The sequence below is a fragment of the Gemmatimonadaceae bacterium genome (assembly GCA_019752115.1).
In the GTDB taxonomy this organism is placed as follows: domain Bacteria; phylum Gemmatimonadota; class Gemmatimonadetes; order Gemmatimonadales; family Gemmatimonadaceae; genus Gemmatimonas.
In genome coordinates, this window is the sequence record JAIEMN010000024.1 from 57,672 (window position 1) to 115,342 (window position 57,671).

At 67.8% G+C, this 57,671-nt stretch carries 41 protein-coding genes and 1 tRNA gene (2 of these 42 cut by a window edge); 24 read left to right on the plus strand and 18 right to left on the minus strand.

Going from position 1 to position 57,671, the window contains the following annotated elements; genetic code table 11:
• The 3 genes in view from pstB to K2R93_12960 are tightly spaced (at most 7 nt apart) and all read left to right on the plus strand, a layout consistent with a single transcriptional unit that may run on beyond the window.
• Positions 1 to 267 carry the end of a phosphate ABC transporter ATP-binding protein PstB gene (gene pstB, locus K2R93_12950; GenBank protein MBY0490743.1) on the plus strand. Its footprint begins 519 nt before the window's first position, so the window shows 267 of its 786 coding nt (coding positions 520-786); its start codon lies off the left edge, out of view; its stop codon occupies positions 265 to 267.
• Positions 267 to 1,007: a phosphate signaling complex protein PhoU gene (gene phoU, locus K2R93_12955; GenBank protein MBY0490744.1), complete on the plus strand. Its 741-nt coding sequence runs from the start codon at positions 267 to 269 to the stop codon at positions 1,005 to 1,007. The genes pstB and phoU overlap by 1 nt, the downstream gene beginning before the upstream one ends.
• A 7-nt stretch (positions 1,008 to 1,014) precedes the next feature.
• A complete protein-coding gene (locus tag K2R93_12960) occupies positions 1,015 to 2,598 on the plus strand; it encodes a Ppx/GppA family phosphatase (GenBank protein ID MBY0490745.1) in 1,584 nt (527 codons plus the stop codon).
• A gap of 5 nt (positions 2,599 to 2,603) precedes the next feature.
• On the opposite strand, the gene ppk1 is transcribed toward K2R93_12960, so the two are convergent.
• The 4 genes from ppk1 to K2R93_12980 all read right to left on the minus strand — a co-directional run bounded on the left by ppk1 (position 2,604) and on the right by K2R93_12980 (position 7,343).
• Entirely contained in the window at positions 2,604 to 4,724 is a 2,121-nt protein-coding gene (gene ppk1 / locus K2R93_12965; GenBank protein MBY0490746.1) for a polyphosphate kinase 1, read from the minus strand.
• A gap of 10 nt (positions 4,725 to 4,734) precedes the next feature.
• Positions 4,735 to 5,772: an inorganic phosphate transporter gene (locus K2R93_12970; protein ID MBY0490747.1), complete on the minus strand. Its 1,038-nt coding sequence runs from the start codon at positions 5,770 to 5,772 to the stop codon at positions 4,735 to 4,737.
• An 18-nt stretch (positions 5,773 to 5,790) separates the two neighbouring features.
• Positions 5,791 to 6,402 carry a DUF47 family protein gene (locus K2R93_12975; protein MBY0490748.1) on the minus strand — a complete coding sequence of 204 codons (612 nt, stop codon included), beginning with the start codon at positions 6,400 to 6,402 and terminating at the stop codon, positions 5,791 to 5,793.
• Positions 6,403 to 6,572: 170 nt separating this feature from the next.
• The gene (locus K2R93_12980) at positions 6,573 to 7,343 is read right to left on the minus strand and encodes a rhomboid family intramembrane serine protease (protein MBY0490749.1); all 771 of its coding nucleotides are present in this window, start codon (positions 7,341 to 7,343) and stop codon (positions 6,573 to 6,575) included.
• A 191-nt stretch (positions 7,344 to 7,534) separates the two neighbouring features.
• Here K2R93_12980 and dnaK point away from each other — a divergent pair, with 191 nt between their 5' ends.
• Positions 7,535 to 9,475 carry a molecular chaperone DnaK gene (gene dnaK / locus K2R93_12985; GenBank protein ID MBY0490750.1) on the plus strand — a complete coding sequence of 647 codons (1,941 nt, stop codon included), beginning with the start codon at positions 7,535 to 7,537 and terminating at the stop codon, positions 9,473 to 9,475.
• Positions 9,476 to 9,658: 183 nt separating this feature from the next.
• A complete protein-coding gene (locus K2R93_12990) occupies positions 9,659 to 11,107 on the plus strand; it encodes a trypsin-like peptidase domain-containing protein (GenBank protein MBY0490751.1) in 1,449 nt (482 codons plus the stop codon).
• Positions 11,108 to 11,195: 88 nt separating this feature from the next.
• Here the strand turns inward: K2R93_12990 and K2R93_12995 are convergent, their stop codons facing one another.
• Positions 11,196 to 11,768, minus strand: a complete 573-nt coding sequence (locus K2R93_12995) for a porin family protein (protein MBY0490752.1) — start codon at positions 11,766 to 11,768, stop codon at positions 11,196 to 11,198.
• Between the two features lie 219 nt (positions 11,769 to 11,987).
• Between K2R93_12995 and K2R93_13000 the strand changes: the two genes are divergently transcribed.
• Positions 11,988 to 13,448, plus strand: coding sequence for a DUF839 domain-containing protein (locus tag K2R93_13000; protein MBY0490753.1), 1,461 nt, complete (start codon positions 11,988 to 11,990; stop codon positions 13,446 to 13,448).
• Between the two features lie 11 nt (positions 13,449 to 13,459).
• On the plus strand, positions 13,460 to 15,307 hold the full coding sequence (locus K2R93_13005) for a hypothetical protein (GenBank protein ID MBY0490754.1): 1,848 nt from the start codon (positions 13,460 to 13,462) through the stop codon (positions 15,305 to 15,307).
• A gap of 6 nt (positions 15,308 to 15,313) precedes the next feature.
• Here K2R93_13005 and K2R93_13010 read toward each other — a convergent pair whose 3' ends face one another.
• From K2R93_13010 to K2R93_13025, 4 genes are read right to left on the minus strand one after another with little or no spacing between them, the layout of a single operon-like run.
• Positions 15,314 to 16,519, minus strand: a complete 1,206-nt coding sequence (locus tag K2R93_13010; protein MBY0490755.1) for a glycosyltransferase family 1 protein — start codon at positions 16,517 to 16,519, stop codon at positions 15,314 to 15,316.
• Positions 16,516 to 17,262, minus strand: a complete 747-nt coding sequence (locus K2R93_13015; protein ID MBY0490756.1) for a DUF2334 domain-containing protein — start codon at positions 17,260 to 17,262, stop codon at positions 16,516 to 16,518. Before K2R93_13015 ends, K2R93_13010 begins: the two co-directional genes overlap by 4 nt.
• Positions 17,259 to 18,461: a glycosyltransferase gene (locus K2R93_13020; GenBank protein MBY0490757.1), complete on the minus strand. Its 1,203-nt coding sequence runs from the start codon at positions 18,459 to 18,461 to the stop codon at positions 17,259 to 17,261. The genes K2R93_13015 and K2R93_13020 overlap by 4 nt, the downstream gene beginning before the upstream one ends.
• A gap of 10 nt (positions 18,462 to 18,471) precedes the next feature.
• Positions 18,472 to 18,987, minus strand: coding sequence for a phosphatase PAP2 family protein (locus K2R93_13025; GenBank protein ID MBY0490758.1), 516 nt, complete (start codon positions 18,985 to 18,987; stop codon positions 18,472 to 18,474).
• A gap of 91 nt (positions 18,988 to 19,078) precedes the next feature.
• Between K2R93_13025 and K2R93_13030 the strand changes: the two genes are divergently transcribed.
• Positions 19,079 to 20,503, plus strand: coding sequence for an aminotransferase class I/II-fold pyridoxal phosphate-dependent enzyme (locus K2R93_13030; GenBank protein ID MBY0490759.1), 1,425 nt, complete (start codon positions 19,079 to 19,081; stop codon positions 20,501 to 20,503).
• Between the two features lie 46 nt (positions 20,504 to 20,549).
• On the opposite strand, the gene K2R93_13035 is transcribed toward K2R93_13030, so the two are convergent.
• Positions 20,550 to 21,683 carry a hypothetical protein gene (locus K2R93_13035; GenBank protein ID MBY0490760.1) on the minus strand — a complete coding sequence of 378 codons (1,134 nt, stop codon included), beginning with the start codon at positions 21,681 to 21,683 and terminating at the stop codon, positions 20,550 to 20,552.
• A gap of 239 nt (positions 21,684 to 21,922) precedes the next feature.
• Between K2R93_13035 and K2R93_13040 the strand changes: the two genes are divergently transcribed.
• Both K2R93_13040 and K2R93_13045 read left to right on the plus strand, forming a co-directional pair.
• Positions 21,923 to 22,771, plus strand: coding sequence for a DUF4184 family protein (locus K2R93_13040; GenBank protein ID MBY0490761.1), 849 nt, complete (start codon positions 21,923 to 21,925; stop codon positions 22,769 to 22,771).
• Positions 22,768 to 23,946: a hypothetical protein gene (locus K2R93_13045; protein MBY0490762.1), complete on the plus strand. Its 1,179-nt coding sequence runs from the start codon at positions 22,768 to 22,770 to the stop codon at positions 23,944 to 23,946. The genes K2R93_13040 and K2R93_13045 overlap by 4 nt, the downstream gene beginning before the upstream one ends.
• Here K2R93_13045 and K2R93_13050 read toward each other — a convergent pair.
• A complete protein-coding gene (locus K2R93_13050) occupies positions 23,897 to 29,710 on the minus strand; it encodes a DUF5107 domain-containing protein (protein MBY0490763.1) in 5,814 nt (1,937 codons plus the stop codon). The genes K2R93_13045 and K2R93_13050 overlap by 50 nt on opposite strands.
• Before the next feature lie 53 nt (positions 29,711 to 29,763).
• Positions 29,764 to 30,276: an SgcJ/EcaC family oxidoreductase gene (locus K2R93_13055; GenBank protein MBY0490764.1), complete on the minus strand. Its 513-nt coding sequence runs from the start codon at positions 30,274 to 30,276 to the stop codon at positions 29,764 to 29,766.
• A gap of 164 nt (positions 30,277 to 30,440) precedes the next feature.
• On the opposite strand from K2R93_13055, the gene K2R93_13060 reads away from it, so the two are divergent.
• Positions 30,441 to 30,522: transfer RNA gene (locus K2R93_13060), tRNA-Leu, on the plus strand.
• 8 nt (positions 30,523 to 30,530) lie between these two features.
• Here the strand turns inward: K2R93_13060 and K2R93_13065 are convergent.
• A complete protein-coding gene (locus K2R93_13065; protein ID MBY0490765.1) occupies positions 30,531 to 31,268 on the minus strand; it encodes a 1-acyl-sn-glycerol-3-phosphate acyltransferase in 738 nt (245 codons plus the stop codon).
• Positions 31,269 to 31,275: 7 nt separating this feature from the next.
• Entirely contained in the window at positions 31,276 to 32,157 is an 882-nt protein-coding gene (locus tag K2R93_13070) for a GNAT family N-acetyltransferase (protein MBY0490766.1), read from the minus strand.
• Positions 32,158 to 32,390: 233 nt separating this feature from the next.
• Between K2R93_13070 and K2R93_13075 the strand changes: the two genes are divergently transcribed.
• From K2R93_13075 to K2R93_13090, 4 genes are all read left to right on the plus strand, one after another.
• On the plus strand, positions 32,391 to 33,695 hold the full coding sequence (locus K2R93_13075) for a UDP-glucose/GDP-mannose dehydrogenase family protein (protein ID MBY0490767.1): 1,305 nt from the start codon (positions 32,391 to 32,393) through the stop codon (positions 33,693 to 33,695).
• Between the two features lie 74 nt (positions 33,696 to 33,769).
• A complete protein-coding gene (locus K2R93_13080; GenBank protein MBY0490768.1) occupies positions 33,770 to 34,267 on the plus strand; it encodes a DinB family protein in 498 nt (165 codons plus the stop codon).
• On the plus strand, positions 34,264 to 35,496 hold the full coding sequence (locus K2R93_13085; GenBank protein ID MBY0490769.1) for an aminotransferase class V-fold PLP-dependent enzyme: 1,233 nt from the start codon (positions 34,264 to 34,266) through the stop codon (positions 35,494 to 35,496). Before K2R93_13080 ends, K2R93_13085 begins: the two co-directional genes overlap by 4 nt.
• A 1-nt stretch (position 35,497) precedes the next feature.
• Positions 35,498 to 37,090: a D-aminoacylase gene (locus K2R93_13090; protein MBY0490770.1), complete on the plus strand. Its 1,593-nt coding sequence runs from the start codon at positions 35,498 to 35,500 to the stop codon at positions 37,088 to 37,090.
• Between the two features lie 10 nt (positions 37,091 to 37,100).
• On the opposite strand, the gene K2R93_13095 is transcribed toward K2R93_13090, so the two are convergent.
• Entirely contained in the window at positions 37,101 to 42,431 is a 5,331-nt protein-coding gene (locus K2R93_13095) for a serine hydrolase (GenBank protein MBY0490771.1), read from the minus strand.
• Positions 42,431 to 43,555: an N-methyl-L-tryptophan oxidase gene (gene solA / locus K2R93_13100; GenBank protein ID MBY0490772.1), complete on the minus strand. Its 1,125-nt coding sequence runs from the start codon at positions 43,553 to 43,555 to the stop codon at positions 42,431 to 42,433. Before solA ends, K2R93_13095 begins: the two co-directional genes overlap by 1 nt.
• A gap of 133 nt (positions 43,556 to 43,688) precedes the next feature.
• Here solA and K2R93_13105 point away from each other — a divergent pair, with 133 nt between their 5' ends.
• The 9 genes from K2R93_13105 (at position 43,689) to mobA (ending at position 54,794) form a co-directional block, all read left to right on the plus strand.
• Positions 43,689 to 45,482 (plus strand): FAD-dependent oxidoreductase, encoded by a 1,794-nt coding sequence (locus K2R93_13105; GenBank protein MBY0490773.1) that lies wholly within the window; start codon positions 43,689 to 43,691, stop codon positions 45,480 to 45,482.
• Positions 45,479 to 47,290 carry a 2-oxoacid:acceptor oxidoreductase subunit alpha gene (locus tag K2R93_13110; protein ID MBY0490774.1) on the plus strand — a complete coding sequence of 604 codons (1,812 nt, stop codon included), beginning with the start codon at positions 45,479 to 45,481 and terminating at the stop codon, positions 47,288 to 47,290. The genes K2R93_13105 and K2R93_13110 overlap by 4 nt, the downstream gene beginning before the upstream one ends.
• On the plus strand, positions 47,287 to 48,342 hold the full coding sequence (locus tag K2R93_13115) for a 2-oxoacid:ferredoxin oxidoreductase subunit beta (protein ID MBY0490775.1): 1,056 nt from the start codon (positions 47,287 to 47,289) through the stop codon (positions 48,340 to 48,342). Before K2R93_13110 ends, K2R93_13115 begins: the two co-directional genes overlap by 4 nt.
• A gap of 5 nt (positions 48,343 to 48,347) precedes the next feature.
• Positions 48,348 to 48,848, plus strand: a complete 501-nt coding sequence (locus tag K2R93_13120; GenBank protein MBY0490776.1) for an NAD(P)H-dependent oxidoreductase subunit E — start codon at positions 48,348 to 48,350, stop codon at positions 48,846 to 48,848.
• Between the two features lie 63 nt (positions 48,849 to 48,911).
• Positions 48,912 to 50,447: a formate dehydrogenase gene (locus tag K2R93_13125; protein MBY0490777.1), complete on the plus strand. Its 1,536-nt coding sequence runs from the start codon at positions 48,912 to 48,914 to the stop codon at positions 50,445 to 50,447.
• Positions 50,444 to 53,161 carry a formate dehydrogenase subunit alpha gene (gene fdhF / locus K2R93_13130; GenBank protein MBY0490778.1) on the plus strand — a complete coding sequence of 906 codons (2,718 nt, stop codon included), beginning with the start codon at positions 50,444 to 50,446 and terminating at the stop codon, positions 53,159 to 53,161. Before K2R93_13125 ends, fdhF begins: the two co-directional genes overlap by 4 nt.
• Positions 53,154 to 53,972 (plus strand): formate dehydrogenase accessory sulfurtransferase FdhD, encoded by an 819-nt coding sequence (gene fdhD, locus K2R93_13135; GenBank protein ID MBY0490779.1) that lies wholly within the window; start codon positions 53,154 to 53,156, stop codon positions 53,970 to 53,972. Before fdhF ends, fdhD begins: the two co-directional genes overlap by 8 nt.
• On the plus strand, positions 53,962 to 54,192 hold the full coding sequence (locus tag K2R93_13140) for a formate dehydrogenase subunit delta (GenBank protein ID MBY0490780.1): 231 nt from the start codon (positions 53,962 to 53,964) through the stop codon (positions 54,190 to 54,192). Before fdhD ends, K2R93_13140 begins: the two co-directional genes overlap by 11 nt.
• Before the next feature lie 20 nt (positions 54,193 to 54,212).
• Positions 54,213 to 54,794, plus strand: coding sequence for a molybdenum cofactor guanylyltransferase (gene mobA, locus K2R93_13145; GenBank protein ID MBY0490781.1), 582 nt, complete (start codon positions 54,213 to 54,215; stop codon positions 54,792 to 54,794).
• 142 nt (positions 54,795 to 54,936) lie between these two features.
• On the opposite strand, the gene K2R93_13150 is transcribed toward mobA, so the two are convergent.
• Both K2R93_13150 and K2R93_13155 read right to left on the minus strand, forming a co-directional pair.
• On the minus strand, positions 54,937 to 56,568 hold the full coding sequence (locus K2R93_13150) for an NAD-dependent malic enzyme (protein MBY0490782.1): 1,632 nt from the start codon (positions 56,566 to 56,568) through the stop codon (positions 54,937 to 54,939).
• A gap of 29 nt (positions 56,569 to 56,597) precedes the next feature.
• On the minus strand, positions 56,598 to 57,671 hold the 3' portion of the coding sequence (locus K2R93_13155) for an NADH-quinone oxidoreductase subunit N (protein ID MBY0490783.1). The gene runs 312 nt beyond the window's last position; the window shows 1,074 of its 1,386 coding nt (coding positions 313-1,386); its start codon lies off the right edge, out of view — the gene reads right to left on this strand; it ends in the stop codon at positions 56,598 to 56,600.

The following is a 57,671-nucleotide window of genomic DNA, read 5'->3' on the forward strand; positions in this document are numbered from 1 at the left end:
AACACGCCGGAAGTCCTGCTGCTCGACGAGCCGACGAGTGCCCTCGACCCGCAGGCCACGCAGCGGATCGAGGAACTCCTCTACGAACTGCAGCAGGCCCTGACCATTGTGATCGTGACGCATAACTTGCAGCAGGCGGCGCGGCTCGCGAGCCGGACCGCGCTGCTGGTGGATGGCGTGCTCGTGGAAGAGGGCGATTCCGCCCGGCTCTTCACCCGGCCCACCGATTCACGGACCGAAGATTTCATCACCGGGAGATTCGGCTGATGCCAGAAGTGGGTGGCGGATATCGGCATTTCCACGACGAGCTGGCGCTCCTCAAGCAGCGCCTGCTCGACATGTCCGAGCGCGCCGAAAGCCTGGTGGCGTTGTCGGTCGAAGCGCTGGTGGAGCGCGACCTCGACAAGGCCGACGCGGTGATCGATGCTGACCGGGAGCTCGATCGCATGGAGGTTGAGGCGGAGAATCAGGCGATCGCGATGCTCGCGCTGCAGCAGCCAATGGCCCGCGACCTGCGCTTCCTGATCGGCGCCATCAAGGTCTCGAGCGATCTCGAGCGCGTGGGCGATCATGCGGTCAACATTGCCCAATCGGCGGTGCGCATGGCCAATGGCCCCGCCGGCCCCGCGCTGCCGGCGCTGGCGGACATGGCTCGCCGCGCCCGGGCGATGCTCAGCGATGCGCTCGACGCCTTCATTCGGGGCGACGGCGCGCTCGGCCGCGCGGTGGGCAAGGCCGACGACGAAGTGGACGGGATGCATGAGGGGATCTTCCGGACGCTGCTCACCCACATGATGGGTGACCCGCGTCTCATCTCGCCGTCGCTCGAGCTCCTGCTCGTGAGCCGGAATCTGGAGCGCGTGGCGGACCTGGCCACCAACATCGGCGAGGATGCCGTGTATCTTGCAGAGGGGAAACAGATCCGCCATCGCTTCGAAGAGGACACCGAGCCGCTCGCGGCGTCGGCTGACCTGCCCCCTGCCACCGATTCGCCCGCCTCTTCCTGACCCTCGCATGACCGCTCCTTCGGGTTCCGACGTTCGCATCGCCGCCATCGATATCGGCTCGAACTCGGTCCGTCAGATCGTCGCCGATGTCTCCCCCACCGGGCAGATACGCGTCGTTGACGAAATGAAGGCGATGCCCCGGCTGGGCGAGGGAATCGAAACCACGAACGCGCTCTCCGAAACGGCGGTCGAGGCCGCGCTGGCCGCAGTCCAGCGGATGGTCACGCTGGCGCGCCAGCTGGGCGCCGAACGCATCGAGATCGTGGCCACCAGCGCGGTGCGCGATGCCAGCAATGGGGGGGAGTTCACCGCCCGTCTCGCGGCCACGACCGGTGAAGCCGTGCGCATCCTGAGTGGCGAAGAAGAGGCCATTCTCTGCTATCGGAGCGCGCTGGCCCACTTTGAGCTGGGCGCGGGGCGGACCGTCGTCATGGATATCGGCGGCGGCTCGCTGGAACTCGTGCTCGCGAAGGACGGCCTCATCGAACGCCTCGCGTCGCTGCCGTTCGGCGCGGTGCGCCTGACCGAGAAGTTCCTCACGCCGTCGGTGCGACCGCGTCGGGTCCGTGCGCTACGCGAGCATGTGCGCCTGGGCCTCAAGAAGGCCGTCCCGGTCAAGGATTGGCGTGGCGCCCAGATCATCGGTTCGGGCGGCACGTTCACGAATCTGGCCGGCATCATGCTCTCGCGTCACGGCGTCGCCGCGCGCGGAACCCACGGCACGCGCGTGACCCGGGCGGAACTGGAGCATGTGCTCGACTGGCTTCAGACGCTCGACGCCGATGAGCGCCGCTACGTGCCGGGGCTCAATCCGGCGCGCTCGGATATCATCGTGGCCGGCTTGGCCGTGGCGGCGGAGGTGTTGGCGCGCTTCGACCCCCGTGATTTGCTCACCTCAGGGTACGGCATTCGGGAGGGCCTGCTCCTCGAGGCCGCGCGCGTCATGCCGCCGATTGTCGATCCCGGAGTGGCCCGCGAGCGGTCGGTGCGCGAATTCGCCGAGCGCTGTCATTACGAGGAACCGCACGCGCGGCAGGTGCAGCGCCTCGCCCTGCAGCTGTTCGATGCGCTCGCGAACCGCATGGCGCTCACGCCCGAGGATCGCCGTCTGCTCGCCGATGCGGCGCTCCTGCACGATGTGGGATACCACATCAACTACGAGAAGCACCACAAGCACTCGTTCCATCTCATCTCGCACGCGGAACTCCTCGGCATGACGCCCGCGGAGCAGGTGATGATTGCGCATATCGCGCGCTACCACCGCGGCGCGGCGCCCAAGAGCAAGCATGTGGGCTTCGGGGAGCTCGATCGCGCCTCGCGCGAACGCATCATCAAGCTCTCCGCGATCCTCCGCTTCGCCGACGGCATGGATCGCGGCCACGTTGCCGCCGTGGACACGGTGAGTGTGAAGTGGGGTGGCGAGGTCGTTCGCGTCCACCTGCGCGAGACGGAAGGCGCCACGAATGTGCGCCTGGAGTGCTGGGGCGCGAGCCGGAAGCGCCATCTGCTCGAAGACGTCCTCGCGCGCCGCATCGTCGTGGTGGCCCCCGACGGCACCGAAATCAGCGCCGACGATCTCGACGGCGAGTAGCCCGGTCAGCCGCCGGACTTCTTCTTGCGCTTGGGGCTCGGCGGCGGTTCGTAGCCCCACGGCTGCTTCATGAGGCGCTGCTGGGTCGCGCGAGGCTCCTGATTGCCCGGCGCCCGGCGGGTGTACCGCCCATCGGCGCCAAGCTGCCACGCCTGCCGATTGTCATCGAGACAGGTGGCCAACACCGCCTGCAGCCCCCGATGCAACGTCGGATCATCGATCGGCGCCATGGTCTCGACGCGGCGATCGAAGTTGCGAGGCATCCAGTCGGCCGAGCCGATGTAGTACTCCGGATGCCCGCCATTCGCGAAGTAGGCGATGCGGGAGTGCTCGAGGAAGCGCCCGATGATGCTGATGACCCGAATGTGATCGCTGGTCCCCGGCAGCCCCGGCACGAGACAGCAGATGCCGCGCACGATGAGATCGATCTCGACGCCGGCCTGCGAGGCGCGATACAGGGCGGCGATGACCTCGGGGTCCACCAGCGCATTCATCTTGGCGATGATTCGCCCGCCCCGCCCGGCCTGTGCATGGGCGGTCTCTCGATCGATCAGCTCCAGCACCCGAGCCCGCAGTGACGCCGGCGCCACCGCCAGCCGCCGATAGCGACGCTGCCGCGAGACGCCGGTCAGCGAGTTGAACAGATCGCCAATATCGGCGCACATCTGGGGCTCGCAGGTGAAGAGCCCCATGTCCGTGTAGTGACGCGCCGTCTTGGAGTTGTAGTTGCCCGTGCCAATATGCACGTACCGACGGATGCCATCGGCATCGCGACGGACCACGAGCACGGTCTTGGCGTGCGTCTTGAGTCCCGGCAGTCCGTACGCGACGTGGATGCCGTAGCTTTCCATCGTGCGCGCGAAGGTGATGTTGTTCTGCTCATCGAAGCGCGCCTGCAGCTCGATCAGCACCGCGACCTGCTTGCCGGCTTCGGCGGCTTCGGTGAGCGCCCGCACGATCGCGGTGTCGCCGGAGGTACGATAGAGCGTCAGCTTGATCGCGAGAACATTCGGATCGTTGGCCGCCGCCTCGAGGAAGGCCTCGACTGACGACGTGAACGACTCGTACGGGTGATGGACGAGAATGTCCCGCTCGCGAATGGCCTCGAAGACATTGCGGGCGTCCCGAAACGCCGGCGGCACCGCCGGCGAGTGAGGCGCGTCGCGCAGCTCGGGGATGTCGAGCGTCGCGAGCTGCATCAGGTCACCCAGCTCGAGAAGCTCGTCGAAGTCATGCACATCGCGCGGCCCGAGTGGCGCGACCATCTGCGTTTCGCTCTCGCCCAGCTCCTCGAGCAGCAGCTGCCGCATGGGCTCGGGCATGTCGCGCTGCACCTCCAGCCGTACAACTTCCCCGAAGCGACGCTGGAAGACCTGCTGCTCGATCGTCTCGAGCAGGTCTTCCGGCTGATCGATCTGGCCGAGGTCGAGATCCGAGTAACGCGTGATGCGGAAGGTGTACCAGCGGCGCACCTCCATCCCGGTGAAGAGCGTGTCGAGATGAGCCCCGATCACCTCTTCCAGCGGCACAAAGGCGTGCTCGCGCCCGAAGCTCACCCAGCGCGGCAGCGATCGCGGCACCTTCAGGCGCGCAAAGTGCTCCTTGCCGGTGATGGGATCCCGGATGTCCACCGCGAGGGACAGCGACAGATTCGAGATGTACGGGAAGGGATGCCCGGGATCGACCGCGAGCGGCGTCAGTACCGGGAACACCTGCGACTCGAAGAAGGCGTGCACGCGGTCGCGCTCCTTCTCCGTCAGCGCGTCCATCCCGACAAGCTGAATACCGCGCGCCGCGAGCGCAGGCATCAGCTCCTTGCGGAGCGCCTTGCGGCGGCGATCCAGCAGTTCCCGGACGCGAACCTGAATGGCTTCGAGCTGCTCCGACGGCTGCAGCGGATCGGGGGCGTACTGCGGCGCGCCCCCGTGCACCTTGCGACGCAGCCCGGCCACCCGGACCATGTAGAACTCGTCCAGATTCGTGCTGAAGATCGCCAGGAACTTGAGGCGCTCCAGCAGTGGGACCCGCTCGTCGAGCGCCTCCTCCAGCACGCGCGCATTGAAATCGAGCCACGAGAGCTCGCGGTTCAGATACGGCAGGGCCAGCGACGTCGACGAGCCAACCATCAGGCGCCCATCACAGCGGATTGGTGACGGCGAGGAGCTTGTACGTCAGCGCCGCCATCAGCGCACTCGCCGGAATCGTGATCACCCAGGCCCAGACGATCCGACTGGCGAGCCCCCAGCGCACCGCCGAGAGGCGATTGGTCGCGCCGACACCAACAATGGCACCGGTGATCGTGTGTGTGGTGGACACCGGGATGCCGACGCGCGTCGCCAGCAGAATGACCATCGCGCCACCCGTCTCGGCGCAGAAGCCACCCACCGGGCGCAGCTTGGTGATGCGCGTGCCCATCGTGTGCACGATGCGCCAGCCGCCGAACAGCGTGCCCAGCGAGATCATCGTGTAGGCGCTCAACTCCACCCACACGGGGATCGAGTCGAGTGAGGTGACGTGCAGATGCGAGAGCAGCCCCGTCTGCGAGGCGAACGCCGACTGCGATGCCACCAGCAGGCCCACGATGATGCCCATGGTCTTCTGGGCGTCATTCCCGCCGTGCGCCAGCGAGAGCAACGCCGAACTGGTGAGCTGCGCCACCCGGAAGAACCGTTCGGCCTTCGGGTTCGCGACCTTGTTGAAGATGTTGAGCACCAGGATCATGAGCACAAAGCCCATGAAGGCGCCGAGCGCCGGCGAGACCACGATGGCGGACAGCGTCTCGATCCACTTCTTGCCCCACAGCAGCGCCCCAAAGCCGGCCTTGGCCACGGCGGCCCCGGCGTAGCCGCCGATGAGCGCATGCGAGGAACTGGACGGGATCCCGAACCACCAGGTGATCAGGTTCCAGATGATCGCGCCGAGGAGTCCGCCAAAGATGACGTTGGCGTCGACGACGTTGAGGCTCACGAAACCGGACGCCACCGACTTCGCGACCCCCGATCCCACGAAGAAGAGGGCCGAAAAGTTGAAGACGGCAGCCCAGATGACGGCCGCCAGCGGATTCAGGACGCGCGTCCCGACGATGGTCGCGATCGAATTCGCCGAGTCGTGAAACCCGTTGATGAAATCGAAGACCAGCGCAGTGACGATGATGAAAACGACGAAGGTGACCACAGTGTCGAAGGCGAGGCGTCAGCTGTTCTTGAGCGCGATGCTTTCGAGCACGTTGGACACATCCTCGCACTCGTCGATGGCGTGTTCGAGCGCGTCGAAGATCTCCTTCCACTTGAGCACTTCGATCGCCGGCTCGTCATGTTCGAACAGGGCGCCCACCGCCTGCGCGTAGAGCACGTCGCCCTCTTCCTCGAGCGCCTTCATCGTCTTGCTGTGCTCCATCATCTTGGCGCGCTTGGTCACGTCGCCCACCGACGCCTGAATTTCATGCGCCGCGCGCACGATCACGTCGGCCATCGCCACCCCACCCTGCCGCGGCGACGTCACGCGGAACATCAGGACCCGGCGCGACGCGCCGTTGATGAGGTCGATCACGTTGTCGAGCCGCTTCGCGAGCAGGTGAATGTCTTCGCGGTCCAGCGGCGTCACGAAGCTCGTGTCGATGCGCTGATTGATGGCCACGACGATGGCATCGCCATCAGTCTCGACCTTCTTGATCTGCGGTACGATGCGGGGCGCATCGGCGGGGTTCTCAAAGAGCGTACGCAGCAGACGCGCGGCCTCGCCGATATGCGTGGCGAGCTGACGGAACGCGTCGAAAAAGGACTCGTCTTTGGCGAAGAGCTTCACAAAGGGTTCAGCGAGGGGTCACAAAGGGTCCGGACGGCACCCATCGTCGCTCTATGAAAGCAGGCGAACGCGGAAGTCCGATACCGTGAGCACTGTAACGATCGCGTCACCGGGCGGTGAACGCCATCCGCGCGGCGGTTCGTTACACAGGGCCCCGCGCTGTGAACAGTTCAGCCCCAAACCATTTTCGCGTCGCCCAGCGTCTTGCGCCGCCGCACCAGCTCGGTGTTCTCGAACAGCTTGGCCAGCAGCACGCCGGCCACGAAGCCGCCCACGTGCGCCCAGACGGCCACCCCACCCGAAATCTCCCGCCGCAGGGGCGAGAGCTCGGGGAGCCCCGACACCACCTGGCTGCCGAACCAGAAGATCAGCACACTCCACGCCGGGAGCCGGAAGAGGAAGATCGGCGGGATGTACGTCCGCACATGCACCCGCGGATACATCACCAGGTACGCCCCCATGATCCCCGAGATGGCCCCCGAGGCCCCCACCGTCGGCACCGGGGAGCCCGGATCCACCGCCAGATGCGCCATCGCCGCCAGCACACCGGTGAGCAGGTAGAAGCCAAGGAAACGCCCCCGCCCCATGCTGTCTTCGACGTTGTTGCCGAAGACCCAGAGGTAGAGCGAGTTCCCGATCAGGTGCGTCCAGCTGCCGTGCAGAAAGATCGAAATGATCGGGGTGAACCAGTTGATCGTCTGGTTGTCCACCACGCACGCCAGCGGCTGGCCGTCGATCACCCCCAGCGGCACCCCCAGTCCGAGCGGGGCCTGCCGGCTCACCTCCCCCGGCACGAACCCGAGGTCGCAGACGCTCACCGCCAGACGGAACGGGTCGCCGGCCCCCTGGACCAGGAGCCAGACGGCCCAGGTGACCACCAGTATGGCCACCGTCATGACCGGCGTCCGCAGCGTTGGATTGTCGTCGGAGACAGGAAACATGGCACTCGCCTTGGGTCAAAATGGCAGTCTGCCGGTTGGGCAGGCTGATCACCCCTGCATTCCCTACCATCTACGCCGGAGCGGCAGGGGAAGTTCGGCCCGTCCCTTGCCTTTTCCACTCACGAGTAACCCCGCGGCGGCGTCCGGCCGTCCGCGCTCCTTACCCGCAGGACCTCCCACACGAGATCCCCATGGCTGAAAAAGTTATCGGCATCGACCTCGGCACGACCAACTCCGTCGTGGCCGTTCTGGAAGGTGGCGATCCGGTCGTGATTCCGAACGCCGAGGGCGGCCGCACCACGCCGTCCGTCGTCGGCTTTACCAAGGATGGCGAGCGCCTCGTTGGCCAGATCGCCAAGCGTCAGGCCGTCACCAACCCCCAGAACACCATCTTCTCCATCAAGCGCTTCATGGGCCGCCGGGTCTCCGAAGCGAAGGATGAGCAGGGGCGCGTCCCCTACAAGATCGTGGCCGGCCCGAACGACGTGGCCGCGGTGGAAGTCGGCGGCAAGCGCTACACGCCGCCCGAGATCTCGGCCATGGTCCTGCAGAAGATGAAGCAGACCGCCGAGGACTACCTCGGCCACCCGGTCACCAAGGCCGTGGTCACGGTCCCCGCGTACTTCAACGACGCCCAGCGCCAGGCCACCAAGGACGCCGGCAAGATCGCCGGCCTCGAGGTGCTCCGCATCGTGAACGAGCCCACGGCGGCGGCCCTCGCCTATGGCCTCGACAAGAACAAGAAGACCGACGAAAAGGTCGCCGTGTTCGACCTCGGCGGCGGCACGTACGACATCTCCATCCTGGAGCTGTACGACGTCGATGGCACGCGCCAGTTCGAAGTGAAGGCCACCAACGGCGACACCCACCTCGGTGGTGACGACTTCGACCAGCGCGTCATGGACTGGCTCGTGGCCGAGTTCAAGCGCGATCAGGGCATCGACCTCTCGAAGGATCCGATGGCCATCCAGCGCCTCAAGGAAGCCGGCGAAAAGGCCAAGATGGAGCTGTCGAGCGCGAGCACGACGGACATCAACCTGCCCTTCATCACCGCCGACCAGACGGGCCCGAAGCACCTCAACTACACGCTGACGCGCGCCAAGTTTGAGCAGCTGGTGGACGACCTCGTCCAGCGGACGCTCGAGCCCATGAAGCAGGCGCTCAAGGATGCCGGCATGCAGCCGAGCGACATCGACGAGGTCATCCTCGTCGGCGGCTCGACGCGCATCCCGAAGATCCAGGAAGTCGTGAAGACCTTCTTCGGGAAGGAGCCCAACAAGGGCGTGAACCCCGACGAAGTCGTGGCCGTCGGCGCCGCCATCCAGGGCGCCGTGCTCACCGGCGAGCAGAAGGACGTCCTCCTGCTCGACGTGACGCCGCTCTCGCTCGGCATCGAGACGCTCGGTGGCGTGATGACGGTGCTCATCCCGCGCAACACGACCATCCCGACGAAGAAGGCGGAGACGTTCTCCACCGCCGACGACAACCAGAGCACGGTGGAGATCCACGTGCTGCAGGGCGAGCGCGATCTGGCGGTCTATAACCGCACGATCGGCAAGTTCCAGCTGTCGGGCATCCCACCCGCTCCGCGCGGCATGCCGCAGGTCGAGGTCACGTTCGACATCGACGCCAACGGCATCCTGCATGTGACGGCGCGCGACAAGGCGACGGGCAAGGAACAGAAGATCCGGATCGAAGCGTCGAGCGGCCTGTCGGACAACGAGATCGACCGCATGGTCAAGGACGCGGAAAAGAACGCGGCCGAAGACAAGAAGCGTCGCGAGGAGATCGACACCCGCAACCGTCTCGACTCGCAGACGTACGAAGTCGAGAAGAACGTGAAGGAGTGGGGCGACAAGGTCGCCGCCCCCCTCAAGGAGCGGATCGACGCCGCCGTGGAGCGCGCCCGCAAGGCGCTGCGCGGTGACGACATGAACGAGATCCGCGCCGCGCAGGAAGAGCTGAGCAAGGCCTACAGCGAGGCCGGCCAGGCCTTCTACCAGCAGCAGGCGGCGCAGGACGCCCCGGCTGAGGGTGGGGCCCCGGCGGGCGACGCCGGCCCGTCGGCGGGCGCCGGCAAGCCGGACGACGTGGTCGAAGCCGATTACGAAATCGTCGACGACAAGAAGTAAGGCCTCTGGACACACGCCGAGCCCCGCCGGAAACTCCTGGCGGGGCTTTGGTGTCTGACTGTGGCGCAGGACGGGTCCCGACACATCAACGAGTCACGAACCATGGCTGCTCGATTCTCTCGCTTCCGTTTTGCCTCTGCCGCCGTCCTTTGCTTCGGCGCAGGCGTGTTGTTCGCGTCCGGCATGGACTGGACGAAGATCAGCTGGGCGCAGAGCCCCACCTCGCCGCGCGCGAATGTCATTGGTCGCGGGCCGGCTGGGCCGGAGGGGAACGCCTCCTTTGCCGACATCGCCGAGCGCGTGACGCCGGCGGTCGTCGCCGTGAACACCACCAAGTCCTACAAGCCCCGCGCGCAGATCCGCGGCCGCGTCCCGCAGGGGATGGAGGACTTCCTCGACCAGTTCGGCGGCCAGCAGCCGCGCCAGTCGCGTGGCGAAGGCTCCGGCTTCATCCTCTCGGCTGACGGCTACATCGTCACCAACAATCACGTGGTGGCCGATGCCGACCAGGTTTCGATCACCCTGAGCGACGGCCGCACCTTCCGCGCGAAGGTCATCGGCACCGACTCCACGACCGACGTGGCCGTGGTGAAGATCGACGCCAAGGGGCTCCCGACGCTGACGACCGGCGACGACGAGCGCACGCGCATCGGTGAGTGGGTTCTCGCCGTGGGCAACCCGCTCGGCCTCGACTTCACGGTCACCGCCGGCATCATCTCGGCCAAGGGCCGCGGCTCGGAGATTCAGCTGCCGAACGCCGGCAACTTCACGATCTCCGACTTCATCCAGACCGACGCCGTGATCAACCCGGGGAACTCGGGTGGCCCGCTGATCAACCTGCGCGGTGAAGTGATCGGCCTGAACAGCGCGATCATGTCGCAGACCGGCTTCTACTCGGGCTACGGCTTCGCGATTCCGATCACGCTGGTGAAGAGCGTGGCCGATGACCTGATCAAGGAAGGGCGCGTGCGCATCCCGGTGATCGGCGTCTCGGTCGGGCGCATCGATCCGGAAGATGCCGGCATCAACGGTCTCTCGAAGGTGGCCGGTGTGAAGGTCGGCGGCTTCAATCCGCCCGATGGCGGCCCGGCGAAGGCGGCGGGCATCGAAGTCGGCGACGTGATCATCTCCGTGGACAACAAGCCGATCGATCGCGTCAGCGCGCTGCAGCGCATCGTGCGCTCGCACAAGGTGGGCGAGATCGTGCCGGTCGAGGTGATGCGCTTCGGCACCAAGAAGAGCTTCAAGGTGAAGCTCGCCGAGGCCGATCCGACCGGTGTGGTGGCGGCGGTCAATCCGAACGTCGATCGCCCGGGCACGGCCCCGGCGGCCGGCAAGCTCGGGTTGTCGGTGGAGCCGCTCCCCGCGGAGGTCGCGGATCGCCTCAAGACGGGCGGCCGCGGCGTGCGGGTAGCCGAGGTGAACGAAGACGGCCCAGCGCGCGACAAGATCGCCGCCGGGAGCGACGTGATCCTCGAGCTGCGCTACCCCACCCGCAAGGACATCCGCAGCGTGGGCGACCTGCAGGCCGCGCTGAGCGGGCTCAAGGAAGGCGACTACGTGAGCCTGCTGGTGCAGAGCATGGACCCGCGGCTGGGGCAGCGGATTGTGAACCTGCGAATCGGCGGCTAACCCGCCTATTCACTCGAAACCCCATCCCGGTACCCAAACCCCGAACCGATCGGTTCGGGGTTTGGGTACCGGGATGGGGTTTCGAGCTTTAGCGGCCGAGTGGGTAGATACTTACCCCCACATTCACCCGCGTCTGCGTGCTGGTGTACGTCCCCGCGGGCGCGTTGGTGCTGAGCTGGTTGGCCCGCGTCAGGTTGCCGTAGGTCCAGAGCGCGGTGCCATTCAGCGCGATATGCGGCGTGACAAAGAGCTGCACGCCGGCACCGCCGGTGGGGGCGATGCTCTTGAAGTCGGTGCCCTTGGAGGCCGAGCGGCCGGTGGCGCCTCCGGTGGCGTAGAGCTGGAAGGGCGACCCGCTGCCCAGCAGGGTGAGGCGTGCGAGCGCGTCGTACTGGGTGAGGGTGACATCGGCGGCATCGCGGGTGAGCACACTGCGATCGAAGTTCGCCAGCACCGCCCAGCGGGATCCGGCCAGCCCGGCGTGCAGGCCAAAGCCGCTGCCGAACTTGAGGTCATTGGCGGCGTCCTTCACGCTCACCGAGCTGCCGGAATACTGAATGCCCACGAAGGGCCCGGCCTGCGCCTGGGCCACGGGCGCTCCGGCCACCGAGAGCGCCAGGCCGACCGCAAGCCGGCTCCACGTCGGGTGTGTTCGCTGCATCGCGCTGCTCCTTGGTCAAAGTGGTGGGCTCTTATACCCGCGCGGGTTCCATCGGACGCCGCGCCCCTGTGTCGGGGGTCACGGATCGCGTGTCATGCGTTCGTGTCTCGGGCGTGACCAGCCAGTGACCGGCGCGTCGCCGTTCAACAACAATCGGGAGCGTTTTTCTCGCGTTCGGTGCGGTGTCCCGCATCGACGCGAACCTCAAATCCGCCCCTCATGCGTATCCCTGCTCTCCGTCTCGCCCTGCTGCCGCTCGGCATCAGTGCGGCCCTGCTCGCCGGTTGCGGCTCCGACGATGCGACCGCCGTCACGCCCGTGCCGGCGACCCCGCTCACGAACCAGTCCGTCACGCCCGCCCTGCTCACCCCGCTCGTGTCGGGCGTGGATGTCTACAGCCTCATCAGCAGCGACGACGTGATCGCGGGCTCCCCGGGCTTCGTGTTCGGCGGATCCGCCGACGGCGCGGGTTTCCTCCGGAATACGGATGGCACCTTCACGCTCCTCACCAATCACGAGGACAACTTCGCCGTGTCGCGCGTGAAGTTCGATGCGTCGCTCAAACCCATCGCCGGCGACTACCTGATCAACTCCACGTTCGGCAAGTATCGCCTCTGCTCGGCCACGCTTGTGACGCCGGAAGTCCATGGGTTCGGGCCGCTTTACCTCACGAACGGCGAAAGCAGCGAAGAGTCGGAAATCCTCGCCATTTCGCCGACTGCGACGGCCAACACGCCCAAGTACGTGTCGGCGTTCGGTCGCTTCAACACCGAAAACTCGGTGCCGCTGACCAAGGATGCCTTCCCGGGCAAGACGGTCGTGATGATCGGCGACGACGATTCCGGCGCCGAAGGTGGCCAGGTGGCCATGTACCTCACGAACACCGTGGGCGATCTCGACAATGGCAGTCTCTATGTCCTCGCGCGCACCGACAACAACGTGCGTGAGCGCGACATGGTCGTCGGCCAGAGCTACCCGGTCGAGTTCCGCCAGATCCAGAACCAGAAGTCCCTCACCGGTCGCCAGATCAATCTGGCCGGCGCGACGCTGAACGCGATGCGCTTCGGTCGCGTCGAGGATATCGACTATCGCAAGGGATCGGCAGCGAACAATCGCGAGATCTACTTCAACGTGACCGGCCAGAACAACGCCGGCGTGAACGCCGATTACAGCCGCACCAAGTACGGCCGCACCTATCGCGTGACGCTCAACGCCAATGACCCGCTCAAGGGGACACTGGAAGTCATCGCCGACGGGGATGATCGCAACGGCCCGGCCAAGCTCTTCCAGAACCCCGACAACATCTTCGTGGGCGAGAACTACGTCTACATCCAGGAAGACGACAACGGCTACGACGACGAGACGCACGACGGCTACATCTACCAGTACAACATCGCCACCAAGGAGATCCGACCGGTGTTGGTCCTCGACCACCGTCGGGACAAGTCCGATGCCGCGCTCTACAACGCCGTTGGCGCTCGGCCGGCCGGCAAGGCGGGGTGGGAGTATGGCGCCATGATCGACGTGTCGGCCCAGCTCGGTCAGACGAATACGTTCATCATCTCGCTCCAGCCGCACTCGTGGCAGGGCGCGAAGTATCGTGGGGTGGATGGCGGTACGGTGCGCCCCAGCGAACAGCAGGCCAGCATGATGGTGGTCGTCAAGGGGCTGCCACGTTGATGCCTTGGCGTGTGACCACCGTCGCGGCCTGTTGTGCCGCGGCGGTGGTGGTGGGAGCGTGCGGCGGTCGGGCGACGCGTGAGGACACGGAGCGCCCAGCCTCCGGTGGGGCCGCGGCGCGCACGCTCGCGGTGTGGCGCGCGGAGGTTGATACCCTCACCATGGACGTCGCGCGGCTCGATTCGCTGATCGGGGCGCTTCGCCACGAGTCCGAGCTCGCGGTGGTCCAGCAGGCGTTCCGCGACGCGCGCCTCCGCTTCAAGCGCGCGGAAGTCGTGCTCGAGTACTACGCGCCAACCACGACCCGCTCGATCAATGGCCCCCCGGTGCCTGAGGTCGAGGAAACGGAAGGCCCGGAGGTGGTACTGGCCCCGTCAGGGTTACAGGTCATCGGCGCCCTGCTGTTCGGCGAGCACGCCGTGGCGGACCAGGCGACACTCGCGTCTGAAGTCGCCACGCTGCGTGCGCATCTCGCACGCGCCCGCACCATGCTCGCGGCGCAGGAGACCACCGATGCGCACGTGTGGGACGCGGCGCGTCTGGAGCTCTCGCGTCTCCTCACGCTGGGGCTCGCTGGTTTTGACGCGGCCACACCGGAAGACGCCCTCCCCGAGACGCGCGCGGCACTCGATGGCATCGCCCGCACGCTCGCGCCGTATCAGGTCGCCGATGCGCCGTGGCTTCGACTGACCCGTGCGTTGGCCACCGCCGATTCGACGCTCGCGACGGGCGAACCCACGACCGCGTTCAACCATCTTGCCTTCATCAGCACCGCCGGACGCACGCTGGCGCAGGCGCTGGTAAGCACCCGAGCGGCGCTGCACATCGGCACGCCGGCCGAACGCCGGGCATTCCGCATGACGGCCGCCTCGGTCTTCGACGCCGATGCCGTCGATCCCGATGGCTTTGCGCCACTCGGGCTCGATCACGCGCCACCGGCGCGGGTGTCACTTGGACGGACGCTCTTTGCCGATGGTCGCCTGAGCGCCGGCGGCGCGCGCTCGTGTATCAGCTGCCACAATCCAGCCACCGCGTTCACCGATGGCGTGCCGACGCCCACCGCGCTCGATGGTGCACGGCTGGCGCGCAACACGCCGACGGTGCTCAACGCCGGCCTGCAGGTTGGGCAATTCGCGGATCTGCGGACGACGTACCTGGAAGATCAGGTGACCGAGGTGGTGCAGAACCCACAGGAAATGCACGGGAGTCTGGAGGGCGCGGCCGCCCTGCTCCGGCGTGACACCGCCATGGTCGCGCAGTTCCGTGCGGCATTCCCCTCGGCGCCGGCAGCCGATTCGGTCATTTCACCGCTTCGCATCCGTCAGGCGGTGGCGGCGTACATCAGAAGTCTCTCTCGCCTGAACGCCCCGGCGGACCAGGCCCTGCGTGGGGACACCTTGGCGCTCACCGCGAACGAACGGGCCGGCTTCAACCTGTTCATGGGCAAGGCCCGCTGCGCGACCTGCCACTTTGTGCCGCTCACCAATGGAACGGTGCCGCCGATGTACCAGCGAAGCGAGCTCGAAGTGCTGGGCGTACCCGCGCGCGATCTGCCGCGTGGCGCGCGTATCGACCCGGACCGTGGTCGCCACGCGCTGTCCCGCGCCGAACCGCACCGCTACGCGTTTCGCACCCCCACACTGCGCAATGTGGCGCTGACCGCGCCGTACATGCACAACGGCGCGTTCCGTACGCTCGATGCGGTCATCGACTTCTACAATCGCGGCGGCGGCGCCGGTGTGGGCATTGCCTTGCCCAATCAGACGCTGCCAGCTACGCCGCTCCATCTCAGCCTGAGGGAGCGCGCGCAGCTCAAGGCGTTTCTCGGGGCGCTGACCGATACCACCGGGCTGCGCTGACGTCGGTCAGCGCAGCCCCTGCACGGCGCGATAGGCTGTGAAGAGCTTGGCCCACACCGCGTCCCAATCGCGCGTGGCGGCGGCCACCAACGCCTCTTCCCGCGCACGTTGCACCAGGGCCCGGTCGTCGATCAGTCGGACCAGCAGCGCGGCAAAGGCCGCGGCGCGACCGGGCGGCACGAGCCATCCACCGCCCTGCGCCAGCACCTCGCGCGTTGGGCCCACGTCTGCACCAAGGACCGGAAGCCCGGAGGCCATGGCTTCGAGCATCACATTGCCGAACGTATCGGTGGTGCTCGGAAAGAGAAACACATCTCCCGCCGCATAGGCCTCCTGCAACGGCTGCCCTTCGAGCCGCCCCGCGAAGTGCACGCAGTCGGGCGCCATTGCCCGCGCATCGGCTTCACCCGGTCCGTCTCCCACCACGAGCATGCGGATCTGGGCCGGCCGCTGTTCGGCGGCGAGACGCACCGCATCGAGCGCTACGTCCAATCCCTTCTCGGCGGCAAGCCGACCGACATACGTGACGAGCAGGGTGTCGTCCCACGCGCCCGCACGCGCCCGCCACACCGGTTTGCGATGCCGGGGCGAGAAGCGCTGACTGTCCACGCCGCGCGACCACACCGCACAGCGCGTGAATCCATGCGCCTGCAGGTCATCCACCGACGCCTGCGTCGGACAGAACGTCCCCATCGCCGCGGCGTGGAACCACCGCAGGTACTGCCAGCCCGGTCGCGAGAGGGCGCCCAAGCGATAGTGCTTGGCGTACGCCGTAAAGTTCGTGTGATAGCTCGACACGATCGGCACGCCGAGCGCACGGGCGGCCTTCCGGCCCGCGAGCCCCATGCCGAATTCGGTCGCGAGATGCACCAACGTCGGCTTGAAGTCCGCGAGCGCGCTGCTGGTGGCGTTGGCCGAGGGCCACGCCAGCCGAAGCTGCGGATAGGCCCAGAACGCACGCGACGGGAATCGTGTGACGCCGGGCTCGGCCACCGCCGCCGGATCGTCCGCCGTGAACACGCGCGCCGTTCCGCCGTGGGCCTCGAGCGCCTGCACCAACCGATCAAGGGTGCGGGCCACCCCGTTGACCTGCGGCCGGAACGTCTCGGTAAAGATCGCGAGCCGCACGTCGGACATATCGGGCACCGTGTAGGCCAGATCGCCGGACCCCTGGCGTCGGCGTCCCACGTCTCGGAGCGGAAGACTCGTCATGCACGCACCTCGGCATATTGCGACGGCGCGCCGGCCTCGCCCCACCGCGCGATGCTGGTGAGTGCGGACCGGGCGGTGATGGGATGTGAAAGGTCCTGCGGATGCAGTGCCAGTCGCACGAGCGGGGTGCGCGAGGCATTGAGCCAGTGCCAGCCCACCGCCACGCGCGACAGATGCGCACGCACCGTGGTGCGACCGCTCCAGCGCACGGCCGGCGCGGCCAGCGCCACCGAGCGATCGCCATCGTGCACATAGACGTGCCCCGCGTCTTCGCTGAAGGCCAGCCCCGTCTCGCGGACGACCTCGTGCGTCCCCTCGTGCGCCAGCCAGGCTGGTGGCACGAAGCCCACCGGACGCAGCCCAAGCGCCCAGAGATACAGCACCCCGCGTCGAATGCGCGTGCGCGCGGACCATCGGTCGAGCGTCAGGAACTCGCCCTCGGCGGCCGTGCGCCCGACGGCGCGGAAGTGATCGCGAAGGCCGCGAGGCGATCCGACTTCATCGTGCCGCTCGCCGTGCAAGAACACCTCGGCGCCGTCAGCGGCCCGTTCACGGATCCACTCGACAAAGGCGTCGGCCTGCGCGAGTGGCCACTGGCCGTGCCAGTTCGGCACGACAAACAGCGCCGGGATGAACCCCGCGTCGCGACAGGCGCTCCACAGCCGCTGGACGGCCAGCGCATGCGGCGGCGCCACGTCGTGGATGGACGCCAGCACCCGCGGTTCCTGGCGAGCCGCCTTCATGTGCGGACCACGTCGCGATAGACGGTAAACAGCCGATCCAGCACGATTGGCCAGGCGTGGTGGCGTTCGGCGAAGATGCGCCCACGCGCCGCGAGTACGGCATGGTCCTGCCCCAAAAGCGCAATGGCGGCCGCGATGAGCGCGTCCACGCGCTCAGACTCGAACGCGAGCCCCGCGCCGCTGGCCTGCACCTGTTCGGCGACACCGCCACGATCGGCCGTGAGCACCGGGGTCCCACAGGCCAGCGCCTCGAGCGCGGCCAGACCGAAGGTCTCCACCGGGCTCGGCGCAACCATGACATCCAGCGCGGCCACCAGTCGCGCCACCTGCGCGCGGTCGGTTTGGAATGGCAGAAAGTGGACGCGCGAGGCGTAGGGATGCGCGCGCAGCTGCTCTTCTTCCGGACCGGTGCCGATCAGGACCAGACGCGCGCCGCTGACACGCTCCACCTCGGCCCAGGCATCGAGCACGAGCGACAGCGACTTTTCGGCGGCGAAACGGCCGAGGTAGCCGACCAGCGGTGCATCGGGAAGCTTCCACTGTCGACGGATATCCGAGGCGTTGGCGCGCAAGGTCGGCGTAAAGCGTTCGGTGTCCACGCCAAGCGGAATATCGACGATCCGCGTGACACCGGCCGCCTCGAGTTCACCACGCGCCGAGCGCGAGGCGACAATGGTGATGGCCGCGAGATCATTGAGGCGACGCAGATAGGCGCGCGTCGCCCGCCCGGCGAACCCACCGATGCGCGGCGCCCCGTGCAGCGTGCGATCGATCAGGCCGCTGACGTTCGTGTGGTGAAAACACACGATGGGCACGTCCATGCGGCGCGAGACCGGCGCGATGATCCAGGGGACGACGAACGGACTGCCGACTTCAATGACGTCGGGACGCTCGTGGCGCACGATGTGGGCGAGTGAGCGCGTGGCCAGCATGAAGCGGTACGGGCGATGCCGCGGAATACGCGGCCCCCGAAGCCGATACCGACGAACGCCCGGCTCATCGTCCACGGCGTCGCGCTCGCCGGGCACGACGACGACATGGCGCAGCTCGTCGCGCGCGGAGACGTACGCCGCCTTCTCATCGAGATAGGTGCGAATACCGCCGCTAGTCTCCCCGTACCACTCGGTGACATCGAGTACGCCAAGCGCTGCCTCGCCGCGAATGCGCGGGGGTAGCGCTCTCAGGTCAAAGCCGGTCATTCCACCGCGCTCATCCGAGCAGCGGATAGGCCGTCAGCAATGCGATGGCCTGCCCCACCAGCACGTCGCCGGGGTAGTGGACGCCGAGGACCACCCGCGAGAAGCCCACCAGCCAGGCCGCGAGCAGCAGGGGCATCGAAAGCGCGGGGAAGGCTGATGCGAAGCCCACAGCGACGGCCATCGCCGCGCAGGCGTGTCCGCTCGGGAACGAAAAACGGTCCGGGACCTCGACGAGGCTCGGGAACGCCTCCCCGTCCACCGGACGCGGGCGCCCGACGGTGCGCTTCACGATCTGTACGACCGCGTGGGACACCCCGAGGAGCAGCAAGGCCCGCCAGGCCACCAGGAGCGAGACGGAGGGCCAGGCCACCGAGCCGAGACACAAGCCGATACTCGCGCGGGCGCCTCCGGCATGGGTGATGGCGCGCCAGAAGACTCGAGCCGCGACGCTCCCTGAGGGACGCAGCGTGCACCGGGAGAACAGCGCGCGATCGCGCGCATCCAGACGACGGAGCCAGGTAGTCATGGACAGCAAAGCTCCCCCATTCCGGTGACGAACCGATGGCGAAACGGCGACGGGGAGGTCACGGAGCGGTTTCGGATTGATAGAATTGTCCATGCCCTCCCCCCTCCAACTCTCCCGGGCCGAGATGCAGGCCCTTGGTGACCGCGCGCTGCAGATGGTCATGGACCGTCATGAGCAGGTGCGCACGATGCACACCACCCAGAGCATCACCCGGGCCGAGGCCGAGCGGCTGCTGCATGCGCCGCTCAACGAGGCGCCGGAGCCGGTGGAGTCGCTCCTGGCAACGCTCGCGCGCGATGTCTTCCCGAACAGCTTCAAGGCCGATCATCCGCGCTTCTACGCGTTCGTGCCCAGTCCGTCGAACTTCGTGAGCGCCGTGGGCGACTTCCTCATGAGCGGCCACAACGTGTTCAGTGGTCATTGGCTCGCGTCGAGTGCGGCCTCGCAGATCGAGCTCACCGTGCTCGACTGGCTGCGGGGCGCCTGCGGCCTCCCCGCCGAGGCGAGCGGCATTTTTCTGAGCGGTGGCTCGATGGCCAACCTGTCGGCCATCGTGGTCGCGCGAGAAACCCGGCTCGGGGGGCATGACCCGAACGCCGTGGTGTACTACTCCGACCAGACGCATTCGTCGATGTCGAAGGGGCTGCGGGTACTCGGGTTCGCCAAGCATCAGCGGCGGGCCGTCGCGACCGACACCTCGTACCGACTCGATCTCCCGACGCTCGCCGCCGCAGTCGCCGAGGACCGTGCAAACGGCCGGCGCCCGTTCTGCGTCGTGGCCAATGCCGGCACCACCAACACTGGGGCGATCGATCCGCTGCCGGCACTCGCCGACTTCTGTGCCCGAGAATCGCTGTGGCTGCACGTGGACGGGGCGTACGGCGCGGCCGCCGTCCTGCATCCGCGCGGCGCCGAGGCCCTCCGCGGGCTGGACCGCGCCGACTCGATCACACTCGATCCGCACAAGTGGCTCTTCCAGCCGTTCGAGATCGGTTGCCTGCTGGTGCGCGATGCCCGCCTCATGCAGCAGACGTTTCGCGTGGAGGAGGACGATCATGCCGACTATCTCGCCGACGTCTCGCGCCACATTCAGCACGATGTGAACTTCTTCGAGCGCGGCATTCAGCTCACGCGCTCGTTCAAAGCGCTCAAGCTGTGGCTGTCGATGCGCACCTTTGGCCTGGCGGCGTTCCGCGACGCCATTCAGGTGGGCTTTGATCTGGCCGACTTCGCGCAGGAATGGCTCATCGCGAGCGGGCACTGGGAGATCGTCACACCGTCGCAAATGGGGATCGTCACGTTCCGCTGGAAACAGCCGGGGTTGAGTGATGCGGAGACCGATGCGCTCACGGCGCGTACCGTGGACCGCCTGCGTGAGGATGGCTACGCCACGGTCATGAGTACGGTGCTGCGCGGACGCCCCGCCCTGCGACTCTGCCCCATTCATCCGGCGGCCACGACGTCGGAGATGGCGGCCACCCTCGAACGACTGACGCGCTTCGCCCAGCAAGGCTGAGCGAAGCGCGTCGGGCGCATCAGGTCTCGGACCCCTTTCGGGCCCTTTACGGCACGAAGACCTGCTTCCAGCTGAACACCGTCGGCGACGTCGGATCGATCGTCAGCTTGAGCCAATCAATGTCGGCTTCGATGCTGCGGTCCACCGTGAGCTGCGTGATGTTCGGAACCGGCGTGAGCCCGTAGAGCGAGAACCAGGGCACCCCGACATCCACCCGGAAGTCGTGACTATCGCCGCAGACGATGAGCACGGGCTTCCCGAAGCGCGTGGCCAGCGCGGCGAGGCGAGTCAGGAAAGCGAGGTGGGCGTCGAACTTGGCGCCACCGGCGCGATCGCTCGGATGCCACATGTCCGCCTGCAGGAAGAGGACCACGCCCTTCGCCCGCTCCTCCTGCGCCTCGTCAAACAGGCGATCGAGCCATTTGATGTTGGCCGCGTTCCGCGCGAGGTACTCGGCCTCACGCGAGGCACCCTCCGCCGCGGTCTCGGGCTTGGGCACGGTGACGAGCGGATTCAGCGACGTGGTATCCTTGCGGTCGCCGAACCACGGATCACGCCCATTGTTCGAGCCGATCACATGGAAGGTGGCAAGGACCACCTGCGCCGCCTCCCAGGTCACGTTCTCCGGATAACCCCTCTGGGCCTTCACGCGCACCGGATTGGCCCCAAGCGTGCGCCTCGGCTCCGCAAAGAACAGCTGGCGAACCTTGGCGAGCCGGTTGAGCGGATTATAGCCACCGTTGTTGGCGCGGTGACAATCGGTCCACTCGTTGTCGCCGGGTGTGTAGATCAGCGGATCGGTGAAGGTGGCAAAGCTTGCCGCGATCTGCTGGAACCATGTGTCGGAGCAGAGCGTGCTGCCGGACTTGATGTCGCCGATGTGTACGGCCCGACGCACGTCGGGGTCGGCGTTGATGGAGTTGATGAGAGTGGGAAACACCGACAACGCGGAGGGCGTCCGCGGCTCGTACGGGACGTCGCCGATCACGGCGTACGACACCGGTGCGTTCTCGGCGTCATCCTGATCGTCACGGTCGGCAGAGCTCCGATCGGCCGAGGCCGTCGATGGGAGGACGCTCGCCGGCGACGCCTGGGTCGGGCTCAGGGTGTCGGGCATGCAGCTGGCACCGAACACGCACAGCGCGACGGTGAGCCACGAGCGGGTGGAGAGTCGGGTCATGGGCTGGACTGGGAGAGAGGGCAAGGGCGGGACCCCATACCTTCACTCGTTCGGCAACAGCGGTGTCACGGCGCGGTGTCGAATGGGCATCGAGTGACGACACGTCGTCGTGCGTCCCAGTCGGTTACCGTCTCGTTTCACGGTGTACACCGCGCCGCGACCGAATCATCAAACGATTGTCGCGGAGTCAGGTGAGCCTTCCGCATCGCGCGTTCCCCGACTCCGACTCGAGGTGCGGCATGCCGGCAACCGTGTTCTCTCATCAGGCGCTGGTGGTTCCGCTCAAGATGCGATGGCCGCATCGCTTCTCCGGGCTGGCGCTGTGCATCGGCAGCATGGCCCCGGATCTGGCGTTCCTCGGGACCATGTCCGACGACAGCATCTTCAGTCATACGTTGAGCGCGCAGCTGTGGTTCACGCCGGCGCTGACCGCGCTGCTCGTCTGGCTGCTGACCGTGATCATGCTGCCGGCGCTCCTGCCGTATGTGCGCGAGCACGGATGGTGGCGCGTGCATGATCTCGCGGCCATCGATGCGCCGACGGGATGGCGCGGGTGGGCACGCGTCGCCACCTCAGCGAGCCTGGGGGGCATCTCGCACGTGCTGGTCGATGGCATCACGCATGGCAATCACTCCGGATGGCTGGTGCCCTCCCTGCCCTTCCTGCGCACCATGGTGCCGCACATTGGTGGGCCCGTTCCGCTGCACGATGCCCTGCAGTGCTGGTTCACGATTCTCTTCGGGCTGGCCACCGCGTGGATGTGGCGCGACATCGCCCGCCGTCGGTTGCTGTGGGCCTGGCGTGGCAAACACGTGATGGGTGCCCTCCGAATGCCGCGGGCGGCCGGCAACCGCCTGCTCGCCCTCTGCGGTATCGCCGCAGCGCTTGGCGCGTCGGTCGGATGGTACCTGAGGCGTCATGAACCCGCGAAGCTGCTCGCGGCGGGCATCGGCTTTGGCATCATCGACTTTGTGTTTGTGGCGCTGCTGATCGCGGCGCTCGTCCAGCAGTGGCGGACACGCTGGCGGGCCATGTGGATCGCCTCCGGAGCGCCCGTGCTGCCGGTCGCCGCCAACCCTACGCCGTGAGCGCACCACCGCTGGAGTCGCCGCTCCGCATTCTGATCGCCTTCAGTGACACGGGGGGCGGGCATCGTGCCGCCGCCCGCCATCTGCAGGCCGCCTTCGAGCGGATCGGGACGCCGGTCTCGATCGAGTTGGTCGATCCCTACGCCATGAGCGGTCGCTGGCCCTTCAACCGACTGCAGGCGGCGTATCCCAAGGTGGTCGGTGGCGCCGCGTGGCTCTGGCGCACCGGCTTTCGTCTGACCAATTCGCGCCTGGTGACCGCCACGGCGCAGCTCATGGCGTGGCCGGTCCTGCGCCGCACCTTTCGTGGCCTGCGCGAGGACCGCTCGCCCGACGTGATCGTGTCCACGCACCCGTTGCTGACCTCCCCGCTGCGCCGCGCGTTTCGGGAGACGCCCATCGCCGTGGTGGTGACTGATCTCGTGAGCGGGCATGTCTCGTGGTATCACCGCCTCGCCGACCTGATCGTGACGCCAACGCGCGCCGCCTCTGCGCAGGCGATGGCCGGTGGCGTACCGCGTGAGCGCGTGCGCGAACTGGGGCTGCCGGTGGATCCGTCGTTTGCCGCGCGACCCCACGATCGGCCCATCCTCTCGGCGCCGCTCGGGTGGAGCACGGAGCGCCCGACCGTCCTGCTCATCGGCGGAGGTGACGGCGTCGGGCCCATCGAACAGCTGGCCGAGGCCATCGACCGCGCCGGGCTACCCTGCGATCTCGCCGTGGTGACCGGGCGCAACGCCGCGCTGGCCGACCGGCTCCGTGTACGCGCATGGCGCGGCACGGTGCACGTGTACGGTTTTGTGCATGAGCTGGGGGCGATGATGCGCGCGGCCCACACAGTGGTTACCAAGGCCGGCCCGGGCACCATCTGCGAAGCCTTCGCGGCCGGGTGCCCGGTCGTGCTGTTCGGTGCGATTCCCGGTCAGGAAACCGGCAACGTGGACTTCGTGGTGAACGCCGGCGCCGGCGTGTGGGCGCCGCGCGTCGATCAGGTCGTGCAAACCCTCACGCACTGGATGATCGGCGAGGACGGACGCGGCGCGTGGGCGCGCGCATCGGCCGCCGCGCTCGCCGCCGCCCGTCCGCAGGCGGCGGATGCCATCGCGGCGGAAGTCCTGTCGCTCGCTACCGCTGCTCCACCAGCAGCACGAGCCCCTTCTTCCCGGGCACGGTGATCGTAGAACCCGGCGCGTAGCTCGCCGCGTCCTGAAACGCCTCGACCGCCGGCGCGCGGAGCCGCACGCGCGCTCTGTCGAGCCCCATGGCCGCCCAATCGATCGTCAGCGTGACGGGCGCGTCAGTCTCGTGCCAGTTCCCCAAGGCGATCATCGCCTTCACCGGCCCGTCAGCGTTCGGCTTGGTCCACGTGGTGGCGAGAATCTCCGCGTCGCTGGTACGCACCGGATCACGCCCCGACCACCACCCGTGCATTGTGCTCTGCTGAATGCCGAACTGGTCCCACAGCGTCCAGATCGGCGCCGGATCGCCGCTCCAGGGGAGTCGCGCCGTCATGCCCATGGTAAGGCCGCGCCACGGATTGCCGCCCTTCTCGAGCATCTCGCCCATGAGCCCGAACGGAATGCCGCTGATCTCCACCAGCCAGTAGTCGGGCTTCGAGTCGTAGTCGAAGTACTCGCCGAACCAGAGCCGGTTGATGTACGGGAAGTGCTCCAGGTAGAGATTGGCACTCGACGCGAAGCCATCGCGCGGGTTGTACTGATTGGCCGAGTGCAGATCGAGCAGGGCGCCGGGGTTCCCGCGGTCGAGCGTCTTGCGAATGCGCTTCATGGTCAGGCGATCGAACGCCACGTCATCCAGATAGAGGCCGTCGATGCCCTCATGCTTCACCAGCCAGTCGAGGCCTTCGATGTAAAAGTTGTGCCAGCGCGACACGCCACTGTTCACCACGGCGGCATCCTTGATGGCCGGCACATGCCAGGCCGCGATATAGTCGCTCCCCAGGTGCTCCTGCAGCCACGAGTAGCCGCCGCCGGGGCCGTGCGACAGCACCTCGTCGCCAAGGGAACGCAGCGCAAACAGCTCGGGCGAGTGGTTCGTGAGCTCCCGGACGGTGTAGTAGATCTTGGTCTTGAGCCCCTTCGCGTGCGCAGAGTCGATGTACGCCTTCATCTGGGCCGTTTCGATGAAGGGGTAATTGATCCACGGGTTCACACGATTGGCGTGATGCACGTTGAGCGTGTTGGCGCCGCGCTTGGCCGCCGAGTCCACCGGCACGAAGGCGTGAAAGAAGCGGGTCGCCCACTGCCCCTGCACATCGAGCGGCTTGAAGGGCGTGACCATCAGGCGGAAGTCGAAGCGCAGCGAATCGCCGGCCGCCAGTGTGTGTGCGCCGCTGTAGCAGCGCACGAGCACCTGCCCCGCCCCGCTCGGCCCGATGTCACACCCGCCCTTGCCACCATTGGCCCAGGAGCGCGGCTCGATGAGCGGCTTGGAGAGATAGAAGTTCGTGTTGAGCGGGCGAACGTAGTGCTCGTCCTTGAGCGTGAACTGCAAGCCAGCGTTCACATCGCCAATCCACGCGGCATCCTGATTCTTCTTGGCCACATCCCACGTCCAGTGGAACGTCGCCGGGCGATACCCACCCTTCTGGCCGAGCCCCATCATGTAGCGGGCGGCGGTCTCCTGCATGGGGATCTCGAGCGCCGCGTTCATGAGCGTCGTGGCGGTGGTCGCGCGGAGCGTCACCACGTATTCGGCGGTGCCATCGAACTCGAGCTGAGCGCGGGTATCGAGCGAGAGTGCGCCCGCTGTCCGCTTGGCACGCCACGCCACCGCGCCTGGCGCCTGCTTCGTGACGACCGGTGCGCTGCCACTCCACGTCACGGGCTTCCCGGCCGCATCCTGCATGGCAAGACGCACCGGCGCCGCCAGAATCTCGCGAGGGGCGGTGCCAATGCTGGTGTTGTTCGGACTGAAGTACGAACGGATCTGCGCCGGCAGTCCGTCCGCGCCAAAGGTGAAGTCGCGCCCAAGGAGCGACACCGTGCTCCCCTTGAGGGCCAGCGCGGTATAGGGCTTCGCCACGCTGTCATCGGCAGCCAGCTGCGAGTTGAGCCAGCGAAGCCGCGTCAGATCGGCCGGCTCGTCGTCGCCGTGCGCCACGGCCAGCGCGTTCGACACCTCGAGCGCGATGGGCACAGTACGGGCGCCCTGCTTCGACGCAATGGTGACCTGCCCCTCGTAGCGCCCCGGCGCGGCCTTCGCCGGCACATCCACACCAAACCAGAGCGCCTGCACCTTCCCCGCGGGGACGCGCAGGGTGCGCGTGAAGCGCTGCCCCGACCAATCGGTGCCTTCCAGATTGAACGCGGTGATGGCACTCGCCGGGATGACCTGCCCGGCCTTGGTCCGGAGCGGCGTGACGGTGTACCGCACCGAGTCCACCACGCCTCGCGCGGCCCAGAGACCGATCTGGAAGGGATAGAACCCCCCGCGCTTGGCCGTGCCCCGGAACGGCTGGAACGCGCCGCGCTCGGCCCACCGCTGGGGAATGTCATCGGCCATCCGAATCGAGAACGCCCGATCCTCGGCGAACAGCAGATACGGCGCCCCGGTGTGCTTCGCGAGCAGCGCGTCGGTCTCGGCGCGCGTCGCGATGTACTCCATGGCCGTGAACGCCGTGAAGGTGTTGATGGCATCGAAACCGGTCACCGTGGCGACCGGCAACGACGCCACGGCACCGATACGTGACAACCAGAGCGGATCCGCCGTTTCCTCCACGGTGCGATAGGTGATCTTGGGATAGTTCGACTTGAACGTGCCCGTGTACGGCAGGTAGTAGGCGTAGTACGTGCCGGCCGTTGGCGCCTGGAACACGAGCTCGCCCACTTCGCGGGTGATGGCGACGCGCTTCACGTTGCTGATGCGCCGGGCGGCGGCGCCCTCGCCGGTCATGATCACCACGTTCACCTGCTCCGGCGTCTGATCGCGGCGCCGCCACGGGATGCGCACCACCACGGCGTCGTGCGGCGCATCGACCCGCAGCACCGCGCGATGATTGCCCAACGAATCGGCTTCCCAGCTCCCCGTGCCGTAGCGGAGCGAGTCGGCCGTCGCCGCCGTCGGCGCCGCTGGGCGGGGCGGTGCCGGCCGCCGGGCGATGACAGCGGCGAGCGAGTCTTCGAGCGATTCATCCACATCCGCGGCGTACGGCTTACCGGCCCCGAGCCGCTCCGGCCACTCGCGGGCGTTGGCCACCGCCTTGCTCGCGTCTTCCCAACGCGCCTGCGCGATGGCCTCGCGCGCCAGCCCGATCTGTGCGTCGTGGTACACCCCGCGGGCATCCTTCGCGCCTTCGGCGGGGAGGATCACCAGCGTATCGAGAATGCGCGCCGCCGCTGCAAACTGCCCAGCCGCGACGTGGGCCTTCGCGCGCAGCAGCGCCAGCGTTTCGTTGCGCGGGAAGCGGGCGGTGGCCCGTTCGCCGAGCGACACGGCCGAAAGGGCATCCCCCTCGGCGAGCGCGCGCTCGAGGAGCAGCCGTGCGTAGCGCCACTCGGCGCTGTCGAGCTGCGCGGCGCGTGTGAGGTCCAGGCGCGCCTGCCACGCCGGCCGGTTGGGGAGCGCCGCCCGCGCCGCATAAAACGGCGCAAAATCCGGCGTATTGCCAAGCGCGGTGAAAAGCGAGTCGGCCTGTCGCGGCCGCCCGAGCGCCCACTGCGTGAGCGCCAGGTAGTACGCGGGCTTCCAGGAGCCACCGCGCCTGGCCGCGGCTTGTAGCGCCGGCACCAGATCGGCCCGGAAAGGGAACACGCGCACCGGCGACAGGCCATTCGCGCGGCTCGTGAGCGTCGCGGCATCGCCCGGTTGCAGCGCGCTCAGCCAATACAGCGCCTCGGGCTGATCGCCGATCGCCCGCAGCACGCGCGTGCCGGCGGCGAGGTCGCCGGCCGCGAGGTACCAGCCCGCCAACTCGAGCAGCGTCTGCTCGGGAAGTTCGCTGCGCACACCCTTCACCAACTGTGCGTCGGCGTCGGGGGCCTGCAGCGCCAGCGCATGTTCAAAGCGTGCAGAGTGACTGAGCGGGTCTGTCCGATCGAGCCGCGCGAGATAGGCGTCGCGCGCGGCCGCGTCACCAGCGCGGCGGGCGAGCGCCACACCGAGCGCCAACGCGTCGGCATGGGCGGCGTCTCCCGTCAGGACCTTCTCGACATACTCACGAGCCGACCGCAGCGCGCCGGTGGTGGCGTGCAACCGCGCTAGTGCCAACCACGCGGCAGCCTTGTACTCCGCACTCTGCGACGCCACTTCGAAGCCATCGCGCGCATCGGCGGTGCGACCGAGCGCCTGGCTGGCGAGGCCGTACCCATAGTTGGCAACGGGATCGTAGGTGTCCACCGCCAGGGCGCGCTTGGCAAAGCCGATCGCCTCGGCATACTCCCCGCTGCGCACGGCCAGCTGCGCGCGATCGGCGAGCGCCGGCAGGTACGTGGCGTCGAGCACCAGGGCACTGTCCAGCTGCGCGCGCGCATTCGCGTACTCCCGCTGGCGCATCCACTCCTTGCCTTGCAGCCAGTGACCGTAGGCGCTGCCCCAGTTGAAGGGCGGGCTGTCGAGCGGGCGCGCGAGATCGTCGGCGCTGGCGTTCGCGCGCCAGGTGAGCAGATCGTCGCCCAGCGTGATCACCACGCTGTCCCCTGCCGCGCCCTTAAGCGCGATGGTGTCTACCGCCAGGGCCAGCGGCGCGCGCTGCACGAAGCGTGTGGCCACGCGGCGGCCGTTGGCCGTCACACGCAGCGTATCGGCGACCGCCACGACCGGCTGCAGTGTGACCACGAGGCGGTCGCCGAGCGGCGTCACGTTAAGCGCGCCCACGCGACTGGCGCTCACGACGCCCTTGGTGCCGACCACCGGAAACCATGTCTCCGTCCACCGGTCCACGGTGCCGGGGGCGAAGCCGCGATGCTTGAACGGGGTAAACGTGCTCGCTTCCGCGCTCTGATTGAACAGCCGCCCGCTCTGCACCTCGGCGTACTGCCCGTCGCTATCGGTGAGCAACTGCTCCCAGATCATCCCCTGCCGCGAGAGCCCCCAGATCCAGAGCTTCTTCCCCAGCTTTTCGTCGCGCGCCGACGCGCGGATCATGCCGAAGTCGAGGTCGTGCCAATAGGCGCCGAAGTACTCGCTTCCGCGCCCGAACACATGGTACGACTTGTAGCCGCCAAAGTTGTTGTGGTCGTACCAGGAGATGTCGCGCCCCTGCGCATTGATGGGCCACGGGCCGTGTTCACCAGCATGCCCCAGATAGCTCGTGCCCGGATAGAGAAACTGGAGCTTCCCCTGCACCGGCACGGCGGCGTTCATCCACGAGTAGTACGGCTGCTCGAGGGGCGAACTGTTCACCCAGGTGCTGCTGGTCGTGAAGGCCGCATCGTTCGCGCCCAGGCGCACTTCAAGGCGCCACGGGGTGCGCGTCAGCAGATCGAGCGCGCCAATGATGCAGGACACGCTGCCGTCGGCATTCGTGCGGGTCACGTAATCCACCGGCGTGGACACGTTGGGCGTGTGCCCGATGATGCCGTAGTTGGCCTCGATGCCACCACTCGTCCACGGCCCGCGCATGGCGATGTCGCGGAATTTCACCACGCGGTTGTTGTAGATGAACGAGCGCCCCGTGCGCTTCTCCACCGCGCTCCAGATCTTGCCACCGATCTCGGGGAGGATCTCCACCCGCAGATACGCGTTCTCGAGCGTCACCACATTCCAGTCCCGCGGCGTGCTCGCCTTGGCAAAGCCGTCGAACCGGAAGTAGGGATAGATGCGCCCCACGACCGGAATCGGATTGGGGTCGCTGAACGGATACGTGGGAAAGGGGCGGCGCGCTTCGCGGACGGTGGCCGCGGGCGGGAGGGCGCTGGCGGCGGTCGAGACGGCCAGCAAGAGCGCGGCCGGCAGCAGGGCGAATCGGGTGGCAGGCATGGGGAAACGTTACGTCCCAACCCGCCCCGCTGCACGGCGGCGCGCCACGCGCGCTACATCTTGGGCGCGATGTCCGTGTTGTTGATGTCGCGGACGATCTTCCAGCTGCCGTCGGCCTGCTTCTTCCAGACGGTCAGGTACTTCACCGTGTCGGTCGCCAGCGTGCCGCCCTTCGGGCCGCTGTCATAGGTCATCGTGCCCGTCTCAACGGCCATGTCGCCGCTCACCATCACGTCGGTCGTCGCGGCGTTGAAGTTCTTCATGTCCATGGCGCCGAACATGCCCTTCATCCCGGCCTCGATTTCGGCCTTGCCCTTCATGGCCTTCATCCCGGGCATCATCACGATCGCATCATCGGCGTAATTCACAACCATGCCGTCGGGCTTGCCGGCGTTGAACGACTCCATCCCCTGCTTGTTGGCGGCGTCGATGGCCGCTCGGACCGCGCCCGGATCGGTGGCAGCCGGGGGCGGGGCCGCCGTGCTCTCGCCTCCGCTCTTCGCTTCGCCGCCCGCGCAGGCGGTCAGCATGGCCACTGCACTGATCAATCGCAGCTGTCGGATCATGAACACGTGCTCCATGGGAGGGTGAGACGGGGGGACCGCCCCGCCGCGGGAAGGACCAACCCGGGAGACGCTACGTCCCGCGCCGACAAACGGCTACCAAGCTGGGCGATGGCTCGCGGCGGCCTCTCCAGACCGCGCGGTTCCGCGTATAGATTTTCCGGTCTGCGGACGTGGCGAAATTGGTAGACGCACCAGCCTTAGGAGCTGGCGGGGCAACCCATCCCGGTTCGAGTCCGGGCGTTCGCATTGCAGCGCTACCGACCGCCGTGCCCCGTGGCGAGCACGGACAGCGACGGAGCACCGGTCGGGTCCAGCGTGCCCGGTCGCTCGCCGCGAAGGGCGCTGCCGCCGGTCATGCTGGCGATGGCCTGACGCGCGCGGTGGGTCAGCAGCTTCCGACAGGGACCCACGGCCAACGGCGTGCCGACGTGAATCGTCACCCGCGCGTCCCGCAACGCGACCACCCGCGGGACATTGGCCAGCAACGTCTCCTCGCCAATCCAGCAGAGGGCACCGGCATCGGTGGAGCGCGTCCGCCCGGTCACGGCGATCGGCACCACCGGCACCCGCGCCTGCACCGCCGCCTCGACCAGCGCCGACTTGAAGGGCAGCAGTGCGGTGCCATCACCGGTGGTGCCTTCGGGAAAGAGCAGCACGCGACGCCCCGCACGGAGCGCGGCGGTCACCGCGGGAATCGCGCGCAGCAGATCGCGCTTCCGGGTGCGATCGATGAAGATCACGCCTACGCGCCGAGCCGCCCAGCCGATGATCGGCCACCCGGCCACCTCTCGCTTGGCGATGAACGCACAATCCACGTGCGCCAGCAGCGACACGATATCGATCCAACCGAAGTGATTGGCGATCAGCAGCCCCGCCGGCACCGGCCCGGCCGCGCGAACGCCAGTGCGCACGCCAACCGCGCGCAACACCACGCGGCAGCTCGCCCGGACGAGCATCCGGGAGAGTGACGCCGTCGAGGGTCCCGTGGCCATGGCGACGTTACCCGAACAAGGTCTTGGCCGCCCGCGCCGGCATCTCGTCGATATCCAGCAACACGAGGAAATCGGTCGTGCCGAACTCCCGATCGAAGGCCGGCGCGCCACACACGCGTGCGCCGAGCGAGAGATAGCCGTCGAACAGCGACGGCAGGGACGCCGTGAGCGCGGTGGCGTCGATCAGCGGACGGGTGCGTCCATCGTCCGCCAGCGCACGCACCGCCGGTCGCGGCCGCACCAGAATACGATCGTGCAGCACCTGCCGCGCATGCAGCACGCGCCACGTGTCCTGCGCCACCCGATCATCGACACCCTGAATGGAGCAGCAGCCAAACAGGAAGCGCTTGGAGTTCCAGCTCAGGTATCGGGCCAGTCCACGCCACAGCAGATGCAGCACGCGCCCCGACCGATGCTGCGGATCCACCGCGGCGCGACCGATCTCCACGGCCTGCTGCAGCACCGACGCCGGCATGGCGCCCAGTTCGAACAAGGTGGCGCTGTAGAAGCCAAAGCGCGTGGCTGCCATGACGGCCGTCTGCAGGCGATACGTCCCGACCACGGCGCCCGACTCACGATGCACGATCATCAGGTGGTGGAACCACGGATCACGGGCGTCCTCGTCGCGCCGCTCCCCGGGTTCATCGACCGACGCCGACGTCCCGTTCCCGAGCTCCTCCGTGAACACCCGATACCGCAGGCGCTGCACCGCATGCAGATCGGCGCGGGTCCAGGCATACCGCAGGTCGTACGAGCCGGCCTGCACCACACCCGGGGGAATGCGGTCGGGGTGATGCGGAAACACCTCGGCATCGACCGCCGCGGCAGTGCTCGCGGCAGGCGCCGGCAGGAACGGGGTGTTGGACTCATCAAATGATCGAGCGAGCATGGCGATCTCCTGAACAGTCGGGTGACGCCCGGTGGCTCTTCCGGACGGCAGATGCTCGCTCGCGCCAGTGACGATTGCATTGCAACCACGTATCGGCGCGGTCACCATTGCGCTGTCACGCAACTGTGGCAATCCCGTCGCCGGCCTGCGACCGGATCATCGGCGTCTCGTCACCGGCCGGGCCGACCGTACGCGATGCGAATGCCTCCACACGGCGCGACCGCGGGGTCGCCATGAAGATCGCCATGATTGGCACCGGCTATGTCGGCCTCGTCTCCGGTGCCTGCTTCGCCGAGTTCGGCGTACACGTCACCTGCGTCGATGTGGACCAGGAGAAGATCGCGCGTCTCGATCGGGGCGAGATCCCGATCTATGAACCCGGCCTGGAGGCGCTCGTGGCCCGTGGCACCAAGGCCGGGCGACTGCGCTTCACCACCGATCTGCCGTCTGCCGTGGCCGGCGCCGATGCCGTCTTTCTTGCGGTCGGCACACCGAGTCGGCGCGGCGACGGGCATGCCGACCTGCGATTCGTCGAAGCCGCCGCCGAAGCCGTCGCGCGCGCCGTGACGGACTACACCGTGGTGGTGAACAAGAGCACGGTGCCGGTGGGCACCGCACGGCGCGTTGCCGAGTTGCTCGCCGCCACCAATCCCGCCGCGTCCTTCGACGTGGCGTCGAATCCGGAGTTCCTGCGCGAGGGATCGGCAATCGGCGACTTCATGCGACCGGATCGCGTGATCATCGGATGTGAATCCGAGCGGGCACGCGCCGTGCTGCGTGAACTGTACCGACCGTTGTACCTGCTCGAGACCCCCATCGTGATGACCTCGCTGGAAACGGCGGAGCTGACGAAGTACGCCGCCAACGCCTTTCTCGCGACCAAGATCACGTTCATCAACGAGATCGCCGATCTGTGCGAGAAGCTCGGCGCCGACGTGCAGGATGTCGCGACGGGGATGGGGCTCGACGGACGCATCGGCAAGAAGTTTCTCCACGCCGGTCCCGGGTATGGCGGGTCCTGCTTCCCCAAGGACACCCTCGCGCTCGCCCGCACCGCGCAGGATGCAGGGTCGCCCGTACGGCTCGTCGAAACGGTCGTCCAGATCAATGAACGACGGAAGGGCGCCATGGCCGGGCGGGTGATCGCCGCCTGCGGCGGATCCGTCCGCGGCAAGACCATTGGCGTCCTGGGGGTGACGTTCAAGCCGAACACCGACGACACCCGCGACGCGCCCAGCCTGTCGCTGATCCCGGCGCTCCAGGACGCTGGGGCGACCGTTCAGGCGTACGACCCGGTGGCGCAGCACGAGGCGATCCGTGTCCTCCCGGACGTCCGGTGGTGCCCGAGTCCGTACGAGGCCGCGAGGGGCGCGTCGTGCGTGGTGCTCGTGACGGAATGGAACGAGTTTCGCGCGCTCGACCTGCAGGCGTTGGGCGACGCCATGGTGCAGCGCGTGTTCCTGGACCTGCGGAACGTCTACACGCCGGACACGGTCCGCGCGCATGGTTTCCGCTACGCCAGCATCGGTCGCCCGTAGCGAGGCGCGACTGGCCGCCACGATGGTCGGGGGGTAGCGTAGGGAGACTCGGAACGCCTCCCCGCGACTCGCCCATGACCGCCGACTACCTCCGCACGCTCGTCGATTATCACTACTGGGCCCGTGATCGCGTCCTCGACGCGGTCGTGGGGCTCAGCGCCGACGACTACGCACGCGACCTGGGGAGCTCCTTCCCCTCCGTGCGCGCCACGCTGCAGCACACGTTTGGCGCCGAGGTGGTCTGGTTGCGACGCTGGCAGGGGGTGAGCCCCACGACCTTCCCGGGGGCCATGCCGGCGGACCTCTCGGGGCTCCGTGCGCTCTGGCTCGAACACGAGCAGCAGCTCCGCGCCTTCATCGATTCGCTCGACGACCAGAGCGTGCACGAGGTGGTCTACTATCGCCTCTTCTCGGGCGCCGAAGGCGAATCGTCGATCTGGCAGATGGTCGCGCACGTGGTGAACCACGCGACGTACCATCGCGGGCAGGTCACCACCATGCTGCGCCAGCTCGGGGCCGAGCCCGCAAAGCGCATGGACATGATCGCGTACTTCCGCGAACGGCGCGCATGACCTCGCGCCGCACCTTTCTGGGGGCGCTCGGGGCATCGGCCGCTGTCGGCGCCCTGCCCTCACCTCTGTGTGCTTCCCCTGCCGCGTGGAGCGCTGGCGCCCGCGGCCTCGCCGACGCCGGGGACTTCGCCTTCGAGCCCGGCCTTGTGTACGTGCAGACCGGCTCACTGGGCCCGTCACCGCGCCCCGTGCGCGAGGCGGCCCACCGCGCGTGGGAAGAGCTGCAGCGCAACCCGACCGCGTACGGCTACGGCGCCCATGAGCAGAACCTCGACGTGGTGCGCGCACAGGCCGCGCAGTTCATCGGGGCGGAGACACGCGAGGTCTCCCTCACCACGTCCACCACCGATGGGTTGAACCGGGTCGTCAGCGCGATGGCCAGCGCCTTCGAGCGCGGCGATCGCGTGCTGACCACCGATCAGGAACACCCGGGCGGACGCAGTTGCTGGGAGTGGCTGGCCAAGACGCGCGGCATCGTGATCGACGAAATCGTCATCCCCCCCGGACCGGTGGACGCCGCGGCGTTCGTGGCGCAGGTCCAATCGCGCCTCACCCCACGCACCCGGGTGCTTTCGATGGCGCACGTGCTCCCCTCGACCGGCGTGCGCATGCCCGTGACGGAGGTGTGTGCGGCCGTTCGCGAACGCGGCGTGCTGGCCATCATCGACGGCGCCCAAGCCGTGGGTGGCATTGGCGTGGACGTGCACGCGCTGGGGTGCGATGTCTACGCCACGAGCGGGCACAAGTGGCTGCTCGGCCCACCAGGCACGGGGCTGCTCTACGTGCGCGCCGACCTGTCAGAGCGCATTCCGCTGATCACGCGGCAGCAGGGGGAAGCGGCGTATACCGGTTCGACCGGCGTCACCAACCTGCCGGGAATGTACGGCCTGGGCGCTGCGCTCACCTACCACACCACACGCGGCGTGGCCGCCACCGAAGCGCACAACCTCGCGCTGCGCGATGCCATGCGCGCCGAGTTGCGCACCATTCGCGGGCTCGAGGTGGTCACCGATGATACCGCCGGCCATCGCTCCCCCATGGTGAGCTACCGACTCCCGGCCGCGACGCCCGCGGGCGCGCTGCAGCAACGGCTGCACCAGCGGCATCAGGTCTACGTGAAGGTGGTCCCCGGTAACTGGTTCAACGGGCATCGCCTCTCCTTCCATCTCTTCAACGAGGTCGCCGACGTGCAGGCGGTCGCGCGGGCACTCCGGGCCGAGCTGAGCTGACATGCGCCTGACCCTTCGCGCCATCCTGCTGACGCTGGGTTCGGCGCTGGCTCCGTCCGTGGCGCCTGTTGCCGCGCAGCCCACCACCGTCGCCACGCGCTACGACATCCTACTGCGGAATGGCACCGTCATCGACGGCACCGGCGCGCGTCGCCAGCGCGCCGATGTGGGGATCCGAAATGGCCGCATCGTGGCCATCGACCGCAAGCTGTTCGGGCGGGCGACCACCACGATCGATGCGACCGGCCTGATCGTCGCGCCGGGCTTCATCGATCCCCATGCGCACATCACCACCATTGCGCAGGCGCCACTCGCCGAGAATTTCCTGCGACAGGGCGTCACCACGATCTTTAACTCGCTGCACAGCCTCGACCAACCGTATCCGCTGGGCGCCTTCCTCGACACGCTGCACGTCGCGCCCAACACGATGTGGACCGCGGGGCACACGTGGGCGCGTAGCCGTGTGATGGGGCGCGAAAATCGCGCACCCACGGACGCCGAGCTCGATCAGATGAAGGCGCTCGTGCGCGACGCCATGCGCGACGGCGCCTTCGGCCTGGGCACCGGACTCGAATACATCCCGGCGGTCTACGCCAAGCTCCCCGAGCTGGTGCAGCTGGCCACCGCCGCGCGGGCGCCGGGCGCCCTGTACGTCACGCATCTGCGCGATGAAGGCGCCGCCCTGCTGCCGGCCATCGATGAGGCGCTGACCGTGGGCCGCGCGGCTCGGTTGCCCGTGCACATCAGCCACATCAAGAGCACCGGCGCGCTCAACTGGGGCAAGAGCACGGACGCGCTCGCGCGCATCGATAAGGCGAATGCGAGCCGCCTGCGGACCACGTTCGATGTGTATCCGTATCCGGCCTACAGCACGTACTCCGACGTGCTCTTCCCGGCGTGGGTGCTCGCCGATGGACAGGACTCGGTCACGGCGCGGCTCGCGCGACCGGACGTGCGCGCGCGCCTGCATCGCGAGATGCCCGACATCTTCAAGGCGCAAACGGCCGGCACCGCCGAGGCGATCCGCTTTCGCACCGCACCAGACAGCGGACTCGCCGGGCGCACGCTCGCCGAGGTTCTGAAGGCCCAGGGGAAGCCGGACGATGTGGATACCGTGATCGACCGGCTCATCGACCTGCAGGCCCGCGGCGGGTTCACGGCGGTGGTCCAGGCCATGAGCGAAGGGGATATCATCGCGTTCCTCAAGCACCCGCGCGGCATGGTCTCCACCGATGGTGATCTGGTCACCCCCGGCAAGGGCTTTCCGCATCCGCGGAGCTACGGGGCCTTCCCGCGGGTGATCGCGCGGTACGTTGGCGAGCAGCACGTCCTCACCCTCGAGCAGGCCATCGCCAAGATGACGAGCCTGCCGGCGCGGTCACTCGGGCTCGACAAGCGTGGACTGCTGAGAAGCGGCTACGCGGCCGACGTGGTGGTCTTCGATCCGGCGACGATGCGCGACGTGGCAACCTTCACCGATCCGCATCACTACAGCGAAGGGGTGCGACACCTCTTCGTGAACGGTGTGCCGGTGATACGCGACGGGGCCATCACCGGCGAAAAGCCCGGCGTGGCCCTGCGTCGCGGGCAGTAGCTAGCGCACGCTACCGCACCAGTACCAGCTGCGTCACGCCACCACCTGGCCCGATCTTGGTCTGCACAAGCATCGGGCCCTTTTCGTAGACGGCGCGATACAGGAACGCCCGATCGTCGCCTTCGAGTCCGCGGTCCTGCACGAGTTCGAGCCGCTGCAGCGCGCCGAGCGGCTTGAGGAGACGGCTGTAACCCGCCGCCATGCGCGGCACCACACTCGCGCGCACGAACTCAAAGTCGCTCACCACCATCGTGCCGTCGGCGGCCTTGAGCAGCAGCGTGCGAAGGGCGGCCTCCGCTTTGGGATCGCTGTTCGGCAAGGCGCCAGCGGGGAGCGGCACGGGCGCGAGCGCCGAGTCGGCGGCCGCCGCGACCTTGTTCGCGATGGCATCGGGCGCAACGTGCCCACCGTTCGTCAGCACGACCACCGTGAGATCATGCTGCTCGAAGCGGGTGAACTGCGCGCGGAAGCCCTGCCACGACCCGCCGTGCTGATTGACCCGCTCCCCCTTGAACGTGTCGAGGAACCAGCCGAAGCCGTACGGGTGGGTGCGCCCGCTGTTGAGGCGCATGGGGGAGAGAATCAACTCCCAGCTCGCCTTGCTCAAGACCGCGCGATCGCGCACCACCCGGCTCCAGGCGATGAGGTCGTTGATGCTGATGAGCAGCGAGCCATCGGCCGTGGTGTTCAGCGTGGGCGACACCCAATCCTGATGCTCGAACTCGTTCGCGCCCGGCAGGTATCCGGAGGCGCGATGGGGGACGATGGCCTTCTCGCTGATGATGCGCACCGTGCGCATCCCCGCCGGCGTGAAGATCCGTTCGCGCAGGAACTCCCAGTACGGCTTGCCGGCCACCTTGGTGAGGATGGTCCCCAGCATGGTGTAGCCGGTATTCGAGTAGTTCCAGCGCGTCCCGGGCGCAAACTCGAGTGGCGATCCATAAGCCAGCTGCTGCAGCTGTGCATCGGTGAAGTCGCGGCGGTAGTCCAGCGTCCCAGTCGTGTAGTCGGGAATGCCGCTCGTGTGCGACAGCAAATGGCGAATCGTGATCGGCTGCCAGGTGGCCGGCGCGTCGGGGAGATAGACGCGCACCGATGAATCGAGCGCGATCTTTCCGGCCTCGACCATCGCCATGACGCCCGCCGAGGTGAACATCTTGCCGAGCGATCCCGATTCGAACATCGTGGCCGGTGAGACTTTCACCTGCTGCTCGATGTTGGCCATGCCATACCCCTTGGCCATCACCACCTCGCTGCGGCGCAGCACGGCGAGCCCCACACCGGGCACATTCTGACGGCGCATCTCCTCCGTCACCGCGCGATCCACCGCCGCCTCATCGATGCGCGCCACGCTCGAGCGCGGGACATCGGCGCGCCACCACGGCGCGGGCAGCGGCTTCACGGTGGGCGCCACCTGATCGAGCGTCTCGGCGTCGTAGAGCACGCCGCCCCGCATCACCAGGCGTATGCTGGTCGTGTTGCGAATGTCGGCCAGCGGGTCGCGATCGAGCACCAGCAGGTCGGCCAGCTTCCCCACCTCGAGGCTCCCGATGTCCTGCCCCAGGCCAATCGCCTCGGCGCCATTGCGCGTGGCGACCTGCAGCACCTCGTGATTGGTCATCCCGCCCTGCGCGAGCAGACGCATCTCCCAGTGCACCTGCAGCCCCTGCATCTCGCCGTGACCGCCCAGCGCGACCTTTCCACCGGCGCGCAGTACGGCCGCGGCACCGGCCGCCGTCTCCTTGTCGTTGTAATCCTCGTCGGGGAACGCCAGCAGGCGGGTGGCCGTGCGCGCAAAAAGCTCACTGCGCGGGAAGAACCGCTGCAACCGCGGGTCGTCGGCCGGCCGCTCGCTGGCGTGCAGCCGGTAAATGGGGAGCGCCCCGCCAAAGCTCACCAGCAGCGTGGGCGTGTACGTGATGCCGCTCCGCGCCAGCAGCTGCACCGCGTCGTCGTACAGCGGCGCCGTGGGGAGCGCGTGTTCGTTGCCGGCAAAGCCGTCGAGCGCATGCGTCAGGTCGAGCTTGTCATCGCTGCCACCTTCACTGGTGGGAAGCATGCCCAGCTCGCGGCTCGCCTGCACCAGCCATTCGCGCTGCTGTCGGGAGCCAATCAGGTAGTTCTTGAGCAGCCACGTGCCGTAGTCATCGCGATAGCGCTTCACGATGGCCCGCGCCTCGTCGAGGCTCTGCGGATTGAGATCGGTAAAGAGCCCGGGTCCGGTGCTGGTGATGCGGGGGCTCGGCGTGCCCGTCACCTCCACGAGGTCGCTGTAGCCGAAGATGTCGGCGAAGGTCTGCGGATCGCGGATGGTCGTGACGCCATACGCCAGATTCGCGTAGGTGCTGGGCGTTTCCGGCTCGAGCAGGTCGCGGCGGTACTGCCAGTGCGCGTGGATATCCACGATGCCCGGCATGATCGTACTGCCCGACACGTCGTGCACGGTGGCACCGGCGGGAACCGCCACGCTCCCGCGCGGACCGATGGCGGTGATGCGATCGTTGCTCACCACGATGTCGGCGTTTCGGATGATCTCGGCGCCCTTCATGGTGATGGCCGTGGCGCCGCGAAGCACGCGAACGCCGGTGCCGGTCACGCCCGGCAGCTCCACGCTGAGGCTTGCCGTTCGCTCGGCGTTGCCCCCCTCGCGCAGATGCAGATTGGCTCCACTCGTCCACGCCACCGCGCCCGTGGGTGTCCAGGTGAACGCGGTCGTGGCGCCCGCCTGCAGCAGGGTGGCGCCCGTCAACTCAACGGCCGGCGGCTCCGCCCCCGCACGCGACGGCATCGGCATCGTGTACAGTCGGTCGCCCGCCTGCACCAGCAGTCGGGTGCCATCAGGGCTCAGGCGCGCGTCGGCGCCGGGCACGCGCCCACGCGTCTCGACACGTGGGTCGGTCCCGCTGCGCGACACGCTGGTGATTCCGGCCGGCCCGCTGAGATATACGCGCGAGCTGTCGGCCGCGAAGTGCGGATGACGCGCGCCATTCACCGGACCGAACACGGTCACGGCGCCCGGCCCCGCACCGGCGGCGATCCGCACCAGGCGCGCATCGGTCGGTACCGTGAGCGCCTGCTGCACACGCGCACTCCCCAGCGCGCCGCGCACCGCGTAGATCGCCTGACCGTCCGGGCTCCACACGGGATCGAGATAGAGCGCCGGCGCATCCGTGAGGCGAATCGGCACGCCACCGCTCGTCTTCACCTTCCACACCTGCCCGCCCTCAGGCGTCCAGGTGACGAACGCGATCCACTGCCCATCGGGCGACCATGCGGGCATGAACTCCCGCGGATCCGCCGTCGTGGTCAGTCGCTTCGGCACGCCGCTCCCGGGCGTGGCGACATAGAGGCGCCCCATCATGGAGTAGGCCACGCGTCCGTCGCGCGCCACGGCGAGCTGCTGCGCCATGCGCCCTTTCACCGGCCCATCGGCCAGCCGGCGCGTGGCGTTCAGCGGCGCCGGCACGTCGGCCGTGACCGTGGCCGTAAACGGGATGACCGCATCGGCGCCGGTGGCAATCTCCACGCGATGGATCTGTCCCCCATAGCTGGCGAGGACCGCCTTGCTGTCGGGGGTGATGGCGTAGCCCGGCACCACATCGCGTGAGGCGCGCGACTCGAGCTGATTGCGCTCGATGGGATAGGCGAGCCACCGCTCGGTGGCGGCGGCCACGTCCCGCACGCGCAGCCCCGTCTTTCCACGGCTCTGCGCGGCGTACACCAGCCACTTCCCATCCGGGCTCGTGACCGGCGCCATGGCCGTGAATTCCTCGAGCGTCACCGGTTCATCGCGACCGGTTGCCGGGTCGCGACGCACCACCGCGCTCGCCGCCCCGGCGCGCACACCGTACGCCCGCGGGGTCACGCTCGTGTACCAGAGCGCACCGTCGCGCGCGACGTGCGCCGAGTACGGCCCCGGGCTCGGCGCCGACACAAGCCCCGACGGCTGCCCGTTGTTGTTGCTCACCACCTTCGTGCCGGCACCGGTGGCCACATCGAAGCGCCACAGTTCGGCAATCCGGTTGTCGATCACCGTGGCGTAGATCGCCTTCCCATCGGGTGTCCACGCCGGCGAGGCCATCACGGAGCGCGGCATCGTGCTGAGCGCCCGCGCCATGGAGCCGTCGGCGTTCGCGATCCACACATTGTCGCTGCCGCTGCCGTCGCTGATATAGGCGAGCCGGGTGCCATCGGGCGAGTAGCGCGGCTGCGACTGCCACGCCCTCCCCGTGAGGATCGGCGTCGCCAGCCCCCCCGCCATGGGGAGCGTGTACACGTCACCCAGCAGCTCGAACGCGAGCGACTGACCGTTGGGCGCGGCATCGACCGCCATCCACGTCCCTTCGCGCACCGTGAACGACTCGCGGCGCGTCGCGGGCGTGGCCGGTGCCAGCGGATCGGGCGGGACGCATCCGGCCGCCGGGCCCTCGCAGCGCATAGTGGTGTACACCTCGGCCTGCGTCCGCCAGCGGCCGGCGACATCGCGCTCCCACTTGGCGAAGTACAATCCGCTGGGGGTCGCGCGCACGCCGTTCATCGTGAGCTGGCAGGTCCAGTGCCCGCGCTCGTGTGCGAGTCCCCAGCCGTCATTCACGGTCACCGAGTCAGTCGTGCGCACGCACGTCTGATCGTTGGTCCGCCAGTCGGCGCGCGCCGCCTCCACGCCTTCGATGTGCCGGCCGCGGCCGAAGACCGCGTGAAAGTCGGGCGTATAGAGCGACACGATCGCATCGGCGTCGCCGCGCTTCATGGCGGCGTTGTACCACGCCCGTGCCGCGCGTACCGCCGCGGCCGACGAGCCGGTTGCGGCCGGGAGTGGCGTGGCCGATGCCGGCACCGCGTCCGGCTTGGCACAGGCGGTCGACTGCCCCACGCACTCGAGCGTGGTGAAGATCTCCGCCTGCAGCCGCCACGCGCCGCCCGTGTCGCGCTGCCATTTGGCGTTGTACGTGCCCGTCGCGTACCCCTCGGGCGCCCCCGCGGGGACGCCGGCGTAGCGGCAGCGCCAGTGCCCCGACTCCTGCGCCAGCCCCCACGTCGCATTGACGGCAACCGAATCTGGAGTGCGCATGCAGGTGTACAGCGAGTCCGTCGCGAAGGTCGCCTGCATGCGCGACATGGTCATGTCGGCGCCGTGGTTCTGCGTGCTCCGCCCCAGCACCATGTGGAAGGTGGGCGAGAGCACCGCGCGCATGCCGACCGGGTCGCGCTTGGCGATCGCCTCGTTGTAGGCCTGGCGTGCATCCCGGATGGCCTGTTCCGGCGCTTGTGCATGAATCGGTGATGCAGCAACCGAGAGGAGCACGATCGAGAGCAGCGACGCACGAGAGAGGAATCGCATCAGGCAAACCGGCTGAGTGAAAACAACCCGATATCGTGCGTGGTCGCGCCACGCGTCACGAGATCCGCACAGATCTCCCCGATCACACTCGCGAACTTGAACCCATGCCCCGAGCACGGGCTCACCAGCAGCACCTCCGGATGCCCGGGCGCGCGATCGATGATGAAATGCTCGTCGGGCGTGTTGGTGAAGATGCACGCGGCCGACGAGAGCAGCGGGCCGTTGGCCTGTGGGAAGTAACGCGCCGTCGCCGCCCGCAGCGCGGCTTCGTCGGCCGGGTGACACGCGCGGTCCATCGTATCGGGGTGAATGCGTTCGAACCGGTGATGGTACTTCCCGATCTTCATGCCGGGCACGCCGTACTCGGGAAAGCCATAGTACGTCCCCTCGGCGGCCTCGAGAATGAAGACGGGAAACGCACGCGGCGCGAACGCCGGCGCATCATCGAGGCCGAACCAGCCCAGCACCTGGCGCTCCGGCACCAGCAGCGGCGCCAGCACTGGCGCGAGGTCCGCCATCCACGGCCCCGCCGACACGACCACCTGCCCCGCCTCGAAGGTGCCGGCGTCGGTCCGCACGCGCACCCGTCCGCCGAGCGGCTCCACCGCGAGCACGCGAACGCCGGTCCGCAGCTCCGCGCCATGGGATTCGGCGACCAGCGCATGCTGCGCGATGCACCGCTCCGGCGTCACGAACCCCGCATCGGGTTGCCAGACCGCCATCAGCTCCGGGCTCGGGCGCCACCCGGGAAAGCGCCGCGCGATCTCCGTCGCGTCGAATACCTCGTGGGGCAGATCGTGCGCCAGGCAGCTCCGCCGGCTCCCCTCGAACACGACGCCCCCCACGGGCCCGACATCCAACCCACCGGTGACATGCAGCAGCGGTTCGCGGAGCCCCTGCTCCAGCTCGCGCCACAGTTCGAAGGCGCGGCGCAGCAGCGGCACGTACGACGGATCCTCGAAATAGGCGAGACGAATGATGCGCGTGAGCCCATGCGAAGAGCCGAAGGCGTGCCCCAACGCGTGCTGCTCGAGCCCCAGCACCCGCTGCCCACGCCGCGCCAGATGCGCGGCCGCAGCGCTTCCCATACCGCCCAGCCCGACCACGATCACGTCATACGCCATACGTCGTGTTCCGGTTTATGGAATATCATCCACTCTAATGTGAGCGGACTGACCGTTCCTGCTTGCTCAACAGTGGTCCCTGACACACCGTAGCTAGAGTACGCGCGACACTCCCCCACGCACCCCCAAACAAATGGCAGCGACCGATGTCTCCGACCCGCAATACTACCACCGGGTCGTGGATTGCCAGTGGGCCTGTCCGGCCCACACGAACGTTCCAGGCTACATCCGCCTGATCGCCCAGGGCAGGTACACCGAGAGCTACCTGCTCAACCGCGAATCCAACGTCTTCCCGGGCATTCTCGGTCGCGTCTGCGATCGCCCCTGCGAACCCGCCTGCCGGCGTGGGCGCGTGGAAGAGAAGCCGGTCGCCATCTGCCGCCTCAAGCGCGTGGCCGCCGATCACCGCGACGAAATCAAGGATCGCCTCCCCAAGGCGCCGTCGGTCAAGAACGGCAAGCGGGTCGCGCTCATCGGCGCCGGACCGGCGTCGCTCACCGTCGCCAACGATCTGCTCCCGCTGGGCTACGACGTCACGATCTTCGAGAAGAACGCGACGCCCGGTGGTCTGATGCGCATCAACATCCCGTCGTTCCGCCTGCCGGAGCAGGTGCTCGACGAGGAGTGCGATTACATCATCGACATGGGCGCGCACATGCAGTACGGCACGCCCGTCACGAGCCTCAAGGCGCTGCTCGACGACGGCTACGACGCCGTGTTCGTCGGCGCCGGCGCCCCCAAGGGCAAGGAGCTCGATATCCCCGGCCGCTGGGACGCGCCCGATCAGGTGCACATCGGCATCGAGTTCCTCGCCAACGTGCACTTCAAGCACATCGAGTCGATCGGCCCCAAGGTCATCATCATCGGCGTCGGCAACACGGCCATGGACTGCTGCCGCACGTCCAAGCGCCTCGGCGCCACTGATGTGAAGGTCGTGGCCCGCCGTGGCCGCAAGTACTTCAAGGCCTCGCCGTGGGAACTGGAAGACGCCGAGGAAGAGCAGGTCGAGATCATCGAGAACCACGCGCCCAAGCGCATGGTCATCGAGAACGGCAAGCTCGTCGGTATGGAGTTCGAAATCCTCCAGTGGACCGAAGACGCCAACGGCAAGCAGACCAGCACGGTGATGGGCACGACCATCATCCCCTGCGACCAGGTCATCCTCGCCATCGGTCAGGACAACGCCTTCGAGTTCATCGAGCGCGACATCGGCGTCAACTTCGACAGCAAGGGGATGCCGATCGTCAGCAAGACCACGCACCAGAGCACGCACCCGAAGGTCTTCTTCGGGGGCGACGCGGCGTGGGGCCCGGAGAACATCATCTGGGCGGTGGCGCACGGTCACGCGGCGGCGATCTCCATCGATCTGCAGTGCCAGGGCAAGCACGTCGACCACGATCGCCCGCCCTACGGCATGACGCTCGTGAGCGCCAAGATGGGCATGCATTCGTGGGCGTACGACAACGACTACGAAACGGCCAAGCGCGCCAAGATGCAGCACGAAGATCTGGTGACGCGCTTCAAGGACCTGCACACCGAAGTGGAGCTCGGCTTCACCGCGGAGCAGGTCGCCACCGAAGTGGGGCGCTGCCTCAACTGCGACATCCAGACGCACTTCACCGCCAAGAGCTGCATCGAGTGCGATGCGTGCGTGGACATTTGCCCCACGAACTGCCTCACGATCATTCCTGAGGAGCCGGAAGAGGCGCTGCGCCCCAAGCTGTCGGCGCCGGCGCTCAACCTCTCGCAGGCGATCTACGTGTCCGAAGCGCTGCCGCAGACCAAGCGCGTCATGGTGAAGGATGAGGACGTCTGCGTGCACTGCGGCCTGTGTGCCGAACGCTGCCCCACGGCGGCGTGGGACATGCGCCTCTTCGACCTCAAGAAGCCGATCGCAGCCTTGATCCCCGGACTGGTGGGCGTATGAGCGGTATCAACGATTTCTCGTTCAAGATGGGGACCGTGAACGGCACCGGCTCGGCCAGTGCCAACGGCCTCCTCATGCAGGCCATCTTCCGCATGGGCATCCCGGTCACGGGCAAGAACATCTTCCCGTCGAACATCCAGGGGCTGCCCACGTGGTACGAAATCCGCGTCAGCAAGGACGGCTACACGGCGCGTCCGAGCGAAGTGGACCTCGTGGTCGCGCTCAACCCGGCCACCTACGCCAAGGACGTGGCCACGGTGCGCCCCGGCGGCTACCTGGTGTACGACTCCAGCTGGCCGCTCGATCCGGACCTCGTGCGCGAAGGGATCACCATTCTGGGGATCCCCTTCGGCAAGATGTGCGTGGAGAACTTCCAGGGCGATCGTGATCGCACCCTGCTCCGCAACATCGTCTACGCCGGCTCGCTGGCCGCGCTGCTCGACATCGACATGGACGTCATCAGCAGCATGCTCGCCGAGAAGTACGGCAAGAAGCCGAAGCTGCTCGATTCCAACCACAAAGCCATTCGCCTCGGCTACGACTACGCCAAGGCGAACTTCCACTGCCCGCTGCCGTTTCGCCTCGAGAAGATGGACGCCACGAGCGGCTCCATCCTGATCGACGGCAACACGGCCTGCGCACTCGGGGCGGTGTACGCCGGCGCGACGGTGGGGGCCTGGTACCCCATCACGCCGGCCACCGCGCTGATGGAGCAGTTCAAGGGTTTCTGCGAGAAGTTCCGCGTCGAGAAGGAAACGGGCGTACACAACTACGCCATTCTCCAGGCCGAAGACGAACTCGCCGCCGCCGGGATCGTGATCGGCGCCGGCTGGGCGGGGGCGCGCGCCTTCACCAACACGTCGGGCCCCGGCATCTCGCTGATGCAGGAGTTCATCGGCCTCGCCTATTACACCGACATTCCGGCCGTCTTCTTCGATGTGCAGCGCTGCGGCCCGGCCACGGGCATGCCCACGCGCACGCAACAGGCCGACCTCATGTCGCTGGCGTATGCCTCGCACGGCGACACCAAGCACATCGTGCTCTTCCCCGCCAACCCGGGCGAAGCGTTTGAGATGGCGGTGCAGAGCTTTGACATCGCCGAGCGCTTCCAGACGCCGGTGTTCGTGGCGACCGATCTCGACATCGGCATGAACGACTGGATGGTGCCGCGGCTGAAGTGGGACGACAGCTACCGCCCCGATCGCGGCAAGGTGCTCGATGCCGCCGGGCTGGAGAAGGTCCAGAAGTTCTCGCGCTACCTCGATGTGGACGGTGATGGCATCGCCGCCCGTACGCTCCCCGGCGTGGGCGGCAAGGGCGCGTACTTCGTGCGCGGCTCCGGCCACGACAAGCACGCCGCCTACACCGAAGACTCGGACGCCTACCTCGAGCTCGTCGATCGCATCAAGCGCAAGATCGACGGCGCGGCCAATCATGTGCCGCAGCCGGTAATCATCCGCCAGCCGGGCGCCGAGATCGGCCTCGTCACCATCGGTGGCTGCGACGCCGCCGTGCGGGAAGCGGCCGACAAGCTCAAGGCCAAGGGGATCCTCGTGGATGTCATGCGCATCCGCGGCTTCCCCTTCAGCGCCGAAGTGAAGGCGTTCTTCGACAGCCACAGCACGAACTTCGTGATCGAACAGAACCGCGACGCGCAGCTGCGGGCGCTGCTGGCCATTGAAACCGGCCTCCCCCGCGACAGCATGACGCCCATTCTCGATTACGGCGGGATGCCCCTCACGGCCAAGACCGTGGTGGACGCCGTCTCGACCCACGTGGCGGCGCCGACCGCCGGAGCGACCGCATGACGAGTATTGCCAAGCCTCCTGTTCGTCACCCGAGCTCCCGCACCAACGGCCTCGGGCTGACGCTCCGTGATTACGAAGGCGCGATGTCCACGCTCTGCGCCGGCTGCGGCCACGACTCCGTGACCGCCGCCATTGTGCAGGCCGCCTGGGAGCTCGAACTGCAGCCGCATCGCGTCGGCAAGATGAGCGGCATCGGCTGCTCGTCCAAGACGACCGCGTACTTCATGAAGCAGTCGCACGGCTTCAACTCCGTGCACGGCCGCATGCCGTCGGTCACCTCGGGCGCGGCCGCCGCGAACCGCGGCCTCACCTACATCGGCGTCTCCGGCGACGGCGACTCGCTCTCCATTGGCCTCGGCCAGCTGAGCCACGCCATCCGCCGCAACGTGAACATGCTGTACATGCTCGAGAACAACGGCGTGTACGGCCTCACGAAGGGGCAGTTCTCCGCCTCGGCCGACGTGGGCTCCATGAGCAAGAAGGGCGAGGCCAACGAACAGCAGCCGATCGATCCGGTGCTGCTCGCGCTCACGCTCGGTGCCACCTTCGTGGGCCGCTCCTTCTCGGGTGACAAGAAGCAGCTGGTGCCGATCATCAAGGCCGGCCTCGCGCACAAGGGCTTCGCCATCATCGACATCATCTCGCCCTGCGTGTCGTTCAACGACCACGAAGGGTCCACCAAGAGCTACGCGTTCACGCGCGAGCACGAAGTGGAAGCGGTCGAGGCCGACTTCATCCCACTGCGCCGCGAAATCACCGTACCGGAGACAGGCGAGGACGTGCGCAGCGTTCAGATGCATGACGGCGCCACGGTCCGCCTCCGTTCGACGGCGCCGGATTACGATCCGACGAACCGCGAGTCGGCCTACGCGCATGTGCGCGCCTGCCAGTCGCGCGGGGAAATCGCCACCGGGCTGCTGTTCGTGAACGAAGATGGTCGCGAGATGCACGACTACCTCCGCACGCCGGAGACGCCGCTCGTGGACCTGCCCTACGACAAGCTCTGCCCGGGCGCCGCGGCGCTCGACAAGCTCATGGAGCGGTACCGCTGAGCGCCATGGCGCCGGACGCGTCCGCATCGCCCGCCGTGGATGGCGAGCAGGTCGTCCTCGACGAGCTGCTCGCCACGACGCCCACGCACCCGGAGTTTCTGCTGCCCGTGCTGCAGCAACTCCAGGCCCGCGTGGGCTTCGTGTCCACGCACGCCATCAAGTCCGTCGCCGAGGCGTTCAATCTCTCGCGGGCGGAGGTGTTCGGCGTCGTGACGTTCTATCGGGACCTGCGCGAAGCACCGGTTGGCGACACCGTCGTGCAGATCTGCATGGCCGAAGCCTGTCAGTCGGTCGGCTGTCGCGAGCTCGCGGCGCACGCCTGCCGGCAGCTCGGCGTCACGATGAACCAGACCACGGCCGACGGCCGCGTGCACCTTGAGGAAGCGTTCTGCTTCGGCAACTGCGCGCTGGGGCCGGCGGTCCGCATTGGCGACGACATCCACGGCGGTGTCACGCCCGAACGGTTCGACGAACTGCTGGCTGAGGCCGTCTCGCCGACGGTGTAGTCTGCCCCACCCCGCGCCTCCCTCCTGCGCGGGTTGCACTCCCCCACCACCCCCCGCGCCTCGATGCGCATCTACATCCCCAGCGACACGGGTGCGAAATCCGTTGGCGCCGATCGGGTCGCCGCCGCCGTCGCCGCGTGCGGCGTCGCGTGCGGCGCCGCCTACGAGATCGTGCGCACCGGCTCGCGTGGCGCGTATTGGCTCGAGCCGCTGGTGGAGCTCGACGGGCCGACCGGCCGCATCGGCTTCGCCAATGTCACCCCCGCCGAGGTGCCCTCGCTCTTTGGCGCTGGCGCGCCCGATGCCTCGCACGCACGCTGCATCGGCGTGGTCGCCGAACTGCCGTGGCTGGCCCAGCAGCAGCGCCTCACCTTTGCGCGCGCCGGGGTGATCGATCCACTCTCGCTGACCGACTATCAGGCGCACGGGGGCCTGACGGGGCTGCAGAAGGCGGTCGGCCTGGCGCCCGAGGCGATCGTCGCCGAGGTCACCGCCTCCGGACTGCGCGGCCGCGGCGGCGCCGCGTTCCCGGCCGGCATCAAGTGGGACACCGTGCGCAAGGCGAGCGGTGCACAGAAGTACATCGTCTGCAACGCCGACGAAGGCGATTCCGGCACCTTCGCCGATCGCCTGCTCATCGAGAGCGATCCGTTCCAAGTCATCGAGGGGATGATCATCGCCGGCCTCGCCGTGGGGGCCACGAAGGGCTACGTCTACCTTCGCAGCGAGTATCCGCACGCCATCCGGGTGCTGAATGCCGCCGTGGATCGGGCACGGGCGGCGGGTCTGCTCGGCGCGTCGGTGGCTGGCTCGCGACACGCGTTCGACCTTGCGGTGCGTGTGGGGGGTGGCGCCTACATCTGCGGCGAAGAGACGGCGCTGCTCGAAAGCCTTGAGGGGAAGCGCGGGGTCGTGCGCGCCAAGCCGCCGCTCCCCGCCCTCGCCGGTCTGTTCGGCGCGCCCACCGTCATCAACAACGTGCTGACCTTCGCCGCCGTCACCGATGTGCTCGCGCGCGGAGCGGCCCACTATGCCGGCTATGGTGTGGATCGTTCGAAGGGCACCATGCCCTTCCAGCTCGCCGGCAACATCAATCGCGGCGGCCTGGTGGAAGTCCCGTTCGGCGTGACGCTGCGACAGCTCGTCTATGACTTTGGCGGTGGCAGCTACAGCGGCCGCCCGCTCAAGGCCATACAGGTGGGTGGCCCCCTCGGCGCCTATCTCCCGGAATCCCAGTGGGACACTCCGCTGGGCTACGAACAGTTCGCCGCGATCGGCGCCATGCTGGGTCACGGCGGCATTGTGGCCTTTGACGACACCGTGGACATGGGCGCGCAGGCCGAGTTCGCCATGCACTTCTGCGCGCACGAGTCGTGCGGCAAGTGTACGCCGTGCCGCATCGGATCGACGCGTGGCGTCGAAGTGATCCAGCGCATCCGCAAGCGGGAGAACGCCCGCGCCAACTGGGCGCTGCTCGAAGAGTTGTGCGAAACGATGGAACTCGGTTCCCTGTGCGCGCTTGGAGGGCTCACGCCCATGCCGGTGCGCAGTGTGATGCAGCATTTCCCTGGTGACCTGCTCGCGAGGGCCGCGTCATGACGATCACGCTCACCATCGACGGGATGCCGGTGGCCGTACCCGCCGGCACCTCTATCATGCAGGCGGCAACTCAGGTTGGCGTGGACATCGCCAAGCTGTGCGCCACCGACTCCCTCAAGGCGTTCGGCTCCTGCCGGCTGTGTCTGGTCGAAGTCGAGGGGCGCCGTGGACTCCCTGCCAGCTGCACGACGCCCGCCGAAGACGGCATGGTGGTGCGGACGCAGACCCCCAAGGTGGCGCGCGTGCGGCGGAACGTGATGGAGCTCTATATCTCCGATCATCCGCTCGACTGTCTCACCTGCCCTGCCAACGGCAACTGCGAGTTGCAGGATATGGCCGGCGCCGTGGGGCTGCGCCAGGTGCGCTACGGCTACGAGGGCGCCAATCACCTTGTGGCCGAGAAGGACGAATCGAACCCGTACTTCACCTTCGATCCGTCCAAGTGCATCGTCTGCTCGCGCTGTGTACGGGCGTGTGATGAAATCCAGGGGACCTTCGCGCTCAGCATCACCGATCGCGGCTTTGCCTCGAAGGTGAGTGCCGGCATGAACGAGGGCTTCCTCGCCTCGGAGTGCGTGTCGTGCGGCGCCTGTGTGGAGGCCTGTCCCACGGCCACGCTGATCGAGAAGACGGTCATCGACGCCGGGCAGCCCGACCGCGTCGTGAAGACGACCTGCGCCTACTGCGGCGTCGGCTGTTCCTTCGAAGCGGAGCTCAAGGGAAACGACGTGGTGCGCATGGCGCCGGATCCATCGGGCGGCGCCAACGAAGGACACAGCTGTGTGAAGGGGCGCTTTGCGTGGGGGTACGCCACGCACCCGGACCGGGTGACCACCCCGCTCGTGCGCGACAGCATTCACGAGGCATGGCGCGCGGTGAGCTGGGATGAGGCCATTGCCGAAGCTGCGAAGCGGTTCCAGGCCATTCAGTCCGCCTTCGGAATTGGCGCGATTGGCGGCGTCTCCTCCAGTCGCTGCACCAACGAAGAGGTCTACGTGGTGCAGAAGCTCATTCGCGCCGCGTTCCAGAACAACAACATCGATACCTGCGCCCGGGTGTGCCATTCGCCCACCGGATATGGTCTCAAGCAGACCTTTGGCACGTCGGCCGGCACGCAGGATTTCAAGAGCGTCGAGTATGCCGATGTGATCGTCGTGATCGGGGCCAACCCCACCGACGCGCATCCGGTGTTCGGGGCCCGAATGAAGCGGCGGTTGCGTCAGGGCGCCAAGCTGATCGTGATTGATCCGCGGCGGATCGACCTGGTGCGGAGCCCGCACATTCAGGCCGCGCATCACCTGCAGCTCCGCCCCGGTACCAACGTCGCCGTGATCAATGCCCTCGCCCATACGCTGGTCAGCGAAGGGCTGGTGAACGAGGCCTTCGTGGCTGCGCGGTGCGACGCGCGATCGTTCCAGCAGTGGCGCGACTTCATTGCGCAGCCGCAGAACAGCCCGGAGGCCACCGAAGCCTTCACCGGCGTTCCCGCCGCCGAGCTCCGCGCCGCGGCGCGCCTGTATGCCACGGGCGGTAACGGCGCGATCTACTACGGCCTGGGCGTGACGGAGCACAGCCAGGGGAGCACCATGGTGCTCGGCATCGCCAACCTCGCCATGGCCGCCGGTCAGGTCGGGCGCGATGGCACGGGCGTGAACCCGCTGCGCGGCCAGAACAACGTGCAGGGCTCGTGTGACATGGGCTCGTTCCCGCACGAGCTCCCCGGCTATCGCCACATCTCCGACGATGCGACGCGCGCGAGCTTTGAAGACGCGTGGGGCGTGTCGCTCGACCCCGAGCCGGGGCTGCGCATTCCCAACATGCTCGCCGGCGCCCTCGCCGGGCAGTTCCGAGGGATGTTCATCCAGGGCGAAGATCTCGCGCAGTCGGATCCCAATACCCAACACGTCACGGCGGCGCTCGCGGCCATGGACTGTGTCGTGGTACAGGACCTCTTCCTGAACGAAACGGCCAAGTACGCGCACATCTTTTTCCCGGGCACGGCGTTCCTTGAGAAGGACGGCACCTTCACCAACGCCGAGCGTCGCATCAATCGCGTGCGGCCCGCCATGCCATCGCGCACGGGTATTCAGGAGTGGGAAGCCGTCACGCGCCTCGCGACGGCGATGGGCTACCCCATGCACTACCGGAACGCCGCCGAGATCATGGACGAGATCGCGCGCCTCACGCCGAGCTTCGCCGGCGTGTCGTTTGCCTATCTCGATCAGGTGGGGAGCGTGCAGTGGCCCTGCTCCGCGCAGACGGCACCACGCGGGACGCGCATCATGCACGAAGAGGGCTTTGTGCGCGGCAAGGGGCGCTTCCTCATCACGCAGTACGTGCCGACCGACGAACGCGCGAACCGCAAGTACCCGCTGCTGCTCACGACCGGGCGCATTCTCAGCCAGTACAACGTGGGTACCGAAACACGCCGCACGGCCAACACGGTGTGGCATCCCGAAGATGTGCTGGAGATGCATCCGGCCGATGCGGAGGTGCGCGGTATCGGTGACGGCGACGGCGTCCAGCTGGCGAGTCGCAAGGGCGCGATCACGCTGCACGCCCACGTGACCGATCGCGTGCCAGCCGGGGTGGTGTACACGACGTTCCACCACCCCGACTCGGCGGCCAACATCGTCACCACCGAATACTCCGACTGGGCCACCAACTGCCCGGAGTACAAGGTCACCGCGGTGGAGGTACGGCCGGTTGACTGAGCCCGTCGAGGCGCTCGCCGCGCACCCACGCATGGTCGCCATTGGCGATCGCACGCAGACGTGGGGGATCGCGCTCGAGGTCCCCGTGGAGATCACGCTCAACGGCGAACCGTGGACGGTGCTGCTGGCGTCCCCCGAGTCGCTGGAGGATCTCGCCGTGGGGCTGGCGGTCACCGAGGGCGTGTTGCGTGACGTGACCGCCGTCGAGGCGATCCACACGGCCACCTTCCTGCGCGACGTGCGGGTCGATTTGCGCATCCCGACATGGGCAATCGACGCCACGGCGAAGCGGGCACGGACGCTCGTGAGCGGGACCGCCTGCGGATTGTGCGGCATCGAATCGCTGGCGCAGCTGGAGGCCCGACGCCCAGTGCGGAGCCAGCCCCCCGTTCCCGTCGCCGATGCGGCGATCCGCGCGGCGCTCGAGGCGCTGCCGGCGCTCCAGCCACTCAATCAGGCCACGCGCTCGGTCCACGTGGCCGCGTGGTGCACGCTCGAGGGGACCATTCAGCTCGCCCGCGAGGATGTGGGTCGCCACAACGCGCTCGACAAGCTCGTGGGGGCGCTGGCCCGCATGGACCGGCTCGCTGAGCAGGGCTTCATCCTGATGAGCAGCCGCGGGAGCTACGAGCTGGTGGCCAAGGCCGCCGCCCTCAATGCCCAGCTGCTGGCCACCGTGTCGGCGCCGACGGCGCTGGCCCTGACCTGGGCCGATGCGTTGCAGTTGCCGCTCGCTTCCACGGTGCGCACCGGCGATCTTGTAGAGGTCGTCCGCTTCCCCCACTCCCCAGTGCCCCCCGATGCCGACTGACGACCTGGTGCGCATGGCCAACCAGATCGCGCAATTCTTCGCCGTGTACCCGGACGAAGACGCGATCGACGGTGTGCGCGATCATCTCGAAAAGTTCTGGCCCCCGACGATGCGCAAGGAACTCGTTGCCATCGTGGACGGCCTGCAGCTCGCCGAGGGCGAGCTGCACCCGCTCGCGCGTCGGGCGGCCGAGCAGCTGCGCAATCCGGCGGGCGAGTGAATCCCACGTCGGAGTCTCGTGTGATCGACAAGGCGGCGATCACCGGTGTCATCCTCTGCGGTGGTCGCGGCCGGCGCATGGGTGGCGTGGACAAGCCCCTCGAACTGCTCAACGGCCGTCCGCTGGTGCGCCACGTGCGCGAGCGGCTCGTCCAGCAGGTCGGCCGCATTGTCATCAGCGCCAACCGGTCGCTCGACGCCTACTCGTCGTTCGGCGATGTCATCGTCACGGATATCGAAGCCGGCCTCGGGCCCCTCGAAGGCATCGTGTCGGCGCTGTCGCTGATCGAATCGAGCTGGTTCTTCTGCTGCCCCGGCGACGCCCCCAAGCTCGACCGTGGCCTCGTGGCCCGCCTCGCCGCGCACGCCGCGGGCGTCGATGCCGTGATTCCCCACGACGGCGAATCGGCACAGCCCCTCTTTCTACTCGGCCGCGCCACGCTGCGCCCCGCCATCGAGGCCTATCTGGCGAGCGGCGAACGCGCGGTAACCGCCTTCGTGACCGGCCTGAACGTCACGGTGGTGGACTGCGCGGATATCGCGGAGAGCTTTGCGAATGTGAATACGCAGGCGGAACTGGCGGAGATGGCGGGGCGGGAATAGGCCTTTGTGCCGGGGGCCAGACCTCAACCCCCGAGAGTTCAGGACGAAGAAGATCAGGGGGGAGAGCTCAGGACCACCGCGGTCCTGAGCTCTCCCCCCTGAATTTCTCCCCCCTGAGCTCTCAGGGGTTAGCAAACCATCCCTACACCAGACTGTGGTACTCCGGGACATACATCGCCTCCCGCACCGCCTCCGCGATCGACTCCGGACGCTCGCGCCGCGCCAGCCCCTGATCCCACGCCAGCGTCGCCACCGCCACCGCAATCGCCTGACTCACCTCGCGAATGCGGGAGAGGCTCGGGTAGATGCGCCCCATCGCCAGATCGTCATCGGTGCACATGTCGGCCAGCGTACGCGCCGCCACGGCGAACATCTCCTCGGTCACGCGCGTGGACTCGGCGACCACCACACCGAGCCCTACGCCCGGGAAGATGTAGGCATTGTTCCCCTGCCCCGGTACGTGGGCCTTGCCCTTGTACTCCACCGGCGCAAACGGGCTGCCGCTCGCAAAGATCGCCGCGCCGTTCGTCTCCGTATACGCCTCACGCGCCGTGCACTCCGCCTTGGACGTCGGGTTCGAGAGCGCCATGATGATCGGCCGCGGATTGTACACCGCCATCGCGCGCAGGATCTCCGGCGTGAACTGGCTCGGCGTCCCCGAGACACCAATGATCGCGTGCGGCTTGATGCTGTGCACCGCCTCGAGCAGCGTGGCCGTGGGCGCGTGATCGTGCGCATACGGCTTCTTGTGATGCGCGAGGTCCGTGCGCGACTGCACCACCAGCCCCTTCGAGTCCACGAACCAGCAGCGCCGACGCGCCTCGGCTTCGGGCACCCCCGCCTGCATCATCGCATTCACGACCAGGTCGCCAATGCCGATGCCCGCTTCGCCGGCGCCGTGGAACAGCAGCCGCATCTCGTGCAGCGGCACACCAGTGAGACGCGACGCCGAATAGAGACCGCCGAGCGTCACCGACGCCGTTCCCTGAATGTCGTCGTTGAAGGTGCAGATCTGGTTACGCCACTTCTCCAGCAGCACGAACGCGTTGCTGTTGCCGAAGTCCTCGAACTGCAGGCAGGCCTTGGGGAAGCGCTCCTGCACCGCCTCGATGAACTCGGTGATGAGCGCGTCGTACGCCGGGCCGCGCAGGCGCGGGCGCCGCAGCCCCATGTACGCATGGCTTTCGCGCAGCGCCGTGTTCTCGGTGCCCACGTCGATCGTGATGGGCAGACACTGATGCGGCGACACACCGGCGCACGCCGTGTAGAGCGTGAGCTTGCCGATCGGGATACCCATGCCGTTCGCGCCCAGATCGCCGAGGCCGAGGATGCGCTCGCCGTCGGTCACCACGATCATGCGCACGTCGTCGTGCGGCCAGTTCGCGAGGACCTCGCGCACCTTGCCCGCATCTTCAGCCGTCACGTAGAGGCCGCGCGACCGGCGGAAGATGCGCCCGAACTCCTGACACGCCTCACCGACGGTGGGCGTGTAGAGCACCGGCATCAGCTCCTCGAGGTGGTCCATCACGAGCCGGTAGAAGAGCGTGATGTTCCGGTCGTGGAGGCCGACGAGGTAGATGTACTGGTCGAGCGGTGTCGGCTTGCCGCGGACGGCGGGCACGATACGCTCGAGCTGTTCATCCTGGGTCATGATGCGCGGCGGGAGGAGGCCGCGCAGGCCGAGCGCTTCACGCTCCGCTTCAGTGAATGCCGTCCCCTTGTTGAGGACGGGATCATTCAACAGGTCAGCCCCTCGCTTGAGTGGCGTATGCATATCAGCTCCAGCTGTGCTTTGAGGCAGCGTTACAGCCGCGCCAGCACCCACCCGGGGAGGATGGTGAGTGCCAGGGTGGCAGCGAGACAGAGGATGCCGGCCGCACGGGACAGCGCGGCGCCGGTCGTTGCCGGCACCACGCCACGATCGGCGCTCATGAACATCCGCATGATCACGCGGAGATAGAAGTACAGGCCCAGGAAGCTGCCCACGAGACCCAACACGGCCCACGTGGTGAAGCCGGCGGCCAGGACCGACTTGAAGATCAGGAACTTCGCCGTGAAGCCGGGGAGCGGCGGCAAGCCAGCAAGCGAGAGCATGGCCACGGCAATGAGGGTGGCAGCCATCGGGTCGCGATGGAACAGCCCCTCCAGCGATTCCATGGCATCGCGCTGGACATCGTTGGCGTGCGCCGGCAGCGCCGCGAACGCCAGCAGGTTGGCCGCCGAGTACGTGATGATGTAGAACGTGATCGCCTCAAACCGCCCTTCCGGCGCGCCCAGGAACGCGTAGAAGAGATAGCCGGCGTGCGCGATGCTCGAGTACGCGATCATGCGCCGCAGCGAGTGCTGCTTCATCGCCGCGAGGTTGCCCCAGACGATGGACACCAGCGGCAATCCGGCCATGATCCCGACCATGGGCCCGGCGGGCACGGCGTTCCCGAAGAGACGCAGCGCCACCACGAGGATGGCCGCCTTGGAGAGCGTCGCCATGTAGGCCGTGACCGGCACGCTGGCGCCTTCGTAGGTATCGGGTGCCCACGCGTGGAACGGCACCACCGCCGCCTTGATGTACAGGGCGAGCAGCACCAGCACGACCGCCGTCCGGGCCATCAGATCACCGGAAGCCAGCGCCATCGTGAACGCGCTGGTGGCCATCGAGCCCGTGGCGCCATACACCAGCGACAAGCCCATCAGCAGCGTGGCCGACGCCGCGCCACTCAACACCAGATACTTGAGCGCCGATTCCGCCGCCTGGGGGCGCTTGAACGCCAGCACGATCAGCGCATACGTGGGAATCGACAGCAGTTCGATCCCGAGGAACAGCACCAGCGCGTTCTCGGCGCTCGGCAACAGCGCCAGCCCATACAGGGAGCAGAGCAG

Excerpts from the sequence above, each read along its gene's own strand:
- K2R93_13095 (MBY0490771.1), bottom strand. The coding sequence starts at position 42,431 with ATGCGATTCCTCTCTCGTGCGTCGCTGCTCTCGATCGTGCTCCTCTCG.
- K2R93_13015 (MBY0490756.1), bottom strand. The coding sequence starts at position 17,262 with ATGAAGGCGGCTCGCCAGGAACCGCGGGTGCTGGCGTCCATCCACGAC.
- K2R93_13065 (MBY0490765.1), bottom strand. The coding sequence starts at position 31,268 with ATGGCCACGGGACCCTCGACGGCGTCACTCTCCCGGATGCTCGTCCGG.
- K2R93_13090 (MBY0490770.1), top strand. The coding sequence starts at position 35,498 with ATGCGCCTGACCCTTCGCGCCATCCTGCTGACGCTGGGTTCGGCGCTG.
- K2R93_12980 (MBY0490749.1), bottom strand. The coding sequence starts at position 7,343 with ATGTTTCCTGTCTCCGACGACAATCCAACGCTGCGGACGCCGGTCATG.
- K2R93_13115 (MBY0490775.1), top strand. The coding sequence starts at position 47,287 with ATGACGAGTATTGCCAAGCCTCCTGTTCGTCACCCGAGCTCCCGCACC.
- K2R93_13125 (MBY0490777.1), top strand. The coding sequence starts at position 48,912 with ATGCGCATCTACATCCCCAGCGACACGGGTGCGAAATCCGTTGGCGCC.
- K2R93_13025 (MBY0490758.1), bottom strand. The coding sequence starts at position 18,987 with ATGACTACCTGGCTCCGTCGTCTGGATGCGCGCGATCGCGCGCTGTTC.
- K2R93_13035 (MBY0490760.1), bottom strand. The coding sequence starts at position 21,683 with ATGACCCGACTCTCCACCCGCTCGTGGCTCACCGTCGCGCTGTGCGTG.
- K2R93_13085 (MBY0490769.1), top strand. The coding sequence starts at position 34,264 with ATGACCTCGCGCCGCACCTTTCTGGGGGCGCTCGGGGCATCGGCCGCT.
- K2R93_13150 (MBY0490782.1), bottom strand. The coding sequence starts at position 56,568 with ATGCATACGCCACTCAAGCGAGGGGCTGACCTGTTGAATGATCCCGTC.
- K2R93_12960 (MBY0490745.1), top strand. The coding sequence starts at position 1,015 with ATGACCGCTCCTTCGGGTTCCGACGTTCGCATCGCCGCCATCGATATC.
- K2R93_13000 (MBY0490753.1), top strand. The coding sequence starts at position 11,988 with ATGCGTATCCCTGCTCTCCGTCTCGCCCTGCTGCCGCTCGGCATCAGT.
- K2R93_13105 (MBY0490773.1), top strand. The coding sequence starts at position 43,689 with ATGGCAGCGACCGATGTCTCCGACCCGCAATACTACCACCGGGTCGTG.
- K2R93_13120 (MBY0490776.1), top strand. The coding sequence starts at position 48,348 with ATGGCGCCGGACGCGTCCGCATCGCCCGCCGTGGATGGCGAGCAGGTC.
- fdhF (MBY0490778.1), top strand. The coding sequence starts at position 50,444 with ATGACGATCACGCTCACCATCGACGGGATGCCGGTGGCCGTACCCGCC.
- K2R93_13140 (MBY0490780.1), top strand. The coding sequence starts at position 53,962 with ATGCCGACTGACGACCTGGTGCGCATGGCCAACCAGATCGCGCAATTC.
- ppk1 (MBY0490746.1), bottom strand. The coding sequence starts at position 4,724 with ATGGTTGGCTCGTCGACGTCGCTGGCCCTGCCGTATCTGAACCGCGAG.
- phoU (MBY0490744.1), top strand. The coding sequence starts at position 267 with ATGCCAGAAGTGGGTGGCGGATATCGGCATTTCCACGACGAGCTGGCG.
- dnaK (MBY0490750.1), top strand. The coding sequence starts at position 7,535 with ATGGCTGAAAAAGTTATCGGCATCGACCTCGGCACGACCAACTCCGTC.
- K2R93_13010 (MBY0490755.1), bottom strand. The coding sequence starts at position 16,519 with ATGACGAGTCTTCCGCTCCGAGACGTGGGACGCCGACGCCAGGGGTCC.
- K2R93_12990 (MBY0490751.1), top strand. The coding sequence starts at position 9,659 with ATGGACTGGACGAAGATCAGCTGGGCGCAGAGCCCCACCTCGCCGCGC.
- K2R93_13080 (MBY0490768.1), top strand. The coding sequence starts at position 33,770 with ATGACCGCCGACTACCTCCGCACGCTCGTCGATTATCACTACTGGGCC.
- K2R93_13070 (MBY0490766.1), bottom strand. The coding sequence starts at position 32,157 with ATGCTCGCTCGATCATTTGATGAGTCCAACACCCCGTTCCTGCCGGCG.
- K2R93_12995 (MBY0490752.1), bottom strand. The coding sequence starts at position 11,768 with ATGCAGCGAACACACCCGACGTGGAGCCGGCTTGCGGTCGGCCTGGCG.
- K2R93_13055 (MBY0490764.1), bottom strand. The coding sequence starts at position 30,276 with ATGATCCGACAGCTGCGATTGATCAGTGCAGTGGCCATGCTGACCGCC.
- K2R93_13020 (MBY0490757.1), bottom strand. The coding sequence starts at position 18,461 with ATGACCGGCTTTGACCTGAGAGCGCTACCCCCGCGCATTCGCGGCGAG.
- K2R93_13040 (MBY0490761.1), top strand. The coding sequence starts at position 21,923 with ATGCCGGCAACCGTGTTCTCTCATCAGGCGCTGGTGGTTCCGCTCAAG.
- solA (MBY0490772.1), bottom strand. The coding sequence starts at position 43,555 with ATGGCGTATGACGTGATCGTGGTCGGGCTGGGCGGTATGGGAAGCGCT.
- K2R93_13075 (MBY0490767.1), top strand. The coding sequence starts at position 32,391 with ATGAAGATCGCCATGATTGGCACCGGCTATGTCGGCCTCGTCTCCGGT.
- K2R93_13110 (MBY0490774.1), top strand. The coding sequence starts at position 45,479 with ATGAGCGGTATCAACGATTTCTCGTTCAAGATGGGGACCGTGAACGGC.
- K2R93_13030 (MBY0490759.1), top strand. The coding sequence starts at position 19,079 with ATGCCCTCCCCCCTCCAACTCTCCCGGGCCGAGATGCAGGCCCTTGGT.
- K2R93_13050 (MBY0490763.1), bottom strand. The coding sequence starts at position 29,710 with ATGCCTGCCACCCGATTCGCCCTGCTGCCGGCCGCGCTCTTGCTGGCC.